Annotated in this window: 46 protein-coding genes and 1 pseudogene (2 of these 47 cut by a window edge); 19 read left to right on the forward strand and 28 right to left on the reverse strand. The window is 66.3% G+C overall.

All coding sequences use genetic code 11. The features are described from left to right. The 3 genes from Q7514_RS22750 to Q7514_RS22760 form a co-directional block, all read right to left on the reverse strand. A protein-coding gene (locus tag Q7514_RS22750; protein ID WP_330135529.1) for an SDR family NAD(P)-dependent oxidoreductase crosses the window boundary here: on the reverse strand, positions 1-583 show its 5' portion. Its footprint begins 218 nt before the window's first position; only the first 583 of its 801 coding nucleotides appear in the window; it begins with the start codon at positions 581-583; its stop codon lies beyond the left edge, outside the window. A 38-nt stretch (positions 584-621) separates the two neighbouring features. After that, the gene (locus Q7514_RS22755; RefSeq protein ID WP_330135530.1) at positions 622-1,401 is read right to left on the reverse strand and encodes a VOC family protein; all 780 of its coding nucleotides are present in this window, start codon (positions 1,399-1,401) and stop codon (positions 622-624) included. Between the two features lie 83 nt (positions 1,402-1,484). Beyond that, positions 1,485-2,909 (reverse strand): purine-cytosine permease family protein, encoded by a 1,425-nt coding sequence (locus tag Q7514_RS22760; protein ID WP_330135531.1) that lies wholly within the window; start codon positions 2,907-2,909, stop codon positions 1,485-1,487. 217 nt (positions 2,910-3,126) lie between these two features. Between Q7514_RS22760 and Q7514_RS22765 the strand changes: the two genes are divergently transcribed. Continuing rightward, positions 3,127-3,942, forward strand: a complete 816-nt coding sequence (locus Q7514_RS22765) for a GntR family transcriptional regulator (protein WP_330135532.1) — start codon at positions 3,127-3,129, stop codon at positions 3,940-3,942. A 13-nt stretch (positions 3,943-3,955) separates the two neighbouring features. Here Q7514_RS22765 and Q7514_RS22770 read toward each other — a convergent pair whose 3' ends face one another. From Q7514_RS22770 to Q7514_RS22830, 13 genes are all read right to left on the reverse strand, one after another. Further along, the gene (locus Q7514_RS22770; RefSeq protein ID WP_330135533.1) at positions 3,956-5,890 is read right to left on the reverse strand and encodes an oxidoreductase; all 1,935 of its coding nucleotides are present in this window, start codon (positions 5,888-5,890) and stop codon (positions 3,956-3,958) included. 80 nt (positions 5,891-5,970) lie between these two features. Beyond that, positions 5,971-6,720 (reverse strand): maleate cis-trans isomerase family protein, encoded by a 750-nt coding sequence (locus Q7514_RS22775; RefSeq protein ID WP_330135534.1) that lies wholly within the window; start codon positions 6,718-6,720, stop codon positions 5,971-5,973. Positions 6,721-6,768: 48 nt separating this feature from the next. Next, positions 6,769-7,638 carry a GntR family transcriptional regulator gene (locus Q7514_RS22780; RefSeq protein WP_330135535.1) on the reverse strand — a complete coding sequence of 290 codons (870 nt, stop codon included), beginning with the start codon at positions 7,636-7,638 and terminating at the stop codon, positions 6,769-6,771. Between the two features lie 2 nt (positions 7,639-7,640). Next, entirely contained in the window at positions 7,641-7,898 is a 258-nt protein-coding gene (locus tag Q7514_RS22785; RefSeq protein ID WP_330135536.1) for a hypothetical protein, read from the reverse strand. Further along, on the reverse strand, positions 7,895-8,785 hold the full coding sequence (locus Q7514_RS22790; protein ID WP_330135537.1) for a carbon-nitrogen hydrolase family protein: 891 nt from the start codon (positions 8,783-8,785) through the stop codon (positions 7,895-7,897). Before Q7514_RS22790 ends, Q7514_RS22785 begins: the two co-directional genes overlap by 4 nt. After that, complete coding sequence (locus tag Q7514_RS22795; RefSeq protein WP_330135538.1) at positions 8,782-9,918, reverse strand: DODA-type extradiol aromatic ring-opening family dioxygenase; 1,137 nt, start codon at positions 9,916-9,918, stop codon at positions 8,782-8,784. Before Q7514_RS22795 ends, Q7514_RS22790 begins: the two co-directional genes overlap by 4 nt. A 46-nt stretch (positions 9,919-9,964) precedes the next feature. Further along, positions 9,965-10,978 (reverse strand): hypothetical protein, encoded by a 1,014-nt coding sequence (locus Q7514_RS22800; protein WP_330135539.1) that lies wholly within the window; start codon positions 10,976-10,978, stop codon positions 9,965-9,967. Positions 10,979-11,013: 35 nt separating this feature from the next. After that, a complete protein-coding gene (locus Q7514_RS22805) occupies positions 11,014-11,787 on the reverse strand; it encodes an SDR family oxidoreductase (RefSeq protein WP_330135540.1) in 774 nt (257 codons plus the stop codon). A gap of 39 nt (positions 11,788-11,826) precedes the next feature. Further along, a complete protein-coding gene (locus tag Q7514_RS22810; RefSeq protein WP_330135541.1) occupies positions 11,827-12,048 on the reverse strand; it encodes a ferredoxin in 222 nt (73 codons plus the stop codon). Next, the gene (locus Q7514_RS22815; protein WP_330135542.1) at positions 12,045-13,310 is read right to left on the reverse strand and encodes an NADH-ubiquinone oxidoreductase-F iron-sulfur binding region domain-containing protein; all 1,266 of its coding nucleotides are present in this window, start codon (positions 13,308-13,310) and stop codon (positions 12,045-12,047) included. Before Q7514_RS22815 ends, Q7514_RS22810 begins: the two co-directional genes overlap by 4 nt. Further along, positions 13,307-13,945: an isochorismatase family protein gene (locus Q7514_RS22820; protein ID WP_330135543.1), complete on the reverse strand. Its 639-nt coding sequence runs from the start codon at positions 13,943-13,945 to the stop codon at positions 13,307-13,309. The genes Q7514_RS22815 and Q7514_RS22820 overlap by 4 nt, the downstream gene beginning before the upstream one ends. Further along, positions 13,942-15,351 carry an aromatic ring-hydroxylating oxygenase subunit alpha gene (locus tag Q7514_RS22825; RefSeq protein WP_330135544.1) on the reverse strand — a complete coding sequence of 470 codons (1,410 nt, stop codon included), beginning with the start codon at positions 15,349-15,351 and terminating at the stop codon, positions 13,942-13,944. Before Q7514_RS22825 ends, Q7514_RS22820 begins: the two co-directional genes overlap by 4 nt. Before the next feature lie 36 nt (positions 15,352-15,387). Then, positions 15,388-15,942, reverse strand: coding sequence for an aromatic-ring-hydroxylating dioxygenase subunit beta (locus Q7514_RS22830; RefSeq protein ID WP_330135545.1), 555 nt, complete (start codon positions 15,940-15,942; stop codon positions 15,388-15,390). A gap of 475 nt (positions 15,943-16,417) precedes the next feature. On the opposite strand from Q7514_RS22830, the gene Q7514_RS22835 reads away from it, so the two are divergent. From Q7514_RS22835 to Q7514_RS22850, 4 genes are all read left to right on the forward strand, one after another. After that, entirely contained in the window at positions 16,418-17,431 is a 1,014-nt protein-coding gene (locus Q7514_RS22835) for an MBL fold metallo-hydrolase (RefSeq protein WP_330135623.1), read from the forward strand. A gap of 60 nt (positions 17,432-17,491) precedes the next feature. Beyond that, the gene (locus Q7514_RS22840) at positions 17,492-18,232 is read left to right on the forward strand and encodes an IclR family transcriptional regulator (RefSeq protein ID WP_330135546.1); all 741 of its coding nucleotides are present in this window, start codon (positions 17,492-17,494) and stop codon (positions 18,230-18,232) included. Between the two features lie 87 nt (positions 18,233-18,319). Beyond that, positions 18,320-19,510, forward strand: a complete 1,191-nt coding sequence (locus tag Q7514_RS22845; protein ID WP_330135547.1) for a 4-hydroxybenzoate 3-monooxygenase — start codon at positions 18,320-18,322, stop codon at positions 19,508-19,510. A gap of 136 nt (positions 19,511-19,646) precedes the next feature. Then, entirely contained in the window at positions 19,647-20,573 is a 927-nt protein-coding gene (locus Q7514_RS22850; RefSeq protein WP_408016166.1) for a DUF5996 family protein, read from the forward strand. Positions 20,574-20,630: 57 nt separating this feature from the next. On the opposite strand, the gene pcaDC is transcribed toward Q7514_RS22850, so the two are convergent. From pcaDC to Q7514_RS22865, 3 genes are read right to left on the reverse strand one after another with little or no spacing between them, the layout of a single operon-like run. After that, positions 20,631-21,785, reverse strand: coding sequence for a bifunctional 3-oxoadipate enol-lactonase/4-carboxymuconolactone decarboxylase PcaDC (gene pcaDC, locus Q7514_RS22855; protein WP_408016162.1), 1,155 nt, complete (start codon positions 21,783-21,785; stop codon positions 20,631-20,633). Next, complete coding sequence (locus Q7514_RS22860) at positions 21,785-23,107, reverse strand: lyase family protein (protein WP_330135550.1); 1,323 nt, start codon at positions 23,105-23,107, stop codon at positions 21,785-21,787. The genes pcaDC and Q7514_RS22860 overlap by 1 nt, the downstream gene beginning before the upstream one ends. A gap of 56 nt (positions 23,108-23,163) precedes the next feature. Further along, on the reverse strand, positions 23,164-24,084 hold the full coding sequence (locus Q7514_RS22865; RefSeq protein WP_330135551.1) for a LysR substrate-binding domain-containing protein: 921 nt from the start codon (positions 24,082-24,084) through the stop codon (positions 23,164-23,166). A 99-nt stretch (positions 24,085-24,183) separates the two neighbouring features. Here Q7514_RS22865 and pcaH point away from each other — a divergent pair, with 99 nt between their 5' ends. Both pcaH and pcaG read left to right on the forward strand, forming a co-directional pair. Further along, a complete protein-coding gene (gene pcaH / locus Q7514_RS22870) occupies positions 24,184-24,915 on the forward strand; it encodes a protocatechuate 3,4-dioxygenase subunit beta (protein ID WP_330135552.1) in 732 nt (243 codons plus the stop codon). A gap of 9 nt (positions 24,916-24,924) precedes the next feature. After that, positions 24,925-25,581 carry a protocatechuate 3,4-dioxygenase subunit alpha gene (gene pcaG, locus Q7514_RS22875; protein WP_330135553.1) on the forward strand — a complete coding sequence of 219 codons (657 nt, stop codon included), beginning with the start codon at positions 24,925-24,927 and terminating at the stop codon, positions 25,579-25,581. Positions 25,582-25,596: 15 nt separating this feature from the next. Here pcaG and Q7514_RS22880 read toward each other — a convergent pair whose 3' ends face one another. After that, positions 25,597-26,079 carry a MarR family winged helix-turn-helix transcriptional regulator gene (locus tag Q7514_RS22880; RefSeq protein WP_330135554.1) on the reverse strand — a complete coding sequence of 161 codons (483 nt, stop codon included), beginning with the start codon at positions 26,077-26,079 and terminating at the stop codon, positions 25,597-25,599. A 90-nt stretch (positions 26,080-26,169) separates the two neighbouring features. Between Q7514_RS22880 and Q7514_RS22885 the strand changes: the two genes are divergently transcribed. Beyond that, a complete protein-coding gene (locus Q7514_RS22885) occupies positions 26,170-27,111 on the forward strand; it encodes an aldo/keto reductase (RefSeq protein ID WP_330135555.1) in 942 nt (313 codons plus the stop codon). A gap of 11 nt (positions 27,112-27,122) precedes the next feature. After that, on the forward strand, positions 27,123-28,220 hold the full coding sequence (locus tag Q7514_RS22890; protein WP_330135556.1) for an SDR family oxidoreductase: 1,098 nt from the start codon (positions 27,123-27,125) through the stop codon (positions 28,218-28,220). Here Q7514_RS22890 and Q7514_RS22895 read toward each other — a convergent pair. After that, complete coding sequence (locus Q7514_RS22895) at positions 28,207-29,664, reverse strand: DHA2 family efflux MFS transporter permease subunit (RefSeq protein ID WP_330135557.1); 1,458 nt, start codon at positions 29,662-29,664, stop codon at positions 28,207-28,209. The two genes, Q7514_RS22890 and Q7514_RS22895, sit on opposite strands and share 14 nt — an antisense overlap. A 150-nt stretch (positions 29,665-29,814) precedes the next feature. Between Q7514_RS22895 and Q7514_RS22900 the strand changes: the two genes are divergently transcribed. The 5 genes and pseudogenes from Q7514_RS22900 (at position 29,815) to Q7514_RS22920 (ending at position 34,480) form a co-directional block, all read left to right on the forward strand. Then, the gene (locus Q7514_RS22900; protein ID WP_330135558.1) at positions 29,815-30,441 is read left to right on the forward strand and encodes a TetR/AcrR family transcriptional regulator; all 627 of its coding nucleotides are present in this window, start codon (positions 29,815-29,817) and stop codon (positions 30,439-30,441) included. A gap of 40 nt (positions 30,442-30,481) precedes the next feature. Further along, the gene (locus tag Q7514_RS22905) at positions 30,482-31,567 is read left to right on the forward strand and encodes a potassium channel family protein (RefSeq protein WP_330135559.1); all 1,086 of its coding nucleotides are present in this window, start codon (positions 30,482-30,484) and stop codon (positions 31,565-31,567) included. A 78-nt stretch (positions 31,568-31,645) separates the two neighbouring features. Then, positions 31,646-32,512, forward strand: a complete 867-nt coding sequence (locus Q7514_RS22910; RefSeq protein WP_408016167.1) for a PaaI family thioesterase — start codon at positions 31,646-31,648, stop codon at positions 32,510-32,512. A gap of 56 nt (positions 32,513-32,568) precedes the next feature. Further along, positions 32,569-33,021 (forward strand): MarR family transcriptional regulator, encoded by a 453-nt coding sequence (locus Q7514_RS22915; protein WP_330135561.1) that lies wholly within the window; start codon positions 32,569-32,571, stop codon positions 33,019-33,021. A gap of 80 nt (positions 33,022-33,101) precedes the next feature. Next, positions 33,102-34,480 (forward strand): annotated as a pseudogene (locus Q7514_RS22920) (MFS transporter). Here the strand turns inward: Q7514_RS22920 and Q7514_RS22925 are convergent. Both Q7514_RS22925 and Q7514_RS22930 read right to left on the reverse strand, forming a co-directional pair. Further along, positions 34,481-35,389 carry a type IV toxin-antitoxin system AbiEi family antitoxin domain-containing protein gene (locus tag Q7514_RS22925; protein ID WP_330135562.1) on the reverse strand — a complete coding sequence of 303 codons (909 nt, stop codon included), beginning with the start codon at positions 35,387-35,389 and terminating at the stop codon, positions 34,481-34,483. Positions 35,390-35,551: 162 nt separating this feature from the next. Then, positions 35,552-36,469 (reverse strand): TIGR03564 family F420-dependent LLM class oxidoreductase, encoded by a 918-nt coding sequence (locus Q7514_RS22930; protein WP_330135563.1) that lies wholly within the window; start codon positions 36,467-36,469, stop codon positions 35,552-35,554. Between the two features lie 95 nt (positions 36,470-36,564). On the opposite strand from Q7514_RS22930, the gene Q7514_RS22935 reads away from it, so the two are divergent. The 4 genes from Q7514_RS22935 to Q7514_RS22950 all read left to right on the forward strand — a co-directional run bounded on the left by Q7514_RS22935 (position 36,565) and on the right by Q7514_RS22950 (position 39,180). Next, on the forward strand, positions 36,565-37,398 hold the full coding sequence (locus Q7514_RS22935; RefSeq protein WP_330135564.1) for a TauD/TfdA dioxygenase family protein: 834 nt from the start codon (positions 36,565-36,567) through the stop codon (positions 37,396-37,398). Next, positions 37,395-37,952, forward strand: coding sequence for a nuclear transport factor 2 family protein (locus Q7514_RS22940; protein WP_330135565.1), 558 nt, complete (start codon positions 37,395-37,397; stop codon positions 37,950-37,952). The genes Q7514_RS22935 and Q7514_RS22940 overlap by 4 nt, the downstream gene beginning before the upstream one ends. 94 nt (positions 37,953-38,046) lie before the next feature. Further along, on the forward strand, positions 38,047-38,724 hold the full coding sequence (locus Q7514_RS22945; RefSeq protein ID WP_330135566.1) for a PaaI family thioesterase: 678 nt from the start codon (positions 38,047-38,049) through the stop codon (positions 38,722-38,724). 108 nt (positions 38,725-38,832) lie between these two features. Further along, a complete protein-coding gene (locus tag Q7514_RS22950) occupies positions 38,833-39,180 on the forward strand; it encodes a hypothetical protein (RefSeq protein ID WP_330135567.1) in 348 nt (115 codons plus the stop codon). A gap of 169 nt (positions 39,181-39,349) precedes the next feature. On the opposite strand, the gene Q7514_RS22955 is transcribed toward Q7514_RS22950, so the two are convergent. The 3 genes from Q7514_RS22955 to Q7514_RS22965 all read right to left on the reverse strand — a co-directional run bounded on the left by Q7514_RS22955 (position 39,350) and on the right by Q7514_RS22965 (position 41,929). Further along, positions 39,350-40,546 carry a MalY/PatB family protein gene (locus tag Q7514_RS22955; RefSeq protein WP_330135568.1) on the reverse strand — a complete coding sequence of 399 codons (1,197 nt, stop codon included), beginning with the start codon at positions 40,544-40,546 and terminating at the stop codon, positions 39,350-39,352. A 384-nt stretch (positions 40,547-40,930) separates the two neighbouring features. After that, positions 40,931-41,596: a hypothetical protein gene (locus tag Q7514_RS22960; RefSeq protein WP_330135569.1), complete on the reverse strand. Its 666-nt coding sequence runs from the start codon at positions 41,594-41,596 to the stop codon at positions 40,931-40,933. A 171-nt stretch (positions 41,597-41,767) separates the two neighbouring features. Continuing rightward, positions 41,768-41,929, reverse strand: a complete 162-nt coding sequence (locus Q7514_RS22965) for a hypothetical protein (protein WP_330135570.1) — start codon at positions 41,927-41,929, stop codon at positions 41,768-41,770. A 209-nt stretch (positions 41,930-42,138) separates the two neighbouring features. Here Q7514_RS22965 and Q7514_RS22970 point away from each other — a divergent pair, with 209 nt between their 5' ends. After that, positions 42,139-42,657, forward strand: coding sequence for an arsenate reductase/protein-tyrosine-phosphatase family protein (locus tag Q7514_RS22970; protein WP_330135571.1), 519 nt, complete (start codon positions 42,139-42,141; stop codon positions 42,655-42,657). Here Q7514_RS22970 and Q7514_RS22975 read toward each other — a convergent pair. Together Q7514_RS22975 and Q7514_RS22980 are read right to left on the reverse strand one after the other, a co-directional pair. Continuing rightward, positions 42,628-44,406, reverse strand: coding sequence for a polysaccharide biosynthesis tyrosine autokinase (locus Q7514_RS22975; RefSeq protein ID WP_330135572.1), 1,779 nt, complete (start codon positions 44,404-44,406; stop codon positions 42,628-42,630). The two genes, Q7514_RS22970 and Q7514_RS22975, sit on opposite strands and share 30 nt — an antisense overlap. Next, positions 44,406-57,671, reverse strand: partial view of an amino acid adenylation domain-containing protein gene (locus Q7514_RS22980; protein WP_456239151.1) — the 3' portion only. The gene runs 5,577 nt beyond the window's last position; the window shows 13,266 of its 18,843 coding nt (coding positions 5,578-18,843); its start codon lies off the right edge, out of view — the gene reads right to left on this strand; the stop codon is at positions 44,406-44,408. The genes Q7514_RS22975 and Q7514_RS22980 overlap by 1 nt, the downstream gene beginning before the upstream one ends.

Raw genomic sequence — 57,671 nt, forward strand, 5'->3', positions numbered from 1 at the left:
CGATTCCCCGAAGCCGTGTCGGTGCCACTCCGGGCGCGACCCCGTTCACCCGCACGTCAGGAGCGAGTTCGAAGGCAAGCTGACGAACCAAACCGTGCACGGCGTGCTTGGACGCGGTATACAGCGCACCACCTCCGCCCGCCTGAGTGCTCGCGAACGAGCCGGTGAGGATAATACTTCCGTGTGATTCGATGAGCGCGTCGATGCACGCGCGTACACCGAGCATCGGCGCGAGGACGTTGACTCCGAACAACTGGTCGAACGCTTCCGGTAGCCGGTCACCCGGGATGTCCTCGAGCGGACGCGCACCGTCGGTGATGCCTGCGTTGCCGACGAAGACGTCGATCGTGCCCCATGTGTCGAGTGCGGCCTGCGCCGCCACGACATTCCCTCCCCAGGTCGCGATGTCCGCGACGATGGGGAGCACCGCGTGGCCGAGTTCATCGGCGAGTTCCGTTACGTGCTCGGAAATGTCGACTGCCACCACCTTCGCGCCCTCACCGACGAAGCGGGTGACCACCGACCTGCCGATGCCCGCACCCGCGCCGGTGAAGACGACGACCTGCCCGTCCAGCGTTCCCATACGAATCCTCCTCGCTTTCCACCTGTCGATTCGATCGATCAATACGGCAGCCGAGCCCGCGCCTGCTCGCGAACAACGCGCTCCGCCTCAGGAAGAGTGAACAAGGTCAACTGCTCTGTTTCCGACGTACCCATCCTCAGACACTGCTGGTCCCATGGCGTGGTCGTCAGTGTCCCGTTGCGGGTAGCCCCGGATGCCTCGAGACGCCTGGCCAGCGCCTCCACTCGGTCCGCGTCGCGGACCTCGACACGCAGCGCGTGGTCGGCACCGAAGCGCTCACCGGTCTCCGAATCGTCGACGAAGTCCCACTGTGCCTCGTCGAAGAGTTCGATTGCCGCTGGCAGAACTCCGAACAACACTCCGCGCTGGCCCTCCGGGTGAGTCCACTCGTCGACGATCGGCATGCCCAATCCGTCCCGATAGACCCGCACAGCTTCGTCGATATCCGAGACCGCGAGACAGATGCGTAGTTCGTCGAACGGCCGGGGCGATTCGGCGGGATGCATCTCGGGTCGGCTGATCAACACGTACACATGCCCGTCGGGTGCTCGGAAATGCGACCACGCCGTGCCCCATGAATACTCGACGCCCTCGTGGACATCGCCGATGAACTCGACACCCTTCGCTTCGAGTTCTGCTCGGGCCTCGAACACGTTGTCGACGATGATGCCCGGAACCGGATGCTCGAAGAAAGAGTGGTCGCTATCGGTCGGTTTGAATACTTCGAATGCGCTACCGTCGGGGAATCCGAAGACGACTGCATTCTCCTGGTCGAGAGTGATTGTCAGACCGAGCTTCCCGGAAGCAAATTCACGCATCTCGGCGAAGCTGTCCGTCCGAGACCCGACCCAACCCATTCCATAGACCTTCACAGCGAAAACCCTCCATTCCGTTCGGTAGATCAGTCCGTCGACGCGACGAATTCGGCATCCGATGCCGGCGCTGCCGTCTTGGATTCCACCCGGGTCGATCGCATCAGGAAGTAGGTGGGCACGTACATGACGACGGACAGTGTGAGCACAACCAGCTGCGCTGACTGGTGAAGGATCGCGGGCACGTCCGGTGCCTCGATAAGGTAGATGCCCAACGCCGACGGTGCCAGCCAGGCCGCCAGGCCCCACGCGAATTTCGGTGCTGCCGCCCCTTCGTCCTCGTGCGGACTGTAGCGACTCGCTCTCCTGAGCGCGAGGTGTGTGAAGACCACACCCACCCACCCCACGATGAGGACTCCCTGCCAAGTAAGGGCTGTCTGCAGGTAGCTGAACACATCGGTGAGCATCAGCAGGAACACCACGATCGCCACGGCCACCACCCAGAAGACACGCGGGAAGCGCAACGGGGTGAACGTGCTGAGGATCCGCTCGAAATTGATGGTGGCCTGGTAGTAGTTCAACGTATTGACCCGCGTCTGGGAAATGACGATGAACAGCAGCCCGAAGAATCCTAGGCTGACCAGGATGGCCTGAACTACACCGACTTCCGATGCCGGCTCGTTGGGCAACACCGTCTGCACCAGGTAGATTCCAGCGATACCATTTACGACGAACAGCAGCAGATAGAACACCCATCCGAACGTGACGTTCTCGTGGAACTTCTCGTCTCGCCGGTCAGCAAAGCGTGCGAACTCGATCGTGCTCAGCATCACTATGAAGATGCCCATGTAGAGGATGAATCCCAGCAGCCATCCAGGGAGAGTTCGCGCCTCCGCGGGCACCACGCCTGCGAAGTCCAACCAGTCAGAACCCGAACCGAATTCGACGAATGCGGCAACGAGGGTGGCAACAAGTCCGATTCCGTAGATCGGCAGCAGAAGACCATTCAGCTTCGCCATCCATGACTGCACGCTTCCGAGCATCAGCGGCAGCATGGCCACGACCACAACGGCATACCAGATCCGGATATCTCCGGCACCCACATAGGTCTGGAAGGCCACCGCCAACGTGCTGCTTTCGAACACGGTGTAGTACAGCATCGTTGCAGCAACAAGTAGGGACGTGAGGATAGCCCCCCACCGACCGAACATGGTTCGGGTCAGCAAGTACGTGTTCATCCCCGAACGGATCCCGAAGCGTGTTGTGACGATATTGACAACACCATAGACGACAGCTGCGAGCACGATCGCTGCTATGGCATTGCGAGTGCCGTACAGCGAAGCCGCCAAGGCACCGTAGAAGAGCCAGACCATCGCGCTGAGCAGAGACCAGTACGACATCGCGACCTGCCATCGACCGAGTCGCACAGAGAGCGGAACCGCGGTGGTACTGAAGTTCTCGTCGGGGTCGATCCCACCGTTGCGATCGGATGAGACCGAAGGAAGTGCAGGCATGGACGCCTCCAAAGTGTATACAAAAGTGGATTCAGAATGAGTGTAACCGGGATCACGTAGAGATCAATAGGCCGGCGGGGAAAGTTATTTCGACGCCGGGGTTTTCGGCACCGAGCACGGCCCGGCGCCCCATCTCCGCCGTCGGACGCAGTATCGTAGAACCGAAGTGTATGCACTCGAGCTCGACTCGACAGGACGAACGAGGGGGTGGATGTCCATGACGGGGCCCAAGACCCGATCCGGCACCACAGTGGACGATCTTTACCTGGTCCTGCAACAGCGGATCATCGACGGCACCTACCAGCCCGGACTACGCATGTCACAGGAGCAACTCGCCGCCGAGCACCAGGTCAGCCGCACCCCATTGCGCGAAGCCCTGCAGCGCCTCGAGGTCGACGGGCTGGTCGTGAGCCATGCGAACCGTGGGATGCATGTAGCCCCCATCGTCAATTCCGAGACCGAACAGAACTATGCGTTGCGCGTACTGGTCGAACCACCGACCATCGCCGCTGTCTCCGCCAAGCTCAGCAGCGGCGACATCACCGACATGGAGAACATCCTCGAAGAGATGCAGCGGCACAGGGCCCACAGCCGACGATTCCAGGACGCACACCAACGCTTCCACGAGGTTGCGCTGCGTCGCTATCCGGAGAACTTCCGGCAACTGACCAATCAGCTGCACATGCGCATCTATCGCCATCAGAGCGTCTACCTCTCGCACCAACGCACCCCCGACGACTTCATCGATGTGGATGGTGATCTCCTGAATGCCATCAAGATCGGGGATTCCGGGCAGGTCCGTCGTATCATGGAGTTCCATCTCATCGATGCGGCCTTGGGCCTCGTCCTCGATGCCGATCCCGACCACTGCTTCGACTCGCTACTGGTCGCTCTCCACGGACGCCAGATAGAAATCCAGCATCACCCGGACGGCCGCATCGACCGTCCTGCCGAAATCCGCTGGACCTCGGGAGAGCAAGTCGACGTACCCAACCGAGTGACGCAGAACCTCATCTTGCGACCACCTTTCTGACTCATGCGATCACTCATACCGTCCGGGCCGTGAAGAACGCCGAATGTATTGCGTCGAAGACACGTCCGGGCTTCACAGCCGAACCCACGACATGAACGTCGACACCTGCCGCCCGGAGATCGTCGGTAAGGCCCGAGTCCGGGTGCGCACGACCGAGTGCCAGCACAACAGCGTCGGCAGGGAGCACGTCGCGTTCGCTGCCTCGCACAATGTGGACGCCGGCACGATCCACGCCGACCACCCGAACATCGGTGCGAACGTCCACACCGGCACCCTCCAGGAACACCGGCAGTCGTTCCACGTCGGTGAACACCTCGTCACCGGTCAGCAACTGCAGCTCGGACTCGAGCAGAATCACCTCGAGTCCCGCCATCTCGGACAATCTGAGCGCTGCCTCGCACCCCTGCAGTCCCCCGCCGATCACCACGGCGGTCCCGGTGTACGGCCGATCCGCACGGACGTCCGCCGAATGCACCACGACGGCCATGGGGTCGATCGGAAAGTCCGGTCGGCGTATCGGTGCGCCGGTCGCGATGACCACGGTGTCGAAACCCCGCTTCACGAGCGCGTTCGCATCAGCCCGCTCGCCGATCACCTCGATATCGCGTCGAGCGATCTCATTGCTCAAGTGTCGTACCAGCCCGGCGAGATCCTGCTTCACGGTGGAGCCCGAAGCGTGCACGAGGAGGCCGCCTAGCTCTGCGGGCTCGAACAGCGTCACGGCATGACCGCGATCATGCAGCACCGCCGCGCTTTTCAGCCCGGCAGGACCCCCACCGACAACCGCCACACGCTTGGGCCTTGCAGTCGGCGGGACAGGAAATCGGCCTTCCTCCGCCACCTGCGGATTGACGCTGCACCCGACACTACGCCCGCGGTTGAGTCCACGGTGCAGGCATCCGTCGTTGCAGCGAATACACGGAACGATCTCCAGGACCCGGCCTTCCCGAGCCTTTCGAGCCCAGTCCGGATCGGCGAGCATGGCTCGGCCGAGTGAGACGAAGTCTGCGGAACCGGATGCGACGATGTCGTCGGCGATCTCGGGCGTCACCAGCGACCCGGACGCGATCACCGGGATGGACACGGCCTTCTTGACCTCCTCCCACCCCCACCGGTGCGGCGCACGCACCTGATACCAGGGGCTGACTTCCCATTCCATCCCCGCGTGATGACCGCCGGAGCAATGCAGCACATCGACGCCGTGTGCCTCGAGTTGCCTGCACAGTTCGACGGTCTCGTCGATGGGGATACCGTCCGCTTCGTAGTCGGTCACCGAGAGCCGAATACTCAGCGGGAAGTCCGCCGGCACCGAGGCTCGGATCTCGTCCACGATGCGGAGCAGCAGCCGCGCACGGTTCTCGAAGCTTCCCCCGTATTCGTCCTCGCGCCAGTTGGTGTGGGGTGAAAGGAAATTCGTGATGAGATAGCCGTGCCCTGCATGCACCTCGACGAGATCGAAACGCGCCGACCACGCACGCGCCGCCGCTTCCCCGAACGACCGCACCACACCGTCGATCTCGTCGATCGTCATCGGTGTGGGAACGACTCCGTACTGTCCCTCCACGTCCGCCCAGGAAGACTCGGTCGCCGACTTGATCGGCGCGGTGCCCAGGAACTTCTGTCGGCCGCCATGCGCGATCTGCAGTCCGACCTTCGCCCCGGTGGAACGCACCTCGTCTGCGGCCCACCCCAGTCCCGCAACGTGCTCGCGGCTGGAGTTACCGAGTTGGTTGTGGATCGCTTTGCTGGCATCGTCGTCGACGTAACTGTATTCCATCATTACCAGACCGATACCGCCTTCGCCGAGGCGTCGATAGTGCTCGACCGTCCGGCGGCTGACAGTGCCGTCGGGATTGGACGTGGCGGTGCTCTGTGGTGATTTCACAACACGGTTGGGAATCTCGAGAGGACCGATCCGGCCAGGTGTGAATAATGCGGGGAAATTCACTTCGCCTCCATGGGCTCGAAAATAGGGGGCTCGAAGATGGCCGGATCAACGGCCTGAGGGCTGAGATATCGAAACGGCAGTCAGGGCGCGAGCAGCGCACCAGCGCGCGGAACCACCGGATCGAGTCCGAGGCGGTTGAGGATGCGCCAAGTCGTCGCGGCTGCGGCGGTTACCACTGGAATATCGAACTCCTGCTGAACCGCATCGAGCACCGGCAGCGACGGCATCTGGACACACGCACTGAGGACGAGCGCGTCTGCGCCGCTTGTCTTCACCCGGCGAGCATGCTCGAGTAGGTCCTGTGGGTCCAATCGTCCCACGGCGAGGTTGCCGGGGACCTCGAGCGACAGGGAATCGATGACGTTGAAGCCTTCGTTCTCGATGTAGCCGCAGACGGTGGCGGTCAATGGCCTCATATAAGGCGTGATCACCGCGATGTTCTTGGCATCGAGATGCGCAAGAGCCTCGGTCAGCGCCCCTGCCGATGACAGAACCGGTATGCCGGTGCCGCTTTCGCGTTGAGCCACCGCCGCCAGCCTCTGCTGGGATTCGGCGTGGTACCCCGGCCCTTGCGACATGATGGCCACCAGACATGCGTACGCCACGATGTCGACGCGAGCATCGGCGAGCTCGGCCGCGCAGCGCAGCGAGTCGGAGTCCATGGCTACGAGTTCCTCGGGGGTGACCTGTTGCATCCTCATACGGGAGGAGTGGAAGGTGAACCGTTCCGGTCGCACCTCTTCTCTGGCGCGGAGCATCGCTGGGATCTCCGTTTCCATCGTGGTGTTCGAGCTCGGCACGATCATGCCGATGCGGTAGGACGAAGTCATCTGTACGCCTCTTTCGGTATTGGTGTCTGCGAGGTTCTGGACGACGGGTCAGGACACCGTCGTCAAGCATTCTGCTGTCGTGATGAGATTCGCCGTTTTCATGGCCGGTACGCCGGTGTCGCACTGCCAATCGACCCGAGTAGGTCGGCCTGCACGCAATCGGTCGAAATCGTCGACCACAATTCCCAATCCTTTCAAGGTGACCGTCAGCGAATCGAACTCGTGACAGGTATCGAGAGCCATGATCATTCCGAGCGCTGTGTCGAGGAGGTGGAATTCGAGCAGTGACCGTGCTCGGTGGCCGTCACGGTTCCTGATCGCCGCGAGGAAGAGTGTGTCGGTGGAGGTGATGTCTCCGACCGCAGCAGGCCGTTCGAAGTACATCCGCTGATGCCTGTCGATCAGAGTGAGATTCGATTCGATGAGCTCACGCATTCCTACCGGGCACCTGTCGAGAATGACGCGGTGATACCGCCAGTGCGCCAACTGGAACTGGCGAGGAGAGATCCGGGAGTCGTCCATTTCCGCCAGCGCTGCCGCCATGGCATCAGTTTCTGCATCGGTGACGTCATGCAGTATCGCGGAGACCAGCGCCGGCTCGACCAGGAGTCGCATCGCATACGAGTCCTCGACGTCACGGAGTCTGATCGGCGCAACCACGACCCCGCGGTTGGCCTTGTTGACCACCAGATTCTCCGCTTCGAGCCGCCGTAGCGCTTCGCGCAACGGTGTCCGCGACACCGAGAGTTCTTCAGCGAGATGCACCTGTGACAGACTCACCCCCGGTCGGTACATACCGGATAGAATCCGTTCGCGTAGTGCGTAATACGTCCGATCCACTGCGTCACCACGTCGTGCTGTCGCGGACGTGCCATCCCCACGGTTCCAGGCCACACCTGTCGACTTCTCACCTGACATGGTCAGTCATCCACAGAACCGAGCCGGGTCGCTATGAGGTGGGTGAAGAACTCCGGTTGCTGATCGGCGAGGACCTCGAGCGCCATGGGGTCCAGGAGAATGCGGGACTCCGTTCGAGGTGCGTAGAGTTCGAGCCGTTCCCCGTTGCGGGTCGATACCTTCCGGAAGTGCACACCCGCGAACTCGTTTCCGATGCCGTTCCACAGCTCAGCATCGACAGCCCCTCGAGGCAGGTCGTCTCGATCGCGCTGTTCCGTCATCGCGCAAGCTCCTTCTGTTCGGTCGAAATGCGAGCGATGTGCGGTTCGGCGGCATAGACCCGTGGGTCTCGCCGGCCGGCGAGGACGGGCAGCTTTGCGCGGGCTCGGTCGACCTCCCCGAGGTCGAGTTCGACGACCTGTACCGCCTCAGCTGATTCCTCCAGGTCGGCGAGGACCTCGCCCCACGGCCCCACGGCCAGAGCATGCCCGTAGGTGACGAAGGCGTCCGTATGGTCGGGTGTCGGTGAATGCACCGTGGCCGGGGCAACAACGAATGCGTGATTCTCGATCGCACGTGCCCGCAGCAACGTATGCCAGTGAGCTTCACCGGTGGTCTGAGTGAAAGCTGCCGGTACGAGGAGTACCTCGGCACCCGCACCGGCAAGCGCGCGGAACATTTCAGGGAAGCGGACGTCGTAGCAGATCGTCAGCCCCACCTTGATTCCGTCGATTTCGACCACCACGAGCCTGTCGCCGGGTCGCTCGACCGACGACGCCTCGAAGGACTGCCCTCCGATGTTCGCGTCGAACAGGTGCAATTTGTCGTAGCGCACGACGACCTCACCCGAGGTGTCGATGACGAGCGCAGAGTTGAACACCTGGTCGGCCACCCTGTTCTTCATTCCACCGAGCACGACGACGACCCCGAGACGTCGCGCCAGCGTGCACAGCGCGACGACGGGAGCGGCGTCGATACTGAGTGCGGCTTCCCGCATCTGCAGACCTGTGCCCAGCATCAGTCCGTTCTCCGGCAGCACCACCACGGAAGCCCCGTCGGCAGCGGCTCGTTCGATCAATCGGAGCGCCACCTCGAGGTTCCCGTCGATGTCGGTGGTCGCATGCCATTGGGTCAGGCCCACCTTCAGTGACCGAGACGCCGTCGTCATGACTGCCCCGCCCTTGTTGCCAATGCTCCGGACCGTTCCCTGGCCTCGTCGAGATCCATGTGGACGACGGTCCAACCGCCGCCGGACGCTTCCATCGGCTCATAGGCATAGACGTTTCCGCGGACGGCCGGTCCTGCCACCCCGAGCATGATCATCCAGTTCAGAATCTCGTACTGACCATGCTCGAGCAGCGGGAAAGGCTCGAGCGAGCACATGTCGAGTCCGCGACCACTCTGGAGTAATTGGAGAATGTAGGTGTCGAACGCGGTGTCGACACCCCCGAAGTGCCCGGGGTCGAGCCAGTGCGACAGTCCACCCGTAGCAAGAAACGCGACCTTCAGGCCGGAGTTGTCGATCGCGCTGCGCATCGCTTCACCGAACCGTCGGGCGTTGAACGGTGAGAAACTCCTGGCCGGCTGGGTGATGACCGGGATGACTGGTAGATCGGGCCGAGGAAGGAGCAGGCGTAGGGGTACGACCAGACCGTGGTCGAGATCAACGCGCGGCGCCTCCTCTACCTCGAGTCCTCCCGCACGGATCGCGTCCGCGAGCGACCGCGCGAGATCAGGATGCCCGGCCAGGTCGAGGTCCAGATCGGGTCGTTTGAAGAACTCCATCGACCCCGTATGACGTTCGCCGACGCCGAGAACGAAATGCCCGGTGTCGAAACTCTGGAAGTGACAGTCCGCGGACACGAGGATGACATCGGGGTCTGCTGCGGCGATGTCGGCCGCCAGCTTCTCGTAGCCCGTGAGCAAGCGCGCCACCGCATCGTCGGGGTCGATCTCCGGTCGAGCGAGGAGGTCCGGCACGTGCGAGCACCCGCCGGCGAACACCAGGTTTCGGGGAACATCCGGTGTCGGAAGCGGCATCGACTCGTCCACCACGAATCCGCCGGAACTCGACGCGTCACCCAGGTCGTCGTTGAACCAGCGGCTGACGAGAATGGTCAGCCCGTCGCCCAGACCGATCGACCGCAGTCGATCGCGGTTTCCGGTCAAGATGGTCGCGGCCCAGTCCTCGTCGATACCCAGTAATTTCGGTGCTTGCGACGGTTCCTGCTTCACCGCCGCAAGCAGGTCGGCATCGCGCGCCATCGCGAGGATTGCAGCTTCGATCGTGCCCTTGTCCATGTCGGTCACATCCTTCTTCGTCGATCCGGTTCGGGGACGCTCGCATTCAGTCGGCGACAATGATGCCGTCGCGCACCACCGCGACACCGTCGATCTCGACAGTGCAGCCTCGCATCGGGATGTCGAGGTGCGCCGGGGTCTCGCGGTCGGCGAAGCGATTGGACCCCGTCGACCACATGAAATTTCCGGCCGTGGACCGCAGCTCCTGCCCGTACAGAGTGCGGGGATCGTAGACGTCGAAGGCCGACCATCGAGCACGCTCGAGCAGGCCCCAGCCCATATGGCTCAGTGCCCAGACTTCACTGTCGTTCCACGCCTCGAAGTAGTCGTTGAGAAGATGTGCGTCGGCACCGTTTCCGGACACGCTCTTGATGAATCCCTTCTCCACCTCGAGCGTCACCGTGTCGCGCACGTAGCGCTGCCACGGGATGAGGCCGTCTCCCGGTTGGAGAACGATCCGGCCTTCCGCGGTCCGGTCATGCGGGAAGCAGGCGACGAATCCGGAAGGCCAGTGATCCCAACGACCGGGTTCATCGACGTATCCCCACTGGTGGGTGATCGGCAGATCCTCGCCCGAGATATCGGCGGTGAGATCCATGCCTGCAGGGTTGGTGACGCGAAGGGTTCTTCCTGATCGCAGGCGGTTGCCGCCGGCCTCGACCGCGGACCGCAGTTCTGCATTGCCCGATAGACGCTCGAGGACATCGTTCGGCTCTGCGACGAACAGCATACGCTTGCCGTTTCCTGTGATTCGCGTGCGAACGTCGGAGTGGATCAATCCGCCGACAGTGACGTCGACGACGAAGTCGCATTCACCTGCGGCAGCCAGAAGGGGTGCGACTTCTCGTCCGTCGGCTGCATAGGGCGGCAGATTCGGACTGGACAGGCTCGAGGCGTGGAGTACGAGTACTCCGGCTCCGATCTGTCGGGCCGCAGCCACTGCAGCGGCAACATACTCGTCCTTCTGCCCGAGTTCTGCGATGATACCGACGGTTTCGTCCGCAGTCACCTTACACAGAGTGAACTGCTCGACGAAGTTCTCGGTCAGGGTTTTCGGCATGTCTGCTCCTCGTATCGTTGTAGCCGGCTCGGTTGTCAGTGCGCAGCGCGCACTGCGCCGCCGTCCACGGACAGCGACGTGCCGGTGATGAATGCGGCCCGGGGGGAAGCCAGGAACGCGACCGTGTCCGCGATCTCGATCGCCTCCGCCCACCGGCCGAGGGGAATGTCCTGCACCACCATTGCGATCTCGTCGTCGACCGCGGTGGCGTTGTTGCGAGCCTTCATCTCGACGATGCCGTGCATGCGGGCTGTTCCGGTCGCGCCGGGCATCACCTGGTTGACGCGCACACCGTCGGAAGCCACTTCGTTCGCAAGTGTCTTCACGAATGCCGACGCGGCCGAGCGGTATGCAGACGACAACACGCCGCCCGCGGCGGGCTGACGCACCCAGGTCGATGACATCAGGACGATCGAGCCGTGCCGTTGCTTCTGCATCTGTTTCGCTGCGGCAGTGCCGAGCTGGACGACCGGGCGCAGCAGCAGATCATGTGCGGCCTGCCAGTCCGACCACGACGTGCCGAGTGCGGGGACGATGCGGGGTCCCGGTGTATTCAGCACGGCGACTTCGAGGCTTCCGTATGCATCGACAACTGTATCGACAAGAGCTGCAGTGGCATCCGCATCAGCAAGATCTACCTCGATCGGAACGATATGTCCTTCACCGAGGTCCTCGCGTTCACTTCCGACGCTGCGCGATGCCACGATGACCGTCATGCCTTCCATCGCGAGACGTTCGGCAGTCGCCCGCCCGATTCCGCGGGATGCCGCGGTGACCAGTGCGATTCCTTTGTCGAGACCGAGATACACGATGAACTCCTTCGTAGACTATTGGGCGGACGCGGTGCGTCAGGTGATCTCGCGGATAGCCTGTTCCGGGCACAGTGAGATCGCACGCCGCGCCTTCTGGCGATCCTCGTGCGACACTGTTCCGTCTCCGGCTGCGACGGCATAACCCCACTCGTCCGACCGGAACACAGACGGGCAGACATCGAAACAGATGCCGTAGCCGTCGCACTTCGTCGCGTCGACAGTTACTTTCATGACCTCGATCTCCTGATCGACTTTCACGGAAGCACTCCCTCGTTCGAATTATCCTTCCGCCGAGCGAGTTCGGCTCCCGCAGTGCGGGCAAGCGTAAAGGCCCCATCGATGAAGCCGCATGCTCCGCGTCCGGGTGTCGTCGCTCCCCAGCGCATCAGGTTCTGCCTGTGGGACGGATCGTCGTCGCCGCGAAGTACTTGCCGGAACGCACGCGCGATCGCGTTCGTGCCGCTCACACACGTTCCGCATTGCATCGCGGATTCGTGCTGGAACCAGGCACTGAGCTCGCCTGCCATCTCGATGATGTCGTCGTCGGGGCCGAGCACGGTGACGGCAGCGCATCCCAGACCGCTCCCGATCGCGCGTACCGCGTCGTAGCAGCACAGCGTCGCGCCATGATCCCCGGTGAGGATCCCCCCGAACCAGCCCCCGATGAGCACACCCGTCATCGGCGTCACCATCCCACCGGCAGACGCGAGGTCGAGAAGCGGCAATCCCAACGACATCTCGAACACGCCCGGCGAGGCGCATGCGCCGGTGAGAGTGAACAACGCTGTTCCTTTCGAGGAGGCACTCCCGACCGATGCGAATTCCTCGGCGCCGTGCACCCGGATCCACGCAGCATGCGCAAGGCTTTCGACGTTGCTGATCAACGTGGGCAGACCGTGCACTCCCTGCTGGAAAGGGCGCGGCGGTTTACTGGTCGGTTTCGCGGGAAACCCGCCGATCGACCGGCACACCGCGGACTCCTCACCCGCGACATAGGTGTGCTCGGCGCGATGCACGCTGACCCGGAGGTTCTCGGGGATGAGTCCTGCCGTGCGAACCTCGTCGATCGCGCGCTCCACTGCGGCCACGGCCTCCGGCCGAGACACGTAGACAATGGCTTCGTCTGCTCCGACCGTCGCAGCTGCCAGCAGAAGCCCATCGAGTACGAGGTGTGGTCTGCGCGTGAGCAACCAGGTGTCTTTCAGCGAGGCCGGCTCCCCTTCGTGCCCGTTGGCAACAACGACCTTCGGTCCGGGTGCCGCTGCGACCGTAGCCCACTTGAGGTGTGCGGGAAATCCGGCGCCACCACGTCCTCGCAGGCCCGAGCGTTCGAGTTCGATGAGAAAGTCGGGCCCGTCGATCGGTTCGCCGAAGTAGCCGAGTTCACGTTCGTTCTGCAGTCCCCAGTCGGTGCTGTCGATACCCGGCAGCACGAGCCGTGGCGGTGTGGAGCCCACCACCCGGGCGGGTGTGTCCAGCGAGGGAGCTCGGTACAGAGCCGTGTCGATCGATGTTGTCATGGCTTTCCCCTGACAAGGTCGAGTGCTTCGTTGAGTGAGACGACATCTCCGTATTTCGCCTCGATGTCGAAGAGCGACGCGTCATGAGGTGCTTCCTCACGGTCGCCCACGCATTCGCGGACCACGAATGCGGGGATGTCTGCGGCGCAGGCATCCACGATCGTGGCCCGAATACAGCCGGAGGTGGTGGCTCCGGCAACGACGATCGTGTCGATTCCGGATCCGTGCAGTTGCTTCGCAAGGTCGGTGTGCGCGAACGCCGAAGCGGTCTGTTTGACCACGAGGCCTTCGTCCGGACGCATGCCGAGACGATCATCGATCAGGGTGCTGCGGTGACCTTCTCGCAAGCCGGTCAGCGCCGGCATCTTGGCCAGCCAGGTGGCACCCCGGCCATCGGCGGCCGTTGGGAAGGCGATGGTCGTGAACCACACGGGTACACCGTGTTCGCGTGCTGCATCGACCAGCGTTCGGGTACCCGCGACCACCTCGTGGAGATCGAATCCTGGGGCGTACCGAGTTTCGGTGAAGCCGTATTGCAGGTCGACCACCAGCACGCCGATGTTGCGTCCGGGTGTCAGATTTCCGAGCAGGCCACCTGACGCATACCTGTCTCGGACCTCATTGTCGGCCTTCAAAACTCGAACTCCGGCCACTCGCCCGGTTCGGAACGCATCATGTCGGCGTAGAACTGATACAGGTTGCGTTGGACACCTTCCTCGTAGCGCGTCCAGTACACCTTGCCGGGCCCCGGCCAATCGGAGACCGGCGTTGCCATGCCGATTCCTGGCATTCCCATCTCGTAGTTCAGTTCGAATCCGAGAAGTTCACCGGCAACCGAACCACCGGTCCGGGTCACGGTGAGCCACGGCTCGGTATCGTCCATCTCGAACGAACCGCCCAGCGAGAACGTGCCGAGTGCGGCGTGGTACGTCCGCTCCTTCTGCTCGGGCGTCATGTTCTTGTATCCCACGAACCAGTTCCAGATCTCGATCTGTCCGGGGCCTTTGGGCTGCCAAGTCCGGATGGTGAGAATGCCGGTAGGTGCGTGGTTGGCACCGTCCTCGGTCATCGGGAGTGCGAGGATCGAGAAGTTGGGAAACACATTGCCGACGAATACGCGGGACCGGCGGGCCACCTCGAGCTGTTCGGGCGAGATGTTCACGCTGTCGAAGTGCTCTGCGATCGATTCGGGGAAGCCGAAGAAGTTGGGTCCGGGCTCGTCGGCGTATTCGGCCATCGAGAACGACAGCGAGTGCCCCGGTGATGCCTGGATGTGATAGCCCATCATGTTCTCGCTGAACGGAACGGGGAACGCGCCGATACTCCACACGGACTTGTGGAGGGTGCCGAGATGGTAGTCGTCGCCGGAGAAGTTGTCCGCACCGGATTTCCAGTTAGCGTCGACCACGAAACGCTGTGGAGCACCGAGAACTTCGACGCCGTCCTTGTCCAGACCGAATACCAGATCCAGGTACCAGGCCATGCCACCGAGATAGGTCCGCAGCGGCGGAGCAGTCGGGTCGAGGGTCGCAAAGATCAATCCGTGGAACGATTCGACCTGGGCGGCCTTGGCGAGACCACTGTTCTCCTTCTTCATTCCCGAGAGGGCATTCTTCCAGAGGGGTGCGCCGACCAGGGATCCGTCCGACGAGTATGTCCACCCGTGGTACGGGCAGCGGAAGTGAGAGGAGTTACCGGAGTCCGCTCGGCAGATCTGCACGCCACGGTGACGGCACGCGTCGAACAAGACATGGATCTGCCCGTGCTCGTCGCGGGTGACGACGAACGAATCTTCGCCGATCTTGCGGACCACATAGTCGCCGTTCGCTTCTATCTCCGACTCGTGTGCCATGAACACCCAGGCACGACCGAAGATTCGGCGGAGCTCGGCCTGATAGATGTCCGGGTTACCGAAGACTTCGGCAGGAATCCGACCACGTGACAGACCTTCGTCGATGCGGTCCATCGCTTGACGAACCTTCGGGGTGAGGGTCGACGCCACCTTCGTGTCAGGCTTACCGCTGTTGATCACAGGATTCATAGCTGCACTTCCTGATTGTGTAGAGGACGAGATTCGTCAGAAGAAGAGGGAGAAGTTGTGGGTCCCGATGACGGTGAGATCGAGGTAGACCACCCGGCGCAGCAGACGCCAGCGTCCGTCTTCCCGACGCAGGATGTCGTGCCGCTCCCCTGAGAGCAGCTGCGGGGTCGTCTGCTCCTGTCGAGTGCGGTAGATCAGCAGATTGCTTCTGACGTCGAGCAGACACGGGTCGGCATCGGCGGCATCGCGCGTCCTGATATTGGTCACGAAGTGACGCACACGCGACGGCGGATCCTCTGCCCAGGCGTACTTGGTTTCGCCCCGGGTCACGCGCGAATCAAGTGATCCGTAGGTCTCGTCGAGGTGGAAGGTCGTCGCGTGGAATCCGCGCCCACGTGCGCGTTCGACCGTCTCACGGACGGGCACGCGGTAGACGATGTCGCGACTGACGAGTGCGGTGAGCCATGTGCGCTCTTCGAGGCCGTCGAGCAGTTCTGCTTCGTGGTGCAGAAAATCGACCGCCTCGGCGTGCCTCGGGTCCGACACAGACAACGGCGGGTTCAGCATCTCGGGCGAGTTGAGAGCAGTCACCGGGATTCCTCCTAACTGCATACACTTTTGGATGCACTTAGGATGCATGGTGATCCGGATTACTGCAAGCCCCAATTTGCGATGTATCGCGGAGACCTCGCTCGGCGGCGCGACCTTCGTGGCCGCGGCGGCGGTTCGATTACCCGAGGCCGTGCACCGCCACATCGGTCGCCGCGCTCAGCGGATACCCGCCGCGCTCAGCGGATGGAAGCATCGATCCTGCGCCCCTATGGTGTGCATCACTCACAGCGGCATGCTGTGACCCAACCAACTCGAGGAGTGGCCTGTGTGTGATGTTCTGGGTCGTCTACATAGCGCCGGGGTCTCCAGACGCGCGCTGCTCGCCAGCTTCGCTGCTGGGGCCACGATCGTTGCAGCGTCAGCGTGCGCTCCAGGTTCGGACGCCTCGGAGCAAGCGGCCTCGGCAACGGGACGCAGATTCGGGCCAACGCCGTACGGCGGGCAACGAACCAGGCTGGTACTACTCGGAACGTCCGGCGGTCCGCCGTACTGGCCTGGCTCTGAACGCGAAGGAATCTCCTCGGCGGTTGTTGTCGGTGATCGCTATTATCTCGTCGATGCAGGCCACGGCGTGATGCGAAGGCTCCGCGGAGCGGAACTCGGCACTCGATTCGACACCGATCTCGACGGACCGCTCGACGCCCTCGCCGGAATCTTCCTGACGCACCTGCATTCCGATCATGTCGTCGATCTGAACAACATTCTGACCGAAGGGCTTTACAACGGCCTTCAGCACGTCGAGAGAGTCCCCGTGTGGGGTCCTGGCAACCGCGGCGCCCTGCCTCCCTTGTTCGGCGCCGGGCCCGCCCCTGAGCCGGTGGCACCGCAGAACCCGACACCTGGAACCCGCGAGATAACCGATCTCATGGTCCAGACTTATGCCACCGACTTCAACGACCGCCTGTTCGATAACCGCAAGCCTCATCCCAGCGATTTGTGGGAGGCATTTGACGTCCCGGTGCCGGCGCGGTATCTCACCGATCCGAACGGCAATCCGTGCCCGGTTATGGACCCGTTCACGTTCTACGAAGACGAGCACGTCAAGGTGTCCGCGACCCTCGTCTACCACGCACCGGTATTTCCCGCCCTGGCATACCGATTCGACACCGACGACGGATCGATAGTCTTCTCGGGAGACACCGGCCCGACCCCGAACCTCATCAAATTGGCCACTGGCGCAGACGTGCTCGTGCACGAAGTGATCGATCCCGCATGGCCTCGCTCGTTGTTTCCCGAGCCTCGCACCGACGCACAGGAAGGTCTCTACCAACACCTGATCCAGGCACACACACTCATCGAAGACGTCGGCCCGATCGCGCAGGAGGCGGGCGTCGGAACACTCGTCCTCTCGCACATGGTTCCGGGTAACCGACCGGACGAGACCTGGGAGGCGTGCGGCGACGGATTCGACGGCCAACTCGTTATCGGCCACGACCTCGACGTCCTAGGGATCGGCACAGCCGCCTGATCTCGGCGAGGTATCCGGCCGAACGCGGAGCAGCACGGCGGCGTGGATCATAATGTCGACATGGCCAACTCGCCCACCGGCGACTCCGTACTCGACCGCGTGCTCCGGATCCTCGAGGCATTCGACGCCTCCACACCCACGCTGACGGTCGGCGCGCTCGCACGGCGCGCCGACCTGCCGCAGGCAACGGCCTACCGCATCGTCGACGACATGACCCGACGCGGGTTCCTCGACCGTCAGCCGACGGGAGAAGTGCGGCCGGGACTCCGACTGTGGGAACTCGTCACCCGCTGCTATCCCGCCCGCGACCTACGCGACGCCGCGCTGCCGTTCATCCAGGATGTGCAGTCGGTGGTTCACCAGCACACACAACTCGCCGTCCTACAGGACGACGAAGTTCTTGTTCTCGAGCGTCTTTCGTCGCCCGCGTCGGTGATCAATCAAGCGTCGGTCGCCAATCGCCTGCCGGTGCACGACACGTCGCTCGGCATGTCGATGCTGGCGTTCTCGCCGTCGCACAGTCAGGCGCGGTACTCGCGTGAGCATCCCGACATCGACGACCGATTCGACGGTGGACTGCGAGGAGCACTCGCCGAGATCCGCACCCGCGGGTACGCGTTCCTCGACGGCGCCCTCGACGAGGGCACCACCGGCATCGCGGTTCCGGTGCTCGACCGGTCGAAGCAGGCAGTGGCGTCGATCGGCGTCGTCGTGCCCACGGGCACCCGTCGGCACACGATCGTTGCCGTGCTCAGCGCCGCAGCGCGAGGTATTGCCCGCGCGACCGGCAACGGACCCTGATCTTTCTTGTTCAATGAGAATCCCTGCGGGTGGCTCCGAACAAGACCTCCAGACTCGATGGCACACGTCACACAGTGGAGGGCTCACATGAACGCACGGATCGACACCACCCGAGTCGGCATCGTCGGCGCCGGCCCTGCGGGCCTGATGCTGTCGCATCTCCTCGCGAAGGCCGGCATCGACAACATCGTCGTCGAGAAGCGCGATCGCGGAACCATCGCGAACACCCACCGCGCCGGGATCCTCGAGCACGGATCGGTCCGGTTGCTCACCGACAGCGGCGTCGACGGGCGCGTCCTGACCGAAGGACACCGCCACGACGGCATCGACCTGCGATTCGCAGGCGAAAGCCACCGCATCGATTTCGCAGACCTGATCGGCGAATCGGTATGGCTGTACCCGCAGAACGAGGTGTTCGTCGATCTCGCCGACGCCCGCGAACGCGACGGTGGCGACGTCCGCTACAGCGTCACCGATACCGAAGTGCTCGACCAGACCACCGACACCCCGAAGATCCGCTTCACCGACGTCGACGGCACTGCGGTCGAGATCCACTGCGACATCCTGGTGGGCGCGGATGGTTCACAGAGCGTGTGCCGACGCTCGATCCCGGAGCAGGTGCGCACGGACAACTTCGTCGAGTACCCGTTCGCCTGGTTCGGCATCCTCACCGAAGCACCGCCGAGTGCACCCGAATTGATCTACGCCAACTCCGAACACGGATTCGCCCTGATCAGCCAGCGCAGCGACACCGTCCAACGCATGTACTTCCAATGCGACCCAGGAACCGACGCATCGGTGTGGACCGAGGATCAGATCTGGGAAGAGCTGCAGAAACGTGTCGACGGCCCGGACGGATTCCAGCTGAAGCGGGGCCGCATCTTCGAGCAGATGGTGCTGCCGTTCCGCTCGTACGTGTGCGAGCCGATGCGCTACGGCAACCTGTTCCTCGCCGGCGACGCCGGGCACACCGTTCCCCCGACCGGCGCCAAGGGCCTCAACCTGGCACTGGCCGACGTGCGGGTGCTGTTCGAGGCCATCGACTCGTTCTACGCGACCAAGTCGCCCGAACTACTCGACGGGTACAGCGACACCGCCCTCGCGCGAGTGTGGCGAGCGCAGAATTTCTCGTACTGGATGACGAACATGCTGCACACCCGCGCCGATGCGAACCCGTTCGAGCGCAAGCGTGCCCTCGGCGAACTCGCGTCCGTCACGTCGTCGCGGTACGGACGGCAGTACCTCGCCGAGGGCTACACGGGCTGGCCACACAGCTGACACCGGGCGCTGTCCGGCCGAGGTGCGAGGAGCCCTCCGATTCGTGATTGCGGCCGGATTCACCGGATCCACCGGGTAGCGTCGGGCGGAGACCGCGCGCCGGATGGGCACCTACCGAGGCGGGAAGGTTGAGATGATGGACACCACCGAATGGCCGAGTCTCCGAGTCGACGACTGGGCCCCCACACGCGACACCGTGCACATGTGGACTCAGATCGTCGGCAAGATCCGGATGTCCCACATGCCGCTGATCAATCATTGGTGGCAGGTGACGCTGTATGTGAGTGCGCGCGGGCTCACGACCGGCAGCGTCCCGCACGGCACCGGGATGTTCGAGATGGAATTCGACTTCCTGGACAACGCGCTCGTCATCCGGCACAGCTCCGGTGAACAGCGCAGCGTGCCGCTCGCCGCAAGAGCCGTCGCGGAGTTCTACCAGGAGACGATGGCGGCCCTGGCCGATCTCGGCATCCGACCAGAATTCCAGACCAGCCCCAACGAGGTGGATCCCGCGATTCCGTTCGCCGAGGACGGCCATCACACCGAATACGACCCGGAAGCCGCCCGATTGTTCTGGCGTCAACTTATACAGGCAGACCGCGTAATCCACGACTTCCGGTCGCATTTCGTCGGCAAAGTGAGCCCGGTGCACTTCTTCTGGGGCTCGTTCGACCTCGCCTGCACCCGATTCTCGGGCGGCAACGCACCGGACCATCCCGGCGGGGCGCCGAACTGCGGAGACTGGGTGATGGTCGAGGGATATTCACATGAACTGAGCAGTTGCGGGTTCTGGCCCGGCGGCGGAGAGGAAGGGGCGTTCTATTCGTACGCCTACCCGGAGCCGAACGGCTTCGCCGACCATCCGGTACACCCCGACGCCGCATACTTCAGCAACAAGTACAAGCAGTTTCTACTTCCCTACGAGGCGGCGCGCACCGCAGCCGATCCCGATCGCCTCGTCGGCGAGTTCCTCCAATCCACCTACGCCGCAGCCGCAGACCTCGGCCACTGGGACCGTGCCGCACTCGAGATCGACCCCGCACGCTGGCATCGGCGACCTTGACTGCCGGAGGCTCCGACGACGCGGCTGAGTTCCCTCGAGGCCGCCACTCGCCCGAGGTCAGTCTCCGAGATCGGCCAACGCCTGCTTCCCCAGCGCGAACGCGCGGTTGCTGTTCGGCACACCCGCGTAGACCGCGGTGTGGAGGAAGACCTCGATGAGTTCGTCGGGATCCATGCCCGCTCGCAGCGCCGCACGGATGTGCATGTCGAGTTCGTGCTCGTTACCCACTGCGGTGAGGATCGCGAGGGTGAGCAGGCGTCGGGTGTGGTGGTCGAGGCCGGGACGCGCCCAGATGTCGCCCCACGCGGTGCGGGTGATGAAGTCCTGGAACGGCTGTGTGAATGCGGTGGCCTGCGACATCGCACGGTCCACATGCGCGTCGCCGAGCACGGAACGTCGCATCCGCATACCCACCTCGACCGCTGCAGAACGATACACACCTACCTGCTCCGACCTGGTGATGTGCGCACGGATCAGCGCGGTCACGCGACCCGCCTGCTCGACGTTCACCAGATGGGCGCCCGGGTCGAGGACGTGGAAGTCGGCATCGGCGATACCCTCGGCGAGTTCACGCATCGTCTCGGGCGGGGTCGCCGGATCCTGCGCACCCGCGATCACGAGCGTGGGTGCGACGATTCGCGCGAGGTCGGCGCGTCCGTCGAACTCTGCAAGGGCGCGGCAGGAGCCGGCGTACCCGTCGTTCGACGTCGCCGACACCATCGCGACGTGTCGCTGGACCAGCTCCGGGTCGCGTTGTGCCAGATCGGCCGTGAACCAGCGCCCGACGATCTGATCGGCAATCGAACCCACTCCGTCGGCGAGCACCGTCTCCGCGCGGTCACGCCACTGCTGAGCCGGCTCGAACACCGCGGCCGTGCACAGCAAGGTCAACGACCGCACCCGCTCCGGGCGATGCGCGGCGAGCCACTGCCCGACTGCACCCCCCAGCGACAGACCGACGACGTGCACCGCGTCGACCCCCAGCTCGTCGAGCAGTGTCAGAACATCCCCGGCGAGTTCCGGTACCGTGTAAGCACCTGCGACAGAATCCGATTCACCGTGCCCGCGGTGGTCGACCGCGATCACGTCGGCGATCGGCGACAACGCCACGATCTGCGGCGACCACATCCTCCGGTCGGAACCGAGCGACCCCAGCAGTAACACCGAGGGGGCCGCGGGATCACCGTGTCGTTCATAGGCGAGAGATGTCATCACAGTCCTCCGTGTCGGGCGAGGGCACGGTCGACGAGATCGGCGGCGTGCCCGAGATAGCGGGTGGGATCGAGGAGTTCGGCCAGTTCGTCGGCCGAAAGGTGCGCGGTGATGCGCGGGTCTGCGTCGAGCGGGGTTCCGGAGACGGCAGCGTCGGTGACGATGGCTCTCGCATCGTCGACGTGTCGTGACAGTGCGCTCACCACCTTCTCGGCGAGTACCGCTCCTCCGGTGAGCCCGAGGTTGCGGTCGAGGGCGTCGACGTGCACGTGCAGGCCACCGAGGCATACGGAAAGTCGATGTGCGGCACCGCCGGTCAGGCGGAGCAGATCTGTCACTGCTTCCCACTCCGCATGCCACGCCCCTGCCGCGCGGGCGAATTCGTGATCGGCAGACGACAACACGGTCGCGACGAGCCCGGGCACACGACGCGCAGCTGCCCGCGCCGCGATGGCCGCCACGGGATTTCGCTTGTGCGGCATGGCCGATGAACCACCCGGTGACTCTTCGGAAACCTCACCGATCTCGGTCATGGCCATGAGCACCACGTCGGTCGCGGGTTTCGACACCGCGCCTGCCGCGACACCGAGCGCCGTCGCGAGCCGCGTCATCGGGGTGCGCACGGTGTGCCACGGGATGGTGGCGCGCGCGAGTCCGAGGCGGTCGGCGAGGTCGTCGGCGAAGTACATCCCGTCGGGTGCGACGGCGGCGAGGGTGCCGGCGGCTCCTCCGTACTGCACGGGCAGCGCCGAGAGGGCGCGGTCGAGTTCGATGCGGGCGTCGTCGAGTCCGGTGAGCCACCCGGCGGCGAGGGCACCGAACGTCGTGGGAAGGGCCTGCTGGCCGAGGGTGCGCGCGATCATGGGCGTCGCGCGGTGTGCTCGGGCGAGATCTGCGGCAGCAGCGGCGGCGGCGGCGAGGTGGTCGAGGATGCGTCGTCCCGCGCGACGCGCGAGGAGCACCAGCGCGGTGTCCATGATGTCCTGGCTGGTTGCGCCGACGTGCACGGCGGTCGCGGGAGCGTCAGCACGATCGCGGAGCAACTTCACGAGCGGGATGACGGGATTCCCGCCCGCCGCGGCGAGGGCACCGAGTTCGGCAGGGTCGAGGTCGCGGGCGAGTTCGGCGGCGGCAACGGCCACGGCAGCGGCGTCCGCTTCGGTCGCACGCCCGATCCCGACGGCGCCGGCAGTGATCGCGGCCTCGACCTCGAGCAGCGCTCCGATCCACGCGCGGTCCGACACCTCGGGTGCCATGTCGTCGGCCCCGAAGACAGGATCGAACAACGGCCCGCGGGTGGATTCCTGGTGGGGGTGTGACATCGGAGACCTCGGGATCGGATCGGGTTCGCTCGGAAAAGCTGCGCCAGAGCGCGGTTTCACGTACCGACTGTGCCATGGCCGGCTCGGCGCAACAGCGCAGCAACGTCGTCGACGATAGCGGACGCCGCCGCAGCCGAGCGGATCACGCCGATCGTTTCGGCCGTGCCGACGGTGTCGACGGGCAGCCGAGCGAGCCTCCCGTCGGCGATGTCCCGCCCGGGGACGCGCTCGGGAGCCACCCATACGGCGTCGGATTCGCGCGTGTATGCGGCGGCGACCGCGACGTCGAGAGTCTCGACGGTGCCCGGAGGTAATTCGAGGCCGTGTCGGCGCAGGAGCACGTCGGTGTGGTGCCGCGGCACGGTGCCTGCCACCCCGACGACCAGCGGGTATTCGCACATCGCGGGGAACGTCGCCCGCGTGCCCACCAACGGATGACCGGGGCGGACCACGAAAGCGAGCGCCTCGGCATAGAGCAGCTCGAACGACAGACCTGCCATGGTGTCGGGGTCGCTCATCCGCCCGATCATCACGTCCACGTCGCCTGCGCGCAGCGCCGCGAGCAGTTCGGTGTTGGTGGCGGTGCGGAGGCGGACATCGAGCTCGGGGTGTTGCGCACGCAGCTCTCCGAGCACCTCGGGGAGCAGCACCGACGCCGCCGACGGCAACGCCCCGATGCGCACGGTCGTGTGCTCGGATTCGCCGGCGCCCGCCAATCCCGCGACCGCGGTGTCGAATGCCTGGACGACGCGTTCGGCGTGGTCGAGGAAGCGTTCACCCGCGGCGGTGGGGACAGCGCCGTGACGGCCTCTGTCCAGCAGTTTCATCCCGGCGAGGAGCTCGAGTTCGTTGATGGTCTTGGTGACGGCGGGCTGGCTCAGGTGCAGCCGTTCGGCGGCGCGACCGACGTGGCGTTCGTGCGCCACCGCGACGAAGCAGGTCAGGTGCCGTAACCGGATACGGCCGTAAAGTTCCATTACCAAACGTTATGCAACTTGGCCCGAATCGTCAATTTACATGAGAGTTCGGCGCACCTAGCGTGGATGTAACCCACAGCCCACGACAGGAGCGGCTTCATGAGCATCGCTGGAAGAAGCGCATACGGCGAGTTCGTCGAGCGCGACCACAGGCAGCATCCCCCGGCACTCACGCCGGGTTACCGCACGTCGGTCCTGCGTTCCCCGCGAAATGCGCTCATCTCACCGCGGAACACGGTGTCGGAGAAGACCGCTCCACTGATCACCGCAAGCGAGCTCGGCGAACTCGACAACGACCTGATCCTCAACTTCGCGCACGGCGGTCTGCCGATCGGCGAGCGGATCATCATGAACGGGTACGTCCGCGACGAGTTCGGAAATCCCGTGAAGGGCGCGTTCGTCGAAGCGTGGCAGGCGAACGCCGGGGGCCGCTACCGGCACAAGAAGGACTCGTACCATCTCGCACCGATCGACCCGAACTTCGGCGGTTGCGGCCGGATGATCACCGACGACAACGGCTACTATTTCTTTCGCACCATCAAACCGGGCCCGTACCCGTGGGGCAACAGCACCAATGCCTGGCGTCCCGCGCACATCCACTTCTCGATCATGGGTGACGGCTGGGCGCAGCGTCTGATCACGCAGTCGTATTTCGAGGGCGACCCGCTGATCGAGCAGTGCCCCATCGCCGCGACCATCCCCTCCCGCGACCAGGTGCGCAGCCTGATCGCCCAGGCCGACACCGCGAACGACGCCCCGTTCGACGCCCGCGCCTACCGGTTCGACATCACGCTGCGGGGCCGCCGCGCCACCTTCTTCGAGAACGCATAGGGAGCCACCATGAACCAGCCGCTCACACCGCTGCCCATGGTGCAGCGTCGCCCTGAGACCCCGTCGCAGACGGGTGGGCCGTACGTGCACATCGGTCTTGCGCCGCAGCAGGCCGGATTCGACATCTTCGAGAACAACTTCGGCAACGTGCTCGTCACCGACGACACGCGCGGCGAGCGAATCACGCTCGAGGGAAGGGTATTCGACGGTTCCGGCACCGCGGTCCGCGACGTGCTCATCGAGATCTGGCAGGCCAATGCCGACGGCAAGTACGCCCACCCCGGCGACACCCAGGACAAGGACGTCGATCCGTCGTTCCGCGGGTGGGGTCGTACCGGTGGTGACTTCGACACGGGCGTCTACACGTTCGAGACCATCAAGCCCGGCGCTGTGCCCGGAAACAACGGCAGGACCCAGGCCCCGCACGTGCTGATGGTGTTGTTCGCACGCGGCATCAACGTCGGTCTGCACACCCGGCTCTATTTCGACGATGAGACCGACGCCAACGCCGCCGACCCCCTGCTGAGTTCGATCGAGTGGGAGGTCCGCCGCGATACGCTGATCGCCAAGCGCAGCGAACGCAACGGAAAGCCCGTCTACACCTTGGATATCCGGTTGCAGGATACCCCGGACGGCGGACGCGAGACCGTCTTCCTCGACATCTGAACGCGGGACGCCAGATCAAGCCCGGACGAAACCAGGCGGGTCGAGCACCTCGACGATGCGCGCCGCCGCGTCGCCGAGAGCGCGCCGCTGATCCTCGGTGAGCGCGTCGAACACGTATCGACGAACCGCTTCGACGTGCCCGGGCGCTGCGGAGCGGATCTTCTCCCAGCCCGCGTCGGTCAAGATCCCGAGGGTGTAGCGGCCGTCGACCGGATCCGGAGCGCGCTGCACCCAGCCGGCCTTCTCCAGCCGGGTGATCACTCGCGACAGGTGCGAGAGCGTCATGTTCGAGGCCGCTGCGAGTTCACTGAGTCGGATCGTCCGTTCCGGAGCCATCGAGATCTGGGACAGCGCGTGATACTCGGGGTGGCTGAGGCCGGCGTCCTCTCGCAGTTGCGCATCGAGCCGCACCGGCAGCCACACCATCATCGACCAGACGGAAAGCCAGGTCTCACTTTCCTCGGCGTTCAGCCAGCGCGCCTCTTCGTTGATCGACATGCGTCGATCCTACCCCATCACTTGACGCGTCAAGTTAGCCTCCGTAGTATGACTTTCCGCAGCAAGTAATACTCGATTCCAGGAGATCCCATGACGCGCATAACCCGTACCGAACTCGACATCTTCCCCCTCAACCTCGGGGGCAACACCTTCGGCTGGACCTCCGACCGCGACGCCTCTTTCGCCGTCCTCGACGCCTTCGTCGAAGCCGGCGGCAACTTCATCGACACCGCCGACTCGTACTCGATGTGGGCCAACGGCAACACCGGCGGCGAATCCGAGACCGTGCTCGGCGAGTGGATGGCCGAGCGAGGCAACCGCAGTGAGATCGTCATCGCGACGAAGGTCGGCGGGCTCCCCACCCGGCCCGGCCTGTCCCGCGAGAACGTAGACCCCGCCCTCGACGAATCCCTGAAGCGTCTGCAGACCGACTACGTCGACCTCTACTACGCGCACTACGACGATGACGCGGTGTCGATCGCCGAACAGGTGCAGATCGCACACGCCCTCGTCGGTTCGGGGCGAGTGAGGCACATCGCCCTGTCGAACTTCACTCCCGAGCGCATGCGCGAATGGTTCGAGGTGTCCACGCGCGAGGGCCTGACGGTCCCGGTGGCGATCCAGCCCCAGTACAACCTGATCAACCGCAAGGAATACGAGCAGGGCTACGCACCGATCGCGCGTGAATTCGATGTCGCAGTGTTCCCGTACTTCGCGCTCGCGTCCGGCTTCCTCACAGGCAAGTACCGCACCGCTGCCGATTTCGGCGGGGCAGGCCGTAAGGACTTCGTGTCCGGGCACCTGACCGCGGCGGGACTCGAGGTCGTCGATGCACTCGTGACGATCGCCGACGCGCGCGGGATCGAGCCCGCAACCGTCGCGCTGGCCTGGCTGCTCGCCAAGGGTGTCACCGCGCCGATCGCCTCGGCGTCACGCCCCGGGCAGTTGCCCGCACTCATGGCCGCGCCCGGTGTCGCCCTCACGGCCGACGAGGTAGCCGCACTCGACCGCGCATCACAGCCCTTCGCGTGAACGGAAGCACCATGACCACACCAGGACTGAACCTGACCGATCTGCCCACGAACGGCGGCACCGTCCTCGTCGCGGGCGACGGCGGACTCATCGGAAGCTACGCCGCCCGCGAGTACTCGAACCTCGGTTGGACCGTGCACGGTGTCAGCCGCCGCGACCTCCCCGACGTGCCGTGGCAGCACCGCAGCGTCGACCTCCTCGACACCGACGAAGCGAAGAACGCACTCGCCGATCTGAGCGACGTCACGCACCTCGTCTTCGCGGCCTACATCGAGCGGCCCACCGATCCCGAACTCATCGAGGTCAACGACGCATTGCTGCGCAACACCCTGGACGCGCTGCAGGCCGCGGGGGCGCCGCTGCGGCACGTCACCCTCTATCAGGGCGGCAAGGCCTACGGCCACCATCTCGGGTTCTTCAACACACCCGCGAAGGAAACCGACGCGCGGCTCATCGCCCCGCACTTCTACTACACGCAGGAAGACCTCCTCCGGCGCGTCGCCGCCGAGCGCAATTTCACCTTCACCGCGCTGCGCCCCGAGGGCGTGACGGGCTACGCGACCGGAAATCCGATGAATCTCCTGCTCGTCATCGGTGTGTATGCCGCGATCTGCAAGGAACTGGGACTGCCGATGCGCTTCCCCGGCACCCGTGCCGCCTACGACGTGCTCTACCAGACCACCGACGCCGAACTGCTCGGCCGCGCAACGGTGTGGGCGGGTTCCGCCGACACCGCCGCGAACCAGGTCTTCAACGTGAACAACGGCGATCAGTTCCGCTGGTCGCAGCTCTGGCCACGGTTCGCCGAGCACTTCGGCATGGAATACGCGCCGCCTCAGCAGATGTCGCTCACGGACGCCATGCCGAACCGCGCCGACGTCTGGCAGCGGCTGGTCGAGAAGCACCACCTGGTCCCCACACCGTTCGAGAAGCTGGTCGCGTGGCCGGTCGGCGACTTCCTGTTCCACCACGAGGCCGACAACATCACTTCCACCGTGAAGATCCGTCAGGCCGGGTTCGCCGATGCGCTCGTGACCGAAACGCGTCTGCTGCAATTGTTCGACCGTCTCGTGGAGCGGAAGGTACTGCCGCCGATCACGCCTCGGTGAGGGCGGCGTCCGGCTTCCGGATGAAGAACGCCGCGACCACCGCCAGCAGCGACACGACGCCGCCGCACAGGAACGCCATGTGGATACCGTCCTGATTCGCAGCGAGCTCGCTCGCACCGTCGGACGCCGCGGACGTGGCGGTCACGGTCATGACCGTGATGAACAGCGCCGTACCCGCCGCACCCGCAAGCTGCTGGACGGTGTTGAAGATCGCGCTGCCGTGCGAGTACAGCTCGGCCGGCACCGCTCCCAGTGACGACGTCATCAGCGGCGTCATCACCGATGCGAGGCCGAGCATCAGCATCACGTGAACGCAGACGATCATCGGCGTCGACGACTCCGCGTCGAGGAGCGTCATCAACCACAGCGAGGCACTGACGACGGCAGCACCCGGGATGACAAGGGGGCGCGCACCGATGCGGTCGTAGATGCGTCCGACGAACGGCGACAGCAGACCCATCGCCAAGCCACCCGGGAGCAGCAGCAGACCGGTCTCGAGGGTGTCGAGGCCGCGCACGTTCTGCAGGTACAGCGGCAGCAGGATCAACGCACCGAACAACGCCATCATGCTGACGACCACCATGCTCAGACCGATGCTGAACACCGGGTACCCGAACGGGCGCATGTCGAGGAGGGCGCGTCCGTCCTTCTGCCGCGACAGCTGACGCATCACGAACACGGCCAACGCAGCCACACCGACGACGAGCGGCACCCACACCGGGATACTCGACTCTTCCGCCGAATGACCGATGCTGCTCAGGCCGTAGACGATGCCGCCGAACGCGAAGACGGACAGGATGACCGACACGACGTCGAGCGGGACCTTCTTCGTCTCGGTGACGTTCTTGACCAGCACGACACCGATAGCGAACGCGATGAGTGCGATGGGCAGGACGATCCAGAACATCCAGCGCCAGTCGAGGGCGTCGAGGATGATGCCGGAGATGGTGGGGCCGATGGCGGGGGCCACGGAGATGACGATGGAGATGATGCCCATCATGCCGCCGCGCTTGTGGGCGGGCACCACGCGCAGCACCGTCGTCATCAGCAACGGAAGCATGATGGCGGTGCCTGCAGCCTGCGTTACACGACCGGCGAGGAGCAGTTCGAATCCGGGTGCAGACGCCGCCAGCAGCGTGCCGAGACTGAACACGCCCATCGACGCGATGAACACCTGGCGGAGCGTGAACCGCTCGAACAGATAGCCGGTGATCGGGATGACGACGGCCATGGTGAGCATGAAGCCGGTGGTGAGCCACTGGGCGGTGCTCGCGGTGATGTCGAGATCGACCATCAACGGCGGCAGTGCGACGCTCATGATCGTCTCGTTCAGGATCATGACGAATGCCGCGACGACGAGGACACCGATCAGCACCTTGCTGCCCGGCTCCAGATCGGCCTCGCGACCGACGTCGGCCTGGTCTTCCAACTGGGGTGACTGCATATCCGATTACTTCCTGAATGGGTGTATCGATCGCGACTGCGACAACCCTGAAAGTCTCGCCCCGGTTGGAAGTGACTGTCAACTTGATTTCCACTGCTAGATTGACGTGAACTCTCAACGCTGTGGTCCGAGGTGAAAGGAACCCCACCGATGACCCTGAAATCCCAGGCACGCGTCCCGGACCTGCGGGAACGACGCAGGCAGGAGACGCGCCTCGAGATTTCGAAGGCCGCCCTGGAGCTGTTCGAACTCCAAGGATTCGCCGCGACAACTGTCGAAGAGATCGCCCGAGCGGCCGGTGTGTCTTCGAGCACATTCTTCCGATGCTTCGCCACCAAAGAGGAATCGGTGTGTGGTCCGGACCGCGAACTCGAAACCGAGATCGTCGAGTGGCTCGAGTCGATTCCGCAGGAAGACATCAATCTCCCCGGCATCGAAGCCTTCTACGAGCGCTCCCTGCAGCGACTCATGACGAGCTCCGAGGACACACGGGACCGCATTCTGCGCACCCGCCGACTCATCGCGTCCGACAACCACCTCCGTGCCGCCGCGTTCGCGGCCGACGCCCTGGCCATGTGCCGCATCACCATGAGCGTCGCCGAGCGCCTGCGCGGCCTCCGCTCCGAATCGTTCGCGCGGCTACTCGTCGAATCAGCCGGTGTGGCCTCGCGCATCGCGTTCGACACCTGGGTCCGGCGCATCGAACGCGGCGAGGACGCCGACCTCGTGGAGATCTACCGCACCACCCGAACCGATCTCCGCGAGGTCGTCACCTGATACTTCGACGGAGCGACCACTCGCGTGCAAGAGTGACGTAATGCCCGATAGGTTGCGAGCCCGGTTCAGCCGGTCCGATCAGCTCACGGAGCGCCCCGACTTCGCCCTCGTCGGTGTGCTGAAAGTTCCCCAGACGTCCACGAGCCCGGCGCGCGCGATCGTGCGACGCATCGGCTACGCCCTGGCGGCCCTGCTGGTGATGGTGGCACTCGTCTACATCGACCGCGACGGCTACCGGGATGCCCAGGACAACGAGCTGTCGCTGCTCGACTGCTTCTACTACGCATCGGTGTCGCTCTCGACCACCGGCTACGGCGACATCACCCCGATCACCCCGTCCGCGCGGCTGATGAACGTCCTCGTCATCACGCCGCTGCGCGTCTTCTTCCTCATCGTGCTGGTCGGTACGACGCTGGGCGCCCTGACCGAGACGTCACGTCAGACGTTCCGCATCCAGAGCTGGCGACGCCGGGTCCGTGACCACACCGTCGTCCTCGGGTACGGCACCAAGGGCCGCTCCGCCGTCGACGCGATGCTCGGCGACGAGGTGCCGCCGTCGCAGATCGTGGTGGTCGACACCGATCCCATCGTTCTCGAGAGTGCGGCCGGGCAGGGTCTGGTGACCGTGCACGGCTCGGCCACCAAACAGGACGTGCTGCGTGTCGCGGGGGTGCAGCGCGCGGCGTCGGTGATCGTGGCGGCGAACCGCGACGACACCGCCGTGCTCATCACCCTCGCCGCCCGGGAGATCAATCCGAACGCGAAGATCGTCGTCTCGATCCGCGAATCGGAGAATGCGCATCTACTGCGTCGCTCCGGCGCCGACTCGGTGGTGGTCTCGTCGGAGACCGCCGGACGGCTCCTCGGTGCCGCGCGCAGCTCACCGCGCGTGGTCGACATGATCGAGGACATCCTCACCCCCGAGGAGGGTTTCACCATCGCCGAGCGTGCCGTGGACCTCGAGGAGGTCGGGCTGGATCCGCGACATCTGGGTCAGATCGTGCTCGGCGTCGAACGCAACGGAAGCCTGTTCCGGGTGGGATCGCCCGAGGTCAGCGCGCTGGCGGCACGCGACAAGCTCCTCTACATCCGGTTGACGGAGGACGGGTCGGGGCACCGCGGCTGAACCTGGCTCTCCCGCTCCGCTCAATTTTATGGAAGAGTCATTTCCATGATTGAGAATGACATTTCCACACAGGGAGGGATGGACGTGTCCGCAGACAACACTTTCACCTCGGATTTCGGCATCAAGTCGCTGCAGGTTTCGAGGGACCGCGCGATCATGGGCGCGACGGTCACCGAGAAGCTGTGCAACCCGGCCGGCACGGCATCACTCGGATTCCTCACGACGCTCGTCGACATCGTCGCGTCCTCCCCGGCACTGGTCGTGGGCTCCCCCGACTGGACCGCGACACAGGATCTGTCGATCCACGCCGCCGGCTTCCTGCGACCCGGCCCGATCGCGATCGACGCCAAGCTGATCCGTGTCGGCAAGAAGACGATCCTGGTGGAGACCGACGTATACGACACGCACGGCGTCACCGATCTCCGCGAGATCGCGAACTCGATCGACACCCCGGGCACGAGCGGCCTCACCCTCGCCGCACGCGGACTCGTGACGTTCGTGCGCCTGCCCCGCTCCGCCGCGACCCACGGCGACGTCGCGTCGTACACCCCCGAGCAGTGGGTCGGAACGATTCGCGAGTACCCGCCCGTCCCCATCGACGACGACGTCTTCTCGCGCCTGAACCTTCACGAGGTCGACGCCGCCAACGGGGAGTTCGAACTCGATCTCACCGCTTTCGTCGCCAATTCCATCGGCACCATCCAGGGCGGCGCGCAGGCTCTGCTCGCCGAGGCTGCCGCACATGCGATGCGTCCCGGCCTCGTTGCCACCGACGTCCAGGTCCATTACCTCGCGCAGGTGAAGAAGGGCCCGGCGCGATCGCACGGCACGGTGGTCCGCGACGCCGACGACCACTCGGTGATCAAGGTCGCACTCGTCGATTCCGGCGCGGACGACAAGCTGCTCACGCTGCTGACGATCACCCTTCAGCGTCCCCCGCGGTAGCCCGCCGGGCACCACCCTCGCTTGACGAGGCATCCCCACAATTACATAATTCGCTTATGCAAAAACGAGCCTCGGATGTCACCCACCGCCTGGAGACCGGTGACGATCTCGTGCTCGCCGTCGAACAACTGGTTCGATTCGTACGCTCCCGTTCCACAGCCGGAGACCTGAGCAGTTCGGCATCGTCCGCGCTCAGCCGGCTGGTCCGGGAGGGTCCGCAGTCGATCACAGCGTTGGCCCACGCCGAGCACGCCTCCCAACCCAACATGACCCAGCTCGTCACGAGGCTGGAGAAATCAGGGCTGGTACGTCGTGCCCCGGACAGCACCGATGGACGCAGAGTCCTCGTCGAGACCACAGACCTGGGTCGCGACGTCATCGGACAACGACGCGCGCAGCGGTCCGAAGCGCTGCAGGAACTCCTCGATCAGATGTCCGAGGCAGAGCGAGACGCAGTGCAGGTCGCGCTGCCTGCACTGGCACAGGCGATCCGGGACTCCAGCCGATAAGCGTGGTCACCTCACGCCTGTCGCTGCTGCCCGTCCTCGTCTACACGGCACTGACCAGCGCCGTCGTCAGTTCCCTCGGCATGTTGCTGGTGCCGACGCTCTCGCACGAGCTGGACGTCTCGGTCAGCACCGCCCAGTGGATGCTCACCGTGAACCTCCTCGTCGGCGCAGTGGCCACACCGATCATGGGCCGACTCAGCGACGGCCCCCACAAGAAACGCCTGCTGCTGACGTCGTTGGCGATCATTATGGTCGGATCGATCCTGGCGGCATGTGCTCCCAACTTCACCGTCTTTCTCATCGGTCGTGCGCTGCAGGGTCTTTCGTACGGCATCGTCCCGGTGACGATCGCCCTCGCTCGACGCTATCTGCCGGAAGAGCAGGTGCGGCCCGGGATCTCGAGCCTGTCGGTGACGGTGTCGACCGGGCTCGGTGTCGGCTACCCGCTCACCGGGATGCTCGCCAGCGGCTTCGGATTCCGCGTCGCGTTCGCGTTCGCCGTGGTCTTCCTGGTGACAGCGATCATCGTGGTCTGGCGCATCGTCCCCGGCGGCCCCGACGACCGCGCCCCGCGAAACCGGTTCGACGTTCTCGGCGCCGCGCTGTTGGGTCTCGGCCTGACCACGCTGCTGGTCGCCGTGAGCGAAGGGGCGAACTGGGGTTGGGCTCGGTTGCCACCCTGGGGTTCTTCCTCGCTGCGGCAGTTATCCTGGCCGTCTGGGTGGGCGTCGAATTACGGGTGTCCAACCCTCTGATCAATCTGCGCGTCATCCGCCACAAGGACGTCCTGCTCGCGAATTGCACCGCGATCGGCCTGGGCGCTGCGATGTACATGGGTCTGTCCGTCGCCAGCATCATCGCTCAGGCACCCGAGACCACGGCGTACGGCATTGCGCTGCCACTGTTCTGGGCGGGTTTCGTGATGCTCCCACTCTCAGTGGGCAGCTTCATCGCCAACCGCGTCGTGCGGAGGTTGTCGGGTCGGATCAACCTTCCGACCCTGCTCCCGGTCGGCGCCGCGATGACGGCCATCGGAGCGATCCTCCTCTGGCAGGTCCACGATCAGCTCTGGGAGATCCTGGTCGGAATGATGCTCTTCGGTGTGGGCATGGGAACGACGTACGCGTCGATGCCCGGCCTGATCGCCAGATCGGTCGCCGACACCGAACTCGGCAGCGCGGTCAGCTTCAACCAGGTCCTGCGGACCGTCGGCGGCGCGTTCGGTAGCGCACTGTCAGGTTCGGTACTGGCCTCGCACCTCGCCGCGGATCTCAATCCCACCGACACCGGCATCACCCTGGCCCTCGGCCTCGCCGCAGGTGCCAGCACGGTGGTGTTCGCGGCGCTGACCGTCAACCACCTGAGGGCACGACGACGCTCCTTCCCGCGCGCCGACCAGTCTCCGGCAACGACAATCGCCGATGTAGGAAGCAGGGATGCGAGCGGGAAGGAGGACTGATCACTGGTCACGCCTCGCTCGCTCTACTGCCCGCTCGAAGCGGGCGCGAACGACGTCGAATCGGGACAGTTCCGCCCACGTCCAGCGGACCACGTGGAAACCCAGATCGCGTAACGCGTCCTCCCGAAGCTTCTCCCGACGAAAGACGTCAGGGCCGTCACCGCCGTACTTGCCCATACCGTCGAATTCGCCGACGATCCGATGCTCCTTCCAGTAGAAGTCGGTGCGGGCAACGAACTCGCCCTCCGGAGTGTGCACAACCTCCTGCAACGCGGGGGCAGGCAGCCCGATCTGGTCCATCCGCAACCGGCTCAGCGACTCACCGGGGCTTTCGCTACGTCCGTCGAGAAACGCGATGACCCGTCGCGCTCGGGCGATACCTTGCCGTCGGCCGCGGGACTCGAGAGCCTCCGCCAGTGCCACCCGCAGCGCCGGCTTTCCCGCCAATGCGGAATCCCCGGCAATCACGACCTCGTCGATCGGTGCCGTGCAGGCAAGGTCCGCGACCGTCCGCGCGATGGACGTACACGGCACTCCGTCGACCTCGACGACGTCGTCGGCGCCGAGTTGCACCACGTGCAGATGACGCCCGGTGCCGCGACGACCACCGGATTTCCCGTCCCGGCTCACGTGGACACGGCTCAGATCGGGACGCCACAACGCCAGTCCGTGCAGAACCGCGGCAGACACATGGCTGATCGCGGACCCGTCGGGCAGTCCCGCTCCCGTGGTTCGCGCCCGGATTCGATGTCGTTCGATCGCGTCGAGGCCCTCGGCGGTGGGGCCGTCCAGATAGATTCCGGGCGCGACACGCTCCAGTGCGCCGGTTCGGAGTCCACGTCGGATCTCGGAATCGCTCAGGCCTGAGCTGAGGGCGTCGCTGCGGCGGAAGGGTTTCGGTGAGGTCATGACGCCGAGAGTGTCATTGCGGCACTCCCGACACGTGTCGATATCCGCGAAAGCCACCGATCTGTGGATGGTTTGGACCGGTGTGGATAACTCCCGCGACCCAATTCGCTTCCCACAGCTGCAATTACGGGTGTCGGATGCAAATTTCCGCGCGGGAAGCGCCTACCGGGTGGTGATCGAACTCAGGAAGGTCCGCGTCCGCTGGACCGAACCTCGCACGTCGTCGCCGACGGGGAAGATCGCGGCCCAGACGTCGGTGGCGCCGGCGGCGAGCAGGTTCTGCAGTTGGGCGTGGACGGACTCTTCGGTGCCGACGATCGCGACGTCGGCGGGGGTGCTCGCTCCCCCGACCTCGAGGACACGCTGATAGTTCGGCATTCCGGCGTACATGGTGGCAGTCGCAGCGACCGCGGCGCGCGCTTCGTCGGCGTCGTCGTGCACCGCGACGGGAAGCCCCGCGACGATGCGCGGCGACGGGCGGCCCGCTTTCTCCGCCGCAGCGCGGATCGCGGGTGAGATGACGGATTCGACGACCTTGGCAGACGCCATCCACAGCACCGTGCCGTCGGCGTATTGCCCCGCGACACGCAGCATCCGAGGCGACATCGCCGACAGCAACACGGGCACCTCATGCGCGACACGCGCCATCCGGCCCTCGCTCCGAGTACTCCACTCGCCGCCCTGGAAGTCGACGTCCTCGCCGCGCAGAAGCGCGGTGACGATGCGGACGTATTCCTCGGTGTTGCGGCCGGGCCGGTCGTACGACATGCCGTAGACGTCGCGCACGAGGCTCTCGTGAGACGGTCCGAGGCCCAGGGTGAAACCGGGACGACCCATCGCTTCCGCGACGGCGGCGACACGGTTCGCCTGCAGCAGCGGGTGGACGGGGTAGGTCTGCAGCACCGCGGTGCCGAGTTCGATCGACGACGTCTCGCGACCCGCGACGGCGAGCGCAGTGAGTGGATCGCCCGCGACCGTGCTCGCGTACCAGAGCGACGTGAAGCCGTCGGCCTCCGCTTTCTGCGCCTGTCGCACGATCTTGTCGGTGGTCGATGCGCCACCCGTCAACCCGATCCTCACCACGAACCTCCCTCGAGAATCTTACCTATAGTCAATGAGAATAGTACTCTCAGAGAATAAGCATTCAATTCTCGCTCGACCCGGAGGGCCACATCTTGTTTCCCGACATCACCCCCATCTCCGAAGAGATCGGCGCAGAGATCACCGGCGTCGCCGGCCACACGCTGAACGACCCGAAAGCCGCCGCGCGCTGCCAGGAACTGGTCGACCGGTACGGCGTCGTCGTATTCCGCGAAGCGAAGATCAGCGACAGCGACCTCGTCGAGCTGAGCCGCATGCTCGGTGAAGTCGTCGTTCCGCCGATGGGCGGCCAGGAAGACCACCCCGAGGTGTCCGCGATCAGCCTCGATCCCGCCAAGACGGTCCTCGCGGCATACAACACCGGCACCTTCCACTGGCACATCGACGGCGCCACCGACGAGGTCCCGCAGAAGGGCACGCTGCTGACCGCGCTGCAGGTGTCCGACGAGGGCGGCGATACCGAGTTCGCGAACACCTACGCGTCGTACGAGGCCCTCTCCGACCAGGACAAGGCCGAGTTCGAGACGCTCCGCGTGGTGCACAGCTTCGCCACGGCCCAGCGCCTGGCCAACCCCGAGCCGACGGAGAAGCAGGAGGCCGCGTGGGCTCGGGTGCCCGAGCGCGAGCATCCGCTGGTGTGGACACGGCGCAGCGGCCGCAAGTCACTGCTGATCGGTGCCACCGCCTCGCATGTCGTCGGCTGGCCCGAGGAGCAGGGCAAGGGCCTGATCGGACGCCTCCTCGCGTGGTCGACGCAGCCGCGATTCTCGCTGCGTCATCACTGGCAGCCCGGCGACCTCGTGCTGTGGGACAACACGGGCATGCTGCACCGCGCCGTGCCGTATTCGGCCACGTCACCGCGCCTCCTGCACCGCACCACCCTCGTGGGCGAGGAAGCCGTCGCATGACCGACCCGGCCGACCTCGAACGCAACGTGCAGTACCTGATGGACAGGACGGCGATTCTCGACTGCATCGCGAACCACGCACGCGGGTGTGACCGACACGACACCGACCTTCTCGGCAGCACCTACCACGACGACGGCGTCGACGAGCACGGTGCGACCATCAACAGCGGCCCGGACTACGCGGGCTGGGCCAACTCCACCCATGCCGCGACGGCGGACGCCCACACCCACAACATCACCACCCACACGTGCGAGATCGACGGCGACACCGCGCACTGCGAGAGCTATGCCATCGTCGGACTGCTCGGAAAGGGTTCGTCCACAGTGCAGTTGATGAGCGGTCGCTACATCGACCGACTCGAGAAGCGCGACGGCACCTGGCGGATCGCGGTGCGCAGGTCGACGGTGGAGTGGACCGCTTCGGCCGACGCATCGCTTCTGCAGTCGCCCTTCTTCACGAAACAGGCCTTCCTCAAAGGCACCCGCGACACGTCCGATCTGTCCTATCAGCGCCCCCTCGAGGCCGACTCCGATGCCCCCGCTCGCTGGCGATAACAGTCCCGATCAGCGGCTACTCCTTTTGACAAGGGCATACGTGCCCTGTTCGGATGGGAGAGATGATTTTGCGCGAAATTGGAGATACCCCACGATGATGGACTCGCTCGACACCTTCCGGCTGTACGTCAACGATGGGTTGTCGGACGAAGAAATCGCAGCTCAGGCAGCCCGCTACCAGCCGCTCGCCCAGGATCTGCGCGACCTCATCGTGCTGTCGATCCAATCTCGTGGCGGCGACGACGACATCCTCGCGGCCCGCAAGCACCTCTCCGACGCGAAGTCGATCCTCGAACGGGATCGGGAGACCGGTCCGTACGGTACGCGCTTCAACGATTCCGGCACCTTCCGGACATGGGGGAACGCCGCGATCGGGCTGCGCAATCCGATCGCACCGCCGCTCGACTTACAGTTCGAGGACGACGGTCGTGTGTGGGCCGACTTCCATCTCCACGCCGGCTACGAGGGCCCCGCCGGGTTCGCGCACGGCGGAGTCTCCGCCTTGGTGCTCGATCAACTCCTCGGCGACACGGCCCGCCACGCGGGAGCTCCGGGAATGACGGGCACGCTGACCGTGAAGTATCGGCAGCCCACCCCGCTCGGCGATCTGCGCTGCGAGGCGCTGCTCGATCGAATCGAGGGCGCGAAGGCGTTCGCGATGGGAACGATCTCCGGCCCCGACGGGGTGTGCGTGGAAGCCGAGGGTGTCTTCATCGCGCCGAAGTGGATGCGTGAGCAGCGCGAGCACACCGGAGTCCAGGGCGTTCAGTAACCCAGGGCGGTCAGTCAGTAACACAGAACACCAGCGCAGCTACGGCAAGCGCGGCGTCGTGCTGAGTACAGTGGTTCGGGTACCCAGCGCGAAGGATGGTGACCACACATGGAGAACGTCGAGTTCTACTCACTCGTCGCCATGTGTTCGCTCTTCGCGGCGTCCACGTGGTGCCTTGCCCGCCCGCACCTGCTGTCGAGCCTCGCCGCTGCCGTCGCGTCGTGCTTGTGGGTACTCCTCAACGGGCCGATCGAAGGTCGTGTCCTCTATGTGGTGACACCCGATCACGGGCTCACCGAATCGGATCTGCTGTCGGCTGTAGGACTATGCATCGCCGCGTGGGGCTACTGGTACAGCGTCCGGAGCAGGCGTCGTCGGCGTCGGCGGCACACGAACGCGCCCACCCACCGGCATCCCGACGACACTCGTGCAGTGCCTGTCCGCGTCGGCGATTAGGCCATGAACTTGCCTATGTCTCGGCGTTACATCACCATTCGGTATCGTTTCTGGACGAATCATCCAGGCTCACTTAGACTCGTCAACGGCCACTTCGCGTGGCCGTATCTCCCTGAAGTCCTCCCCGACACAGGAGATGCAGCGCAGAGCCCCGCTGGCTCCTCCCCCCTCAATTCGCCGGCGGGGCTTTCCTGCGCTCGCCTGTCGACAGTCCGGCGACCACACCGTCGAGGATCCTCCCGAGAAGCGCGTCCGACGTTGCGAAGTTGATCCGCACGTGGTTTCGGGAATCGTGCCCGAACCGTGCACCCCCTTCGACGAGGACCCCGCGCTCGCCTATGCGGGCCACGGGGTCGTCGATTCCGAGCGGACCGGCGTCGATCCACGACAGGTACGTTGCTTCGGGTACGTGGTGTCGTGCGGCGGGAACCTCGGCTCGCAGCACCTCATGAACGCGTCGTCGATTGCGCTCCAGCACCCGCAGCAGGTCGGTCTGCCAGGCGTCGCCGTCCTGCCAGGCGGCCAGGGTCGCGACCACTCCCGGCACCGACACCGTCCCGTACAGATCGAACGGCTCCCCGTCGCGTCGGGACAACAGACCGGATGGTCCGTAATGCACCACGGCGCAGCGCAGTCCGGCCAGATTGAATGCCTTGCTCGCCGACGTGATGGTCACCGTGCGTGCCGCGGCCTCACTGCCGAGCGATGCGAACGGAATGTGCCGGTGCGACTCGTAGGTCAACTCGGCGTGGATCTCGTCGCTGACGACGAGAATGTCGAATCGATCGGCGATGTCGGCGATGCGCTCGAGTTCGTCGCGGGTGTGCACGCGTCCGGTCGGGTTGTGCGGGTTCACCAGCACCAGGACGCGGGGACGAAACCGCGCCACCGACTGCTCGAAGGTATCGAAGTCGAGTTCCCAGCTGTGGCCGGTGTCGACGAACGGAAAGTCGATCTGCTGCAATCCCATTCGCCGCAGCGTGGAGAGGAACGGCGGGTAGTTGGGGGTCTGGATCGCGACGGCGTCGCCGCGGGTGGTGGCGAGATGCAGGATGATCTGCAATGCCTGAATGAGGTCGGTCTGCTCACGGACCGCATCCGGATCGGGTTCCCAGCCGTATCGCGCGGCCATGCGCCGGGAGAATTCTGCGCGCAGCGGTGTGCCGCGAAACCAGTCGGGGTATCCGAGGTCGCCGCTCTCGATCCGGTCGTGTAGCGCGCGCCGGATCTCCGGTGCCACAGGGAAGTCCATGTCGGCGACCCAGGACGGGATCAATCCCTCTGCTGTCGCTTGCGCCCACTTCGCTCCCGCGCGCGCCGACAGCGCATCTACATCGAGATCATCGAAACCGGGGACACCGGCCATCGAGCCTCCGAACACTTTCGCTGCGGACAGCCGCGCGCTACAGACAACGCGCGGCTGACTTCGCAGCACGCGGATGATGTCAGTTGCGTCGGTCTACTGCCAAATCGTCGCCCTGAACGTCTTCATCCATCCGTGCGAGGTGGGCTTTGATCCACTCTGTGCTCCCCGGTGCGGCGGAGCCGTCGAACGTCGAATCGGTAATGCAGGTGCTCAAGTCAATCCTCGTCGCACTCGACGCCGGCTTGCCCGGCGGACGCAGGTCACATCCACCCCTTGTGAGTGACCGTCGTCACTATAGCTCTGGAATCAGAGCTCTGCCAAACCGCCTCGTAGCGGCCCGGCGGCGCCCGCAGAAGAAGGCCCCGCCGGAGCTACGAGTTCACCTCACGGCTGTGAGGACTGGGGCGCGAGCAGGTCGCGAATGAAGTCGAGGAACCACTGGATCGGATCGATCGGCAGTTCTTCGAGTGGCGGCTCCGGCGTCGTCACCGGCTCGTCGGAGACGGGCCCCGCCTGTGCCGGAGCACCCTCGGCCGGCGCAGCGGGAGCGGACTCGGCTGGTGCACCCTCGGCAGGCGCGGCCTCGCCGCCACCGACGGTCACCGTGATGGGTTCCTTCGCGAACGGGCGACCCGATGCGTCGAAGATGTTGTCGTAGGTGGTGCCCGCGGCGTCCTGGCAACCCCAGTAGACGTCGTACGTGCCCGGCGTCAGTGCGCGAGCACCGGTCTGCGCGGGTGCGCCGTCCTTGACGTAGGTGGCCGACGAGGTCTCGGTGTTGTTCACCGAGAACTTGGTGCCGGCGGGCTGGTTGTCGATGCGGCCCGACGGGGTCGCGGTGTCGACGGTGCCCGGCTCGAGAACATAGGTGACACACGTGGCGCCGAGTTCGACGGAGTCCTGGGGCAGGTCGAAATCGACCGTGATCGAGGTGTCGTCCGCGGAAGCGGAGACGTTCGGGCCGGCAGCGGATGCAACACCCGGGACGGCGAACGCCAATGCAGCGGCACCGGCAGCAGTGAGGGCAGCTTTCTTCGCGACAGAATTCATAAATTTCCTCCCCGAAATTTTCTGGTGCGCCCGCGTCGTGAGCGGCACGCGAAACCCACCTCTGTCAGGCGCAGCTTCATCTGCACGTTATCGCAGGTAACGATCCGTGTCGCGACGAAAGGGCATTGCACGCCGGGAAGAACCGGAATGTCCCTTTATGAATGCGGTCGGTCAGTTCAGAAGGGGCGGCTGCGCGTGATCGCGTTGATCGCGCTGCAATTCGACGAGCTGTTCTTCTCGCTCCGCCACCCGCAGGAACGCCCCCACAGCGAACGCGATGGCGGCCGACACTGTCAGCCAGGCCATCAGTCCCACTGCGATCCACCACCACATGAGCACAGTGTGCGCGAAAACGAGAGGCCTGCCAAACACCCTTACCGGACGAAACGACAACACTCCAGTCACGAAACGGACACGTCCCGTCGCTCACCTGGAGTTTCTTTCACCGGCCGTGCAGACCGGGCGAAATACAACATGTTTGCAACGCCACATCGCGGTGTCCCACACCCGACATGTCAGGCAGCGTCCCCTACGATCGCCCAATGCGGATCTTCTTTGTGTGCACCGGAAACGTTTGCCGCTCGCCAACCGCTGAACGTCTGACCTCCGCATACGCGGCCGAGGCCGGCCGGACCGATCTCACCGCGCACAGCGGAGGTACCCGCGCAATGGTCGGGCACGGGATGGAGCCCACGGCAGCGCTGGTGCTGCAGCAGCTCGGTGGAGACCCTGAGGGGTTCACCGCGCAGCGCATCACACCGCAGCTCGCCGAGGATTCCGACATGGTCATCGCCATGAGCGAACGGCAGCGCAACAAGGTCGTCGAGGTGGCACCGCGCATGATGCGCGTGACGTTCACGTTGAAGGAAGCGGCCCGTCTCATGGAGGCGAGTGGCGCAACCACCGTCGCAGAATTGGCAGCGGCCCGGGCTCAGCACACTGCTGAGCCCGGGCCGGGAGACATCACCGATCCGATGGGCCAGGACGAGGAGACGTTCGTCGCGGTCGGTTCGGAGATTGCCGATCTGCTGCTACCCCTGCTGGCCCGAATCCGGGTCTGAGTCCCTGCCCGAATCCGGGCCTGAATCACCGACCGGGCGTCGCGGTGCTTGGATCACCGGCCGCGACGCCTGGTTCTCGGCTGCATGACCGTTGTGGGGTCCGTAGCCCTGCACGGCCGAGTACGCCTGTGACGGGTACTGCTCGTCGCTGTGGCGTGCCGGCGCCTGCGGGAACTCGGATACCTGCCACGAATCAGCCCCGTGGCCATTGCGGCGCGGGTAGTTGCCGCTGGTCGGGTACGCCTGCGTCTGCTCGGGCGGCGCATGGTGACCCGACTCGGAGTCCTGCTGACGCCGGGGAACCGGCGGACTCACGACCCGCTGGGCAACGGGAGTGGGCTGCGCAGCCACCGGTGCAGCAGGCGCGGCCTTGGAAGCACCGTCGGCCGGCTTGTCGGTCTCGTAGTAGTACCGGTACTCGTACGATCCGCCGCGCCCCTTCGACGGGGTCATGTTGAGGATCGTGCCCAGCACGGTCGCGTTGACCGAACGCAGATTGCCGACCGCGCGGGAGAGCTGTTCCTTGGTGGTCTTGCCGTAACGCGCGATGAGCAGGGCGCCGTCGGTGATGGTGCTGAGCACGGCTGCGTCGGTGACGGGCAGCAGCGGCGGCGCATCGATGATGACGTAATCGAACCGCGACCGCAGGTCTTCGAGCACATGGCGGGCGTGTTCGGAGCCCAGCAGCTCGGATGGGTTCGGCGGCAACGCGCCCGCGCCGAGCACCCACAGGCCGTCGTACTTGGTGGTCTGCATGACGTCGGCGATCGACGCCTGATTCGCGAGCACGGTCGACAGACCGGCGCCGCCCATCACACCGAGGTACTTCGACACACGCGGACGACGCAGGTCGCCCTCGACGAGCGCGACGGTATGCCCGGCCTCGGTGAGCACCAGCGCAATGTTGATCGCGGTGGTCGTCTTACCTTCGGTGGGCAGTGCACTGGTGACCACGATCGCGCGCGGCGGGTGGTCGACCTCGAGGAACTGCAGGTTGGTGCGCATTTCGCGGTAGGCCTCGGCGTCGCCGCTGTTGGCGTCGACGAACGAGATGGGCGGCGTTTCCTGTCGCGCCTTGTCCATCGGGATGACACCGACCACACCGGCTCCGGCGATCTCTTCGATTGCCTCGCGGTCCTTGACGGTGTTGTCGAGGCGATCGCGCAGCACCGCGAGGGCGATGCCGAGCAGCAGGCCGACGGCCAGACCGAGCGCGACGTTGCGCGTGGTCTTGGGCGTCACCGGTGCCGACGGGGTCGAGGCGTGGGTTTCCACCACTACGCGCGCCGTGGGAGGACCACCGTTCTCGGGGGTCTCGAGTTCGCGGACCATGACGACGAACTCGTCGGACATCGCGTTGGCGATGTCGCGTGCACGCTCGGGCGACGGGTCGGTCACGGCCATGTCGATCAGGACAGTGTCGGGTGCCGACGCCGCGGTGACCTTCGAGGCCAGTTCGTTGGGTGTCACGTCGGTGAATCCGAGCGTGTCTATGGTGCGCTCGGCGAGGTTCGTGCCCGTCAGCAGCTTGGTGTACGACGCGACACGCTGCTGCGAGAACAGGTTGCCCTGGTAGATCTCCTGCACTGATCCGCCCGACGACGTCGACACGAACATCCGCGTCTTCGCTTCGTACTGCGGCGTGGTGAGCAGTGACGCACCGAGCGCGGCGAGAACGGCGACCACCGTCGTGACCGCGACGATCTTCCACCTCGCCTGCAGAATTCGCAGGTAATCGTGTACTTCCATCAGGGCGTCTCCCTCGTTGCGGTTACTGCGCACCCAACGGGCACGGTAGGACAGTCGTCGCGGTCCGCCAGTGCACCGGCAAGAACCGGACCGAACGAACGCAGAGCATCCGCGCCGGTCAACTCCGAGTGCGTGTACGGCACCGGGTGTTCGACGACGAGACCGTGCACATACCGCTGCCAGGTGGCAGCGAGATCCGGGTGCCGGTCGAGATCTGGGGTGGCGACGAACAGATCGATGTCGCCCTCGTAGGTACGTGGTGTGTGCCGTAGCGCGGCCGCTTCGATGGCATCTGCTGCTGCGCCCGTGCGGCGGAGGACGTCGCCCACGAGTTCGTCGGGCAGCGCTGCGATATCGGGTGCTGTGATATCGACATGGGGGCTCTCGACGTCGGGTTCCGGCTCAGAGGTTTCTCCGAGCGGGAGAGTTTCCGGGGTCAGGGTGTCGAGCAGTGCAAGCACCCCCACCTGGTCGCCGCTCTCCCGTAGCTGCACAGCCATTTCGTGAGCGATGGTGCCGCCGACCGACCATCCGAGCAGGTGATAGGGACCATCGGGCCGAATATTACGGATGGCGTCGATATACCGCGCGGCGAATTCGGGAATGCTGTGGGGCATGTCACCCGATCCGGTGGCCTGCACGCCGTAGAGCGACCGGCCGCCCAGGTGATCGGCGAGACCGCGGTAGGTCCACGAGAGCCCGCTGATGGGGTGGACACAGAACAGCGGCGGGCCGGCGTCGCCGGCCGCGAGTTCGACGACCGTCCCGAGCGGGTCGGGTGTGTCGCCGCCGTGCTCGATGTGATGCGCGAGCTCGTCGACTGTCGTTGCGGTGAAGAGCCATTCGAGTGGAATGTCCCGATCGAGTTCGGCGCGCAGATCGCTCGCCACCGCGACAGCGGTGATGGAACTCCCGCCGAGATCGAAGAAGCCGCGATCGGCCGAGACGCTCTCGACCGGTACGTCGAGGTGCCTGGCGAAGACCGCGGCGACGGTCTGCGCGATCGGTCCCTGCGGCGGAACGAACTCGGCTGCGGCCGGGACAGGTGCCGGCAGCGCTGCGCGGTCGATCTTGCCCGACGACGTGAAGGGCATGGCGTCGACGACGGTGATGCTCGCGGGCCGCAGGTGGCGCGGGAGGTGGGCAGCGACGCGTCGTCGCAGGCTTTCGACCGTCGCCGTGCCCTGAACGTAGGAGGCGAGGACGGTGTCGCCGGCCGAACCGGAGATGGGGACGGTGACGGCAGCGCCGACCTGCGGGTCGGAGAGGAGCACGGCGTCGACCTCGGCGGGTTCGACGCGGATACCGTGGATCTGCACCTGCTCGTCGGCGCGGCCCACGTGGTCGAGTTCTCCGTGTGCATCGATCCGCACCAGGTCGCCCGTGCGATACAGCCGATCGCCAGGTGCACCGAATGGATCGGCCACGAATCGTGTTGCGGTATCGCCGCTTCGGTTGCGGTACCCGCGGGCGAGGCCGCTGCCGCTCACGTACAGCTCCCCCACCGCGCCGACGGGCACCGGGTGCAGCCGCGCGTCCAGGACGTGGGCGGTCGCACCCGCAACCGGGACTCCGATGCCCGGCTTCGCGTCACCGCGCAGGGGTCCACCCACAGACACGCCGACGGTCAGTTCGGTGGGGCCGTATCCGTTGAACACGCGGTGCGCACTCCACTTGCCGACAAGCGCAGCAGGAAGCGATTCACCCGCGGCGACGACGGTCATCGGCGCCACCTCCGGCGACAGGGTCGCCAGCACGGTCGGCGTGAGATTGGCGTGGGTGATGCGCTCGTCGACGATCAGCTGCTGCAGCGGCTCTCCCGCGAAGGTGTGTTCGGGCGCGATCACCAGTGTGCCGCCGTGCGCGTGCGCGGTGAGCAGTTCGAACACCGCGGCGTCGAAGGTGTGCGACGCCGCCTGCAGCACCCGCGCGCCGGGCGCGGCACCGAGACGTTCGCGCTGCAGGTCGACGAGGGCGGTGAGTCCGCGGTGCGTCACCTCGACGCCCTTCGGGGTGCCCGTCGTGCCGGATGTGTAGATCAGGTAGGCAGTGTCGTCGACGCGCACGGTGTCGTCGACGCGCACGGCCGGTGCTGCAGGCACAAGCACGTCGTCGCGGTCGGCGGTGAGGTCGAGCCAGGCGACGTTGCCGGGGCCGTGCTCACCGACGGTGAGTCCGAAGACGGCGCCGGAGTCGCGCAGGATCGCGTCGATGCGCGCGGCGGGCTGCGCCGGATCCACCGACACCCACGCGGCGCCGCTCTTGGCGACGGCCCACACCGCGAGCGGCCAATGCTGATCGCGCGGCGACGAAATCGCGACGACGGACCCGGGGCCCACACCGCGTCGGGCGAGGTCGGCGGCGATCTCGTCGGCGCGGGCGGAGAGCCCGGAGTACGTCCACGCGACGCGTCCCGCCTGCACGGCGATCGCACCGGGATGCTCTGCAACGGCGCCCTCGAGCAGCTCCACCAGGGTGCGGGGCGGGGCAGCGGGCGTCGACAGCGGTGCGGGCGCGGGGACCGCGAGGTCGCCGACGGGGAGTTCCGGACGGTCCACGGCATCACCGAGCAGCGACACGTAGTCCTCGAGCAGCGACTCCGCGGTGGCGGTGTCGAAGAGGTCGACGGCGTGCACGAGACGCAGGTCGATGCCCTTGCGGTCGATATCACTGTGGTCGCCCCGTTCGACGATCTCGAGCACGAGATCGAACTGTGCGGGCGGTGCGCCGGCGTCGGCCTCGGTGATCTGCAGTCCGGGCAGGTGCGGCAGCATCTCGCCGGCCACCGCGCGGTGGGTGAGCAACACCTGGAACAGCGGATGGTAGGCCTGCTCTCGCGTCGGCGCGACCTTCGCGACCACCTCTTCGAACGGCACATCGGCGTGCGCGAACGCGCCGAGGTCGGCAGCGCGGATGTCGCGCAGCAACGCGTCGAACGGGCGGGCGGGGTCGATGACGGTGCGCAGCGGCACGGTGCCTACGAACATGCCGACGAGGCGCTCGAGTTGCGGGTCGCCGCGACCGGCCACGGCGGTGCCGACGGTGATGTCGTCGCGGCCGCTGCGACGTGCGAGCAGCGCGACGAGCACAGCGTGGGCCAGCATGAACACAGTCACGTCGTGGTTGCGTGCGGCTTCGCGGAGCCGATGGTGGAGGTCTGTGTCGAGGTGGACGACGGTCTGCTCGCCGCGGTGCGTCGGGCGCGCGGGTCGCGGCCGGTCGGTGGGCAGCGGCAGCGGACTGTCGGGTGCGCCAACCAAGATCGTCGCCCAGTAGTCGAGCTGGCGCGCGGCGAGCGACGTCGGGTCGGTGGGGTCGCCGAGGAGGTCGCGCTGCCAGCGCGCGTAGTCGCTGTAGGTGACGGGCAGCTCCGCGAACTGCGGTGCGTCACCGGAAAGTCGGGCGGTGTAGGCACGCGACAGGTCGTGGAGCAATGGGCCGGCGGAGCCGCCGTCGAACGCCATGTGGTGCACGGCGGCGGCGAGGATCCACTTGCCGGGTTCGACGTCGAGCAGCCGGATCCGGAGCGGCGCCTCGGTGACGAGGTCGAACGGGGTAGCCACGGTCTCGGCGATCGCCGCGTCGACATCGGTACGCGAGAGATGTTCGAGTACAGGCGGATCGAGAAGTACCTGACCGGCGTCGGTGTGTGCGGTGCGCAGGATCCGATGGCGATCGATCACGTCGCCCACCGCCGCAGCCAACGCATCCACATCGAGTTCACCGGTGAGTGAGAGGACGACCGGCACGACATACGCCGCGGTGTCGGGGTCGACGCGGTTCAGCAGCCACAGGCGTCGCTGCGCGGGCGCGAGCGGCGCAGGTTCGTCGGTGTCACAGTGCCTCAGCGGTATCCGGGCGTCTTCATCACCTATGCGTTGGGCCAGCGCCGCGAGTGTCGGTGCGTGCAGCACCGACCGCACCGGCACATCCACCTCGAAGGCGTCAGTGAGGCGCGCGGCGAACACGACGGCCGACAGCGAGTCGCCGCCCGCCGCGAAGAACCCGCGGTGCGCGGACGGCCGCGCGCCGAGGACGTGTTCGGCGACGGTGACCACGAGGTCTTCGGCGTCGGTGAGTGGACGATCGTCGACCACCACGTCGTCGAACGGCTGCGCGGCATCGAATGCTTCGAGCGCCGAGACGTCGAGTTTGCCGTTGGGGGTGAGCGGCAGTGCGTCCACCACGCGCACGCGACCGGGCATGCGCTGCGGTGGCACCACCAGCGACAGCGACGCCTGCACGTTCTGCGCGGTCAGCTCACGGCCCACGACGAACGCCACGAGCGATCCGCTGAGCGCGAGGACCGCGGCATGCCGCACGTCGGGTTGCGCGAGCAGCGACGCCTCGAGTTCGCCGGGTTCGATGCGCACGCCACGCACCTTGAGCTGACGGTCGGTTCGGCCCCGGTACGCGAGTGCCTCCCCGGCTCGGTGCACGAGATCGCCCGTGCGGTACACACGGGTGCCGTCGGCCGCCGCGACGAAACGCTCGGCGGTGAGCGCGGGCTCGTCGAGGTATCCGGCAGCCAATCCTTCACCGGCGAGGTAGAGCTCGCCGACCGCGCCGTCGGGCACCGGACGCAGGCGGGCGTCGAGGACGTGGGCGACGGTGCCCGGCACCGGGCTTCCGATACCGGCCGGGGTGTCGCCGGTGATCTCGACGAGGGTCGAGACGATCGTCGCCTCGCTGGGTCCGTAGGCGTCGAGCATCGTGCGGCCGGCGGCCCACCGTGCGGCCAGCGCAGGCGAGAGCGATTCGCCACCCGACGCGACCACGCGCAGATCCGGCAACCCGTCGGGGTCGAGGGTGCCGAGCACGGTGGGCGTCGACAGGTAGTGGGTGATGTGCTCGTCGACGAGCAGGTGGTGCAGGTCCGCCCCCGCATACACATCGGGAGGCGCGACCACCAGCGTCGCCCCGGTCGTGTGCGCGAGCAGCAGTTCGAGCAGCGCCGCGTCGAAGGCGGGCGAATAGCCTTGCAGTACACGGCCTCCGGGGCCCACTCGGTAACGACGCCCCACCTCCGCGGCGAGCGGCGCGAGTCCGCGGTGCGTGACGGCGACACGCTTGGGAGTGCCGGTGGAACCGGACGTGGCGACGACGTAGGCGACGTCGGGCGGGCACTGCACCTCCACACCGGTGGAGTCGATGCCGGCAGACGACGTGAACGCCGCACCCGTCTTCGTGACGGCCCACAGCATGCGGATGTAGTCGACGCTGCGGGGCAGATCGATGGGCACGACCCGGCCCGGTGCCGCTCCGGACGAGCGCAGTTCGTCTCCGAGGGCGTCGGACTGTTCGTCGAGTTCACGGTAGGTGAGCGAGACACCGTCGCCGCGCAGCGCTTCACGGTCGGGATGCGCCGCGGCGGTGGCGCGCAGCAGTTCCGGCAGGGTGCGTGTCTTCGCGGGGATGCCACCGACGAGAGGCTCGGCGACCGGCGCGAACTCCACCTCTCCCACCGCGGCGTCGGGTGCGGCGGTGAGGGCGTCGAGGATCGTCACGAACCGTTCGGTCAGCCGCGCGGCGCTGGGTTCGGCGAAGCGGGACGCGTCGAACAACAACGTCCCCGCGTAGCCGCCGGACGAAACGCCCAGCGAGAACTGCAGATCGAACTTCGGTGTGTCGTCGACGCTTTCCTGTGCCTCGAGCATCAGCTCGCCCACCTGGAGCGGCTCCACGCCGAAGTCCTGCAACGCCAGCGCCACCTGTGGGGTGCCGTGGATGTCGGCGACGACCTGTTCGAACGGAACCGAAGCGTGGTCGAACGCTGCGACGTCGAAGTCGCGCACCTGGGTGAGCAGACCGGCGAACGGCATGTCGGATTCGACGCGTGCCCGCAGCACGAGGGTCTCGAGGAACGGGCCGACGAGATCTTCGAGCTGCGCCCAGTGGCGTCCACCCGTGACGGCGGCGACGGCGATGTCGTCGTGCGCACCGAGGCGGGCGAGCAGCACCGACAGCGCGGCGTGCAGCACCATGAATTCGGTGGCGCCGTGCTCACGCGCGAGTGCGGTGACACGGTCCCGCACAGCAGCCGGAACATCGAAGTCGATACGGCAAGCCATCCCATTCGAATTGGTATTGTAGATGGGTAGATCAAAAAAAATGAGCCCATCGAGTGCGCGCTTCCAGTGCGCCACATCGGCTTCCAACACCCCGCGCTCCTGCTCCCACAGTGCGTAGTCGGCGTACTGCAGCGGCAACGGCTGCCACCCCGGGGCCTCCCCCGCGACACGTGCGAGATAGGCGACGGTGAGGTCGCGCAGCAGCGGGCGCAGCGAGGCGCCGTCGGCGATGGAGTGGTCGACGTCGAGGTGCAGCACGTGCAGGTTCTCGGCGACAGGTTCGAGCCGGCTCGACCACCGTCCGCGGCCGGTCACCACCTGGTGCACCCCGTCGTCGTCGACGGCATAGTCGGTTCGCAGGATCTCGTGGCGCTGCGTCACGTCGTCGAGCGCTTCTTCGAGAGCCGGCACGTCGAGCGGGCCGCGCAGCTGCACGGTGCTGTGCAGCCGATACGCCTCGGGCGCCAGGGCGCCCAGACCCCACAGGCGACGCTGCGCGCGGCTGAGCGGAATGCGCTCGGGTCGCGGCGATACCGCGACCGGCCCGTCCTCACGCTCGGACCCACCGGCGTCGATCACCGCGGCGAGCGCGGCGACGGTCGGGTGGGCGAACAGCGTCCGCAGCGACACGCTCACGCCGGTCTCGTCGCGCAGACGCCCGACGAGCACGGTTGCGAGCAGCGAGTTACCGCCGATGGCAAAGAAGTCGTCGTCGCGGCCTACCGTGCCATTTCCCACCCCCTCGCGGCCCACCGTGTCCCGCGCGAGCAGGTCGCCGAGGATCCTCGCCACCGCCATCTCGGTGGGGGTCACCGGTTCGGACGACCTCGACGTCGGCAGCGCCGGTAGCGCCGCCACGTCGATCTTGCCGTGTGCGGTGAGCGGGATCGTGCCGAGCGGCACGATCGCCGTGGGCACCAGATGCGCGGGCAGCACGCCGTGCAGGTCGCGGCGGACCTCGTCGACGTCCACCTCGGCGGGTGTCACATACGACGCGAGAATGCCGTTGCGCAGCAGCGTGACAGAACGATCGATAGTGCTCAGCGCCGACAGTGCCGCGTCGATCTCGCCGGGTTCGATGCGCACACCGCGCAGCTTGAACTGGCTGTCGCTGCGGCCGTGGAATTCGAGGGTGCCGTCGCGGCGCCACCGCACGAGGTCGCCGGTGCGATAGCGGCGTGCGCCGTCGGGTGCGGCGATGAAGCGTTCGGCGGTGCGCGACGGGGCGCCGCGGTAGCAGGTGGCGAGGCGTCCACCGCCCACGTACAGTTCGCCGATCACGCCGACGGGCACGGGCTGCAACCGATCGTCGAGCACCAGCACCGACGACGCGCGCACGGGCGTGCCGATCACGAGGTCGTCGCCCGGATGCAGCGGCTGCGAGTTGGTGACGAACATGGTGGTTTCGGCGGGGCCGTAGCTGTTGATCAGGGTGCGCCCCGGCGACCAGCGGTCGACGAGCGCGGACGTGAGCCGGTCGCCGCCCAGCATGAGCACCCGCAGGTGCGGCAGGTCGCGGGGCGGCACGGTCGCGAGGGTGGACGGCGTCATCACCGCGTGGGTGATGGCGTCGCGTTCGAGGAGGTCGGCGAGGGCGGCGCCGCCGTAGCTGTCGGCGTCGGCCACGATCAGCGTGGCGCCGGTGATCCCGGCGGTGAGGATCTCGAGTACCGCCGCGTCGAAGCTGGGTGCGGCCACATGCAGCACACGGTCGCCGGGCGCGGCGGCGAGATCCTGGGAGATGTCGTCGGCGAATGCGCTGACACCGCGCTGGGTGATGGTGACACCCTTGGGGTCACCGGACGTGCCGGAGGTGAACACGTAGTACGCGGGCGAATCGGGTGCCGGGTCGAATACCGGAGTTGGATCGAAGTCGGTGCCGTTGTCGACGGGCACCCACGTCACCGCGCCGGGCAGGGCGTCGTCCTCGCCCACACCGACGGTGACGCCGTCGAGCATCGCGGCGAGACGCGCGGTGGGCTGGGCGGGGTCGACGAGCATCGGGGCGGCCCCGGCGCGGACGATGCCCCACACCGCGAGGACCGACTCCAGCGACCGCGGCAAGGCACACGCCACCGCATCGCCGGGGCGCACACCGGCGTCCTGCAGGCGCGCGGCGAGATCGTCGGCGTAGAAGACGAGTTCGGGGTACGTCAGTTCGCGGTCACCGTCGCGCACGGCCAGGTTGTCGCCGCCGAAGTCGGCGCCGGCGGCGAGGCGCTGCCGCAGCGACCGGGTCGACGCGGCGAAACGGCCCTCCACGACGGGGTTCTGCCCGGCGATGAGGTCGATGTCGCCGAGGCGGATCTGCGGATCGGTGACCGCAGCGCGCAGGATCGCGGAGTACCGGCCTGCGGCAGCGGCGATGGTCGCCTCGTCGTACAGGTCTGTGCTGTAGAAGAATTCGAGATCGAGTCCGGTCCCGTTCGGGGTGGCGGTGACCTGCAGATCGAGCTGCGTGTAGTGGGTGTCGACGGGCAGCACCGAGACATCCACGCCGGGCAGTGCGGCGGTACCTACTGTGTCAGCGGTGTCGACCGCGTCGATGGTGGGCCGGTTCAGTGACAGCGACACCTGGAACAGCGGGTGACGCGCCGCGCTGCGCACGGGGTTGAGGTGTTCGACGAGCGTCTCGAACGGCGCATCCGGGTGCATGTAGGCGGCGACGTCACGGACGCGCACCTGCTCGAGAAACTCGGTGAACGTCGCATCGGGGTTCACGTCGGTGCGCAGCACGTGCGTGCCGACGAACATGCCGACGAGGTCGTCGAGTTGCGGTTCGCCGCGACCGGAGACGACGGTGCCGATGGGGATGTCTCGGCCGGCACCGTGTCGCTGCAGCAGGGTCGCAAGCGCGGCGTGCAGCACCATGAACAGCGTTGCGTGTCCGGTGCGGGCGAGGTCGTGCAGGCCGTCGACGAGTTCGGCGCCGAGAGACACGACGTGCGCGGCGCCGCGTCCGGTGGGCTCCGACGGGCGCGGCCGGTCGCCCGGCAGCGTAGTTTCCTCCGGCAGGTCGGCGAGGGCATCGAGCCAGAACGGGAGCTGGTCGTCGGCCATCGCGCGTTGGCGTCGTGCGTAGTCGCTGTACTGCACGGGCAGCGGCGACCACGCCGGCGATGTGCCTGCGTGTCGGGCTTCGTAGGCGACGGCGACGTCGCGCAGCAGCGGGGTGAGCGACCACCCGTCGGCGGCGATGTGGTGCAGCACCACCACGAGCATGTGCCGCTCGGGTGCCGTCCGGTAGAGGCGGGTGCGTAGCGGGCGGTCGACGGTGAGATCGAACCCGGTAGAGGCGAATTCGGTGACGAACTCGTCGAGCGCGCCGTCGGGGACGGCGATCGGGTCGAGGACGACGGGTTCGGCAGGCAGCAGCACCTGCTCGGTTGCCGTGGGATACACGGTGCGCAGCGTGTGGTGCCGCTCGGCGAGATCGCTCAGGGCGGCGGCGAGGGCGTCGACGTCGAGGTCGCCGTCGAGCTGCACCGCGAACGGAAGGTTGTATCCGGGCGAGGCCGGGTCGAAGCGGTTGACGAACCACAACCGCTGCTGCGCGGCGGACATCGGAGCTGGACCGTCCTCTGCCACCAGTTGCGGACGCGAGCGTCCGGCTCCGGTGCGCTCCGAGATGATCGCGGCGAGCCCGGTGACGGTGCGCGCGTCGAAGATGTCGCGGACGGTGACGTCCACATCGGTGATGTCGGTGAGACGCCCGGCGAGGCGGGTGGCGAGCAGCGAGTTGCCGCCGAGGTGGAAGAAGTCGTCGGTCGCAGAGAATCGTGTTGCACCGTGCTCGGCATCGACGCCGAGCAGACCGGCGACGACCTCGGCGACGAGTTCTTCGACGGGCCCGTGCGGCGCCGCTCCCCCGGCGCTCGTGATCTCGGGAGCCGGCAGGGCGTCGCGGTCGAGCTTGCCGTTCGCGGTGCGCGGCAATTCGTCCAGCGACACGGCGGCCGCGGGCACGAGGTAGTCGGGCAGGGTGCGGCGCAGTTCGTTCAGCGCGGCGGTGCTGTCGCCGCCCACGAGGTAGGCGACGAGCCGGTCGTCGCGCAGCAGCACCGCGGCCTGGGTGACGCCGTCGCATGCGAGGAGGGCCGCTTCGATCTCGCCGGGTTCGATGCGGTAGCCGCGCAGTTCGATCTGGTGGTCGGCGCGGCCCAGATAACGCAATCCGCCGGAACGGTCGCGGCGGGCGAGATCACCGGTGCGGTAGCGGCGGGCACCGCCGGGTACGGCGACGAACCGGACTGCCGTGAGGCCGGGCCGGTCGCGGTAGCCGCGGGCCAGCTGGTCTCCGGTGACGTACATTTCGCCGATCGCGCCGGGGAGCGCCGGCCGCAGCGACACGTCGAGGACCTCGACGCCCATTCCCGGGATCGGGGTGCCGATGCCGGTGGCGGTGGCTTCGCCGGCGGTGACGTGCACCGTGGTCTCGGTGATGCCGAACATGTTGACCACGTGCGCGTGCGGGTGCCGCCGCGCCCACGGCGCCACGCGCGTCGGGTCGAGCGCTTCGCCGCCGAAGACGACGAGCCGCAGGTCGGGCAGTTGCGCGTCGAGTTCTGCGAGCTGGTGGAAGGCGCGCGGTGTCTGGTTCAGCACCGTGACGTGCTCGCGGCCGAGGAGTTCGGCGAATGCTGCGGGGTCGCGGACGGTGTGGTGATCGATCACGACGAGGCGCGCGCCAGTGGTGAGTGCGCCCCACATCTCCCACACCGAGAAGTCGAAGGCCGGCGAGTGGAACAGCGTCCACACATCGCCGGGCACGCAGCCGAGGCCGAACGTGGTGGCGGCGAGCAGCGTCGCGAGGTTGCGGTGGGTGACGAGCACACCCTTCGGGGTGCCCGTGGAACCCGACGTGTAGATCAGGTAGGCGCCGCTGTCGGTGGGGATCGGCGTGTCGAAGTCGGCGCCGTCCTCGATGCGGGCGGCGATCTGGGGGTCGTCGATGTGCAGAGCGGGTACGGAGGAGTCGAATCCGCTGTGGGCGAGCACAATCGACGGCGATGCGTCGGCGAACAACGCCTGTAGGCGCGCCGGTGGATGGGTGACGTCGACCGGCAGGTACGTCGCCCCCGCGCGTGCGACGGCGAGGAGCGTGATGACGAGATCGAGCGAGCGCGGCAACGCCACGGCCACCACGTCGTCGGTGCCGATCCCCCGCTCGTGCAGCAGCGCGGCCAGTCCGCCTGAGCGCGACCACAGCCGGCCGTAGGTCAAGAACTCCCCGCCTGCAGACAGTGCGACGGCCTCGGCGTCGTCGGCGACGCGGGCCGCGAGGAGGTCGATGGGCGAGGTGGCCACCGGGGGGAGCGTGACGCCGACGGGGGTGTGGTCGGCGCCACGCAGTGGGATACCGCCGACGGGCAGAGCCGGGTCTGCGGTAACCGAGTCGAGAATACCCACAAGCCACTCACGCCACTCCACCACGGTGGCTGTGTCGAACATTTCTGCAGGAAAGCGGAAGGTTCCGGTGAGGCCCGCCGGGGTACCCGCGTCGGTGCGGTGATCGCGGATGCCGAGTTCGAGGTCCACACGCGCAGCTCCGGACGGCAGCTCACGCACCGTCGTGCCGGGTACCGCGAAGGTGTCGATGCCGAAGCTCTCGTAGGCGAGGATCACCTGGAACACCGGGTGGTGTCCGCCACTGCTCGCGCCCACCGCGTCGACGATGCGGTCGAAGGGAACGTCGGCGTGAGCGAACGCGTCGAGATCCGCGCGGCGCGCCTCGGCGAGCAGGGCGGTGAAGCTGTCCCGCGGCCGCACCGCCAGCCGCAGCGGGACGGTGCCGACGAACATGCCCACCATGTCGTCGAGCGCGGCCTGGGTGCGGCCGGAGACGGGGGTGCCGATGACGATGTCGTCGGTGGCGGCAAGCGAATGCAGCAGCGTCGCGAACGCAGCGTGTATCACCATGAACGGGGTGACATCGTTGGCGCGGGCGAGTTTGTCGATCGCGGCATGCAATTCGGCGGGCACCGTGAACCCGACCTGCCCGGCCGTGCCGGAGGTGATGTTGCTGCGCGGGTGATCGGCGGGCAGCTCGAGCAGCGGCGGCGCGCCGGAGAGCGCCTGCTTCCAATGCGCGAGCTGCGTCGCGGCGAGGCTGCCGAGATCGGTCTCGTCGCCGAGAACAGCTGCATGCCACCGCGCGTAGTCGCGGTAGGTGACCGTCGAGCCGGCGAGGTCGGGGGTCTCGCCGGCTCGACGATCAGCATATGCGGTCGCGGCGTCGCGACCGAGTGGGAGCAGCGACAGACCGTCGGCTGCGATGTGGTGGAGCACCACAGCGAGCGTGAACCCGTCGGTGGTGCGGTAGAGCGCGGCGCGGACCGGCGCGTCCACCGTGAGATCGTAACGTGCACGAGCGAACTCGGCCATCCGATCGTCGAGGTCTGTGGGTGCCTCGACCGGCTCGAGGTCGAGTTCCACGGTGTCGAGCAGGCGCTGACGCGGGCCGTCGCCGCTGTCGGGGTAGGTGGTGCGCAGCGTCTCGTGCCGGGTGATGACGTCCGAGAAAGCACCGCGCAGGGCGTCGAGGTCGGTGTCGGACGGCAGATCCACGGCGAAGGCGATGTGGTCGCCGCCGTCCGTGCCGGCGGCGACGTCGAACCGGTTGACGAGCCACATGCGTTGCTGCGCGGGGGCAAGTGGTGTGTCGGTGGTGCCTTCGCTGTGAACGAGCGGAATGCCGGCAACCGCGTCGGAGGATCCGACCACACGTGCGAGGTCGGCGACGGTGGGGTTCTCGAACACGTCGCGGACACCCACGCGACGACCGGCGACCGCACCGAGGCGGGCAGCGAGGGTGGTGGCGAGCAGCGAGTTACCGCCGATCGCGAAGAAGTCGTCGTCGCCCGAAACAACCGACACGCCCAGCACATCGGCGACGATCCCGGCGACGAGTTCCTCGGTGACGCTCCGGAACCCATGGTCGGTGATGGAGCCACCCGCGGGGTCGGGCAGTGCGGCGCGGTCGATCTTGCCGGTGCTGGTGAGCGGCATCGCGTCGAGCACGGTGACGGTGGCGGGCACCATGTGCCGGGGCAGGCGCGAGGCGAGCCAGTCGCGGATCTCGCGTCCGTCGAGCTCGGTGCCGGGACTGTGCACGTAGGCGGCGAGCGCACTGTCTCGGACCAGCGTCACGGCGGTGCGCACATCCGGATGATCGTGCAGGACGGTGTCGATCTC

The sequence above is a fragment of the Rhodococcus artemisiae genome, assembly GCF_036327795.1.
GTDB classification, from domain to species: Bacteria; Actinomycetota; Actinomycetes; order Mycobacteriales; family Mycobacteriaceae; genus Rhodococcus; species Rhodococcus artemisiae.

Bases quoted from the DNA above. Each gene is read 5' to 3' on its own strand.
- Q7514_RS22755 (WP_330135530.1), bottom strand. From the start codon at position 1,401: ATGCGTGAATTTGCTTCCGGGAAGCTCGGTCTGACAATCACTCTCGAC.
- Q7514_RS22760 (WP_330135531.1), bottom strand. From the start codon at position 2,909: ATGCCTGCACTTCCTTCGGTCTCATCCGATCGCAACGGTGGGATCGAC.
- Q7514_RS22765 (WP_330135532.1), top strand. From the start codon at position 3,127: ATGACGGGGCCCAAGACCCGATCCGGCACCACAGTGGACGATCTTTAC.
- Q7514_RS22775 (WP_330135534.1), bottom strand. From the start codon at position 6,720: ATGACTTCGTCCTACCGCATCGGCATGATCGTGCCGAGCTCGAACACC.
- Q7514_RS22780 (WP_330135535.1), bottom strand. From the start codon at position 7,638: ATGTCAGGTGAGAAGTCGACAGGTGTGGCCTGGAACCGTGGGGATGGC.
- Q7514_RS22785 (WP_330135536.1), bottom strand. From the start codon at position 7,898: ATGACGGAACAGCGCGATCGAGACGACCTGCCTCGAGGGGCTGTCGAT.
- Q7514_RS22790 (WP_330135537.1), bottom strand. From the start codon at position 8,785: ATGACGACGGCGTCTCGGTCACTGAAGGTGGGCCTGACCCAATGGCAT.
- Q7514_RS22795 (WP_330135538.1), bottom strand. From the start codon at position 9,918: ATGGACAAGGGCACGATCGAAGCTGCAATCCTCGCGATGGCGCGCGAT.
- Q7514_RS22800 (WP_330135539.1), bottom strand. From the start codon at position 10,978: ATGCCGAAAACCCTGACCGAGAACTTCGTCGAGCAGTTCACTCTGTGT.
- Q7514_RS22815 (WP_330135542.1), bottom strand. From the start codon at position 13,310: ATGACAACATCGATCGACACGGCTCTGTACCGAGCTCCCTCGCTGGAC.
- Q7514_RS22825 (WP_330135544.1), bottom strand. From the start codon at position 15,351: ATGAATCCTGTGATCAACAGCGGTAAGCCTGACACGAAGGTGGCGTCG.
- Q7514_RS22840 (WP_330135546.1), top strand. From the start codon at position 17,492: ATGGCCAACTCGCCCACCGGCGACTCCGTACTCGACCGCGTGCTCCGG.
- Q7514_RS22845 (WP_330135547.1), top strand. From the start codon at position 18,320: ATGAACGCACGGATCGACACCACCCGAGTCGGCATCGTCGGCGCCGGC.
- Q7514_RS22850 (WP_408016166.1), top strand. From the start codon at position 19,647: ATGGACACCACCGAATGGCCGAGTCTCCGAGTCGACGACTGGGCCCCC.
- pcaDC (WP_408016162.1), bottom strand. From the start codon at position 21,785: ATGACATCTCTCGCCTATGAACGACACGGTGATCCCGCGGCCCCCTCG.
- Q7514_RS22860 (WP_330135550.1), bottom strand. From the start codon at position 23,107: ATGTCACACCCCCACCAGGAATCCACCCGCGGGCCGTTGTTCGATCCT.
- Q7514_RS22865 (WP_330135551.1), bottom strand. From the start codon at position 24,084: ATGGAACTTTACGGCCGTATCCGGTTACGGCACCTGACCTGCTTCGTC.
- pcaH (WP_330135552.1), top strand. From the start codon at position 24,184: ATGAGCATCGCTGGAAGAAGCGCATACGGCGAGTTCGTCGAGCGCGAC.
- pcaG (WP_330135553.1), top strand. From the start codon at position 24,925: ATGAACCAGCCGCTCACACCGCTGCCCATGGTGCAGCGTCGCCCTGAG.
- Q7514_RS22880 (WP_330135554.1), bottom strand. From the start codon at position 26,079: ATGTCGATCAACGAAGAGGCGCGCTGGCTGAACGCCGAGGAAAGTGAG.
- Q7514_RS22885 (WP_330135555.1), top strand. From the start codon at position 26,170: ATGACGCGCATAACCCGTACCGAACTCGACATCTTCCCCCTCAACCTC.
- Q7514_RS22890 (WP_330135556.1), top strand. From the start codon at position 27,123: ATGACCACACCAGGACTGAACCTGACCGATCTGCCCACGAACGGCGGC.
- Q7514_RS22895 (WP_330135557.1), bottom strand. From the start codon at position 29,664: ATGCAGTCACCCCAGTTGGAAGACCAGGCCGACGTCGGTCGCGAGGCC.
- Q7514_RS22900 (WP_330135558.1), top strand. From the start codon at position 29,815: ATGACCCTGAAATCCCAGGCACGCGTCCCGGACCTGCGGGAACGACGC.
- Q7514_RS22905 (WP_330135559.1), top strand. From the start codon at position 30,482: ATGCCCGATAGGTTGCGAGCCCGGTTCAGCCGGTCCGATCAGCTCACG.
- Q7514_RS22910 (WP_408016167.1), top strand. From the start codon at position 31,646: ATGGACGTGTCCGCAGACAACACTTTCACCTCGGATTTCGGCATCAAG.
- Q7514_RS22915 (WP_330135561.1), top strand. From the start codon at position 32,569: ATGCAAAAACGAGCCTCGGATGTCACCCACCGCCTGGAGACCGGTGAC.
- Q7514_RS22925 (WP_330135562.1), bottom strand. From the start codon at position 35,389: ATGACCTCACCGAAACCCTTCCGCCGCAGCGACGCCCTCAGCTCAGGC.
- Q7514_RS22940 (WP_330135565.1), top strand. From the start codon at position 37,395: ATGACCGACCCGGCCGACCTCGAACGCAACGTGCAGTACCTGATGGAC.
- Q7514_RS22945 (WP_330135566.1), top strand. From the start codon at position 38,047: ATGATGGACTCGCTCGACACCTTCCGGCTGTACGTCAACGATGGGTTG.
- Q7514_RS22950 (WP_330135567.1), top strand. From the start codon at position 38,833: ATGGAGAACGTCGAGTTCTACTCACTCGTCGCCATGTGTTCGCTCTTC.
- Q7514_RS22955 (WP_330135568.1), bottom strand. From the start codon at position 40,546: ATGGCCGGTGTCCCCGGTTTCGATGATCTCGATGTAGATGCGCTGTCG.
- Q7514_RS22960 (WP_330135569.1), bottom strand. From the start codon at position 41,596: ATGAATTCTGTCGCGAAGAAAGCTGCCCTCACTGCTGCCGGTGCCGCT.
- Q7514_RS22965 (WP_330135570.1), bottom strand. From the start codon at position 41,929: ATGTGGTGGTGGATCGCAGTGGGACTGATGGCCTGGCTGACAGTGTCG.
- Q7514_RS22970 (WP_330135571.1), top strand. From the start codon at position 42,139: ATGCGGATCTTCTTTGTGTGCACCGGAAACGTTTGCCGCTCGCCAACC.
- Q7514_RS22975 (WP_330135572.1), bottom strand. From the start codon at position 44,406: ATGGAAGTACACGATTACCTGCGAATTCTGCAGGCGAGGTGGAAGATC.